The organism is Streptomyces adustus (genome assembly GCF_009377175.1).
GTDB lineage: Bacteria > Actinomycetota > Actinomycetes > Streptomycetales > Streptomycetaceae > Streptomyces > Streptomyces adustus.
Map to the genome: position 1 here is coordinate 1 of NZ_VJZD01000054.1, position 44,960 is coordinate 44,960.

The following is a 44,960-nucleotide window of genomic DNA, read 5'->3' on the forward strand; positions in this document are numbered from 1 at the left end:
GGCCCACCGCCGCGCGGTGGGCCCGTGCCCCGTCGTGGTTCCGAGGGGACGCGGCGCGTCGGTCAGAGCGTGGCGGCGGCCGCGGCGATGGCCGAGGCGAAGGTGGAGACCTCGGAGTAGACGCCGGGGGCGTTGGCGCGGGCGCAGCCGATGCCCCAGCTGACGATGCCGACCTGGATCCACGCGCCGGCGTTGTCCTTGCGGAACATGGGTCCGCCGGAGTCGCCCTGGCAGGTGTCGACGCCGCCCGCCGCGTAGCCGGCGCAGATCTCGTCGCTCGCGACCAGACCGCTGTAGCCGCTGTAGGAGCGGCAGGTGGCGTCGCTGACGAACGGCACGGTCGCCTTCAGCAGATAACGCTGCTGGGCGCCGCCCTCGCTGGCCGAGCCCCAGCCCGCGATGGTGAAGGTGCCGGTGTTGTAGGCAGTGGTGGTGGCGATGGGCAGCGTGGGCAGGCTGACGGGCGAGGCGAGCTTGATGAGCGCCCAGTCCTTGCCGTTGCCGTTGTAGCCGGGAGCCCGGTAGACGTAGGTGGACTTGACCTGGACCCGGCCGGTGGTCGACTGGAGGTCCACGACACCGGCGGTGGCGGTGATGCCGGTGTTGGCTCCGGTGCGGCTCACGCAGTGCGCGGCGGTGAGCACGATCTGCGGGGTGTAGAGCGCGCCGCCGCAGCCCATGGAGAGCCGGACCATGAAAGGGAATTCGCCCTGCGCGGCCCGGGTCCCGCCGACGACGGGCGCCGGGGCGGCCTGTGCGGCGGAGACGGGCTGAAGGCTGACGACCGCGAGGGCGGCCGCGCCGGCGACCGCCCATCTGCGGAGCGCCGTGAGGAGCTTCTTCACCGTGATGCCTTCCGTGGGGGGTTGGCTGACATGAACGGCACGCCATGAATGACGTGCGAGATGACATGCGCATGCCAATCACAAGGCAAGGGGGAGCCGTAAAGGAATGCCCATGTGCTGGCATGAGCTGGTCAAAATCTGTTGCTGGATTATGGGAACGCTGTGAGCGGTCGCACAAGGGGGTGAATCCGGCCATCCGTACCCGGCGGCTCGGCAGTGTGTCACCGGCCGTCCGGTGCGCCCGTCACCCGCCGTTCGCGGTCTCCGCCTCCGCCAGCCGTTCCATCAGCACCGCCGCGAGGCGCAGCACCTCGCGTTCCGTCTCGCCGAGCGTGCCGAGCGCGCCGGCCAGCCAGGCGTCCCGTTCGGCCATGTCCCGCTCCAGCGCCTCGCGGCCGGACGGGGTGAGCGTGAGCACGGACTGGCGGCGGTCGCCGGTGTCGGGGCGCCGGGCGATCAGCCCGTCCGCCTCCAGCTCGGCGAAGACCCGGGTCAGCGACTGGGGCCGCTGCCGCTCGCCCGCCGCGACCTCGCCGGGCGTGGCGTCCCCGTGCCGGTGCAGATGCCCCAGCACCCCCAGCTGGTTCGCGCTGAGCCCGCTGTCGCCGCGCTCCTGCCGCAGCCTCCGGTTCAGTCGGACGGTGCCGCGCCGGATCTGACTGGCCTGGGGGAGGAAGTCCATGACCCAGATCGTACGCGACTGCTTATCAAGTGGACCCTTCGAGGTCTCGTCATTCGCCTATGGAGCTCGTAATATCCGTCGAGTGACCGCCAAATTGATACGTCATGCGTACGAAGCGGCGTTGACCATGACCGCCGTGCTGCTCTGCTACGCCCTCGCCCTGTGGCTGAAGGGCGCCGTCGGACTGCACACCGACGTCCTGGTGCTCGCGGTCGCCCTCACCGTCACCCTCGCCGGTCCCCAGCGCTCGGCGGACCCGCGGCAGCGGCTCACCGCCCTCGTCCTGCTCCCCGTGGCGGCCGGTCTCTGCGCCCTCCTCGCCCGGCTGCTCTCGGCGCACTACGCGCTCGGCGCCGCCGTGTTCACCGCCGGGACGGCCCTCGCGATCTGGATCCGCCGTTACGGCCCCGCCGCCACGAAGGCGGGCACCCTGGTCACCCTCCCGCTCGTCGCGCTCCTGGTCGTCCCCGGTCCCGCCCTGCCGCCCGCGGCCCGGTCCGGGCTGGTGAACTGGGGCTGGTCGGCGCTGATCGGAGCGCTGGCCTGCGGATCGGTCTGGCTGGTGCAGGGGCTCGCCGACCTGCCCGGCGTCCTGCGGGCCCGCAGGCACCCCGATGGCCCCCGGCCCGCCGGTCCCGCACCGGCGCCGGCTCGTCGCGCCTCCCGGCTGCGGCCGCGGCCCAGTACCCGGATGGCCCTCCAGATGGCGGCCGGTGTGGGCGCGGCCTTCGCCCTCGGGCGGCTGCTCCTCGACCACCACTGGCCCTGGCCGGTGCTGACCGCGTACGTCACCGCGGCCGGCAACCGGGGCCGGACCGACGTGCTGCGCAAGGGGATCGAGCGCTTCGTCGGGGCCTGCGGGGGCACCCTGCTGGCCACGGGCGCGGCGGCGGCCGGAGCGTCCGGCCGGCTCGCGGTGGTCCTCGTCTTCGTCGCCCTCGCCGTCGCCCTGTGGCTGCGGCCGTTCAACTACGCCTACTGGGCGGCCGGCCTGACCACCGCCCTGTCCCTTCTCCTCGGCTACTTCGGCCAGGACGCCCGGGAGTTGCTGCCGACCCGCCTGGAAGGGATCGCGGTGGGGGCCGCCCTGGCGGTGGCGGCGGCCTGGTGGCTGCTCCCGGTACCCCGGCGGCCGGTGCCCGGACGGCCCGCCGTGCCACGCACGCGACGCCCGACCGCGCACCGGGCGCCACCCGAGGGCGAGCGGAACCCTCGCTGAACACGCGGCGCGCCCGCCCTCCCCGCCGGGGGCGGGAGAAGGACGGGCGCGCTGCGTTCGGAGACCGTTGTCCGGTGCGCCTCACGCGTTCCTGATCGCCGAGATGTCGAAGTTCAGCTTGATCTTGTCGGAGACCAGCACGCCGCCCGTCTCCAGCGCCGCGTTCCACGTCAGGCCCCACGCGGAGCGCAGGATCTCCGCCTTGCCCTCGAAGCCCACGCGCTCGTTGCCGAAGGGGTCCTTGGCGGAGCCGTTGAACTCCAGGTCGATGGTGAGCGGCTTGGTGACGCCGAGGATGGTCAGGTCGCCGGTGATGCGGTAGTCGTCGCCGCCGAGAGCCTGCGCCTCGGTGGAGCGGAAGGTCATCGTCGGGAACTCGTCGGCCTTGAAGAAGTCCGCGCTCTTGAGGTGGCCGTCGCGGTCGGTGGAACCGGTGTCGACGCTGGCCATGACGATGTCGATGGTCGCCGTGGACTTGGCCGGGTCGCTGCCGTCCAGGTGCAGGGACCCGGAGAACTCGTTGAACTTGCCCTTGACGTTCGTGACCATCGCGTGGCGCGCCACGAAGCCGAACGAGGAATGGGCCGGGTCGATCGTGTAGTCGCCGGTCACCGCGGCGAGGTCGGGGGAGACCGCGCCGGGGGCGGAGGTCTCGGAGGTCGTGTCGTCGCTGTCCTTGCGGCCGAAGATGCCCATGGCGTGCTCCTTGGGGGGTGGGGTTCGAGGCTTCGCACGAGCCGGGAACCGGACGGGGAAAGTTCTGTTGAATGTTCAACGAGCTAGCGGGATCGACAGTAGACCTATTCCGTACGGGTTTCAACATCATCCGCTACGTGTCTCTCAGGCTACGGCGGGTAATCATTTGCCGCCCTCTGGCGGACGCGCGTAGACCTCGGGCACCATCTCTCTGCGCCACCTGCACAGCCGCCCCACAGGATGCACGGCCCACAGCAGGAAAGGGTTTCTCATGGTCCCCGCGAAGACCGCGCGACCGCTCCACCTCCGGCTCCGCTCCGTCCTCACCGTCCTGGCCCTTCTCGTCGCCCCCGGCGTGGCCGTCCTCGGCACCGCCACCGACGCCTTCGCCGTCACCAAGATCAGTCACGCCACCGCGACCTCGATGTTCCGCTCGTCCGGCATCACCTGGTCGTCCTCGGGCAACTGCTCGGACCGCAACAACTCCACCTGTACGTCCTTCGAGCAGCTCAACCTCGCCACCGCCCAGGGCGCCCAGACCCTCAAGAGCGCCAGCGGCTGCGCCCTGAACATCACGGGCGGCACCGAGACCGGCCACGCCTCCGGCACGTACTCCCACTGGAACGGCTACAAGCTCGACTACGGCAAGAACACCTGCGTGACGAACTACATCAAGAACACCTTCAGTTACATCGGGCTGCGCGGCGACGGCGCCCCCCAGTACCAGTCCGGCGCCGGCAACATCTACGCCGACGAGGGCAACCACTGGGACGTCCTGTACTACAACTGCGGTGGCTGCTGACCGGCCCCGCGTCCTCGTGAACGGTCCTCGCGGCGTCGGCCGCGAGGACCGTTCACGGTTTCGCGCCGGCGGCGACCCCGCACCCGGCGTACCGCCGTCCGGGTCTCGGTGTCACTCCGGGGATGGCATGTGCGACTCATGAATATGAACCGGCCGCGGCCCGGTCGTTTGTCAGACCCCGACAAGAGGGAAGCCCCCTGAGCAGTCGGAAGGCTTGCATGGGGCTGCCGTTCTGTTCAGTGGCACCAGGAAAACGGTCCGGAGACTGTACGGAGTCGACGGCTCGCTTTCCTTGGCGGGCTTCGTATGGTCGCTACATGACCGTTTTGGAAGAGACGACGGGTGAGCCGACGGACGCGCGGGGGCGTGTGGCCGAGCTGCACGAGATCCGTGCGCAGGCGCTGGCAGGTCCCAGCGAGAGGGCTACCGAGGCGCAGCATGCCAAGGGCAAGCTGACGGCCCGGGAGCGGATCGAGCTGCTCCTGGACCCGGGGTCCTTCCGGGAGGTCGAGCAGCTGCGCCGGCACCGGGCCACCGGGTTCGGGCTGGAGGCCAAGAAGCCGTACACGGACGGTGTGATCACCGGCTGGGGCACGGTCGAGGGCCGTACGGTCTTCGTCTACGCGCACGACTTCCGGATCTTTGGCGGCGCGCTGGGCGAGGCCCACGCCACCAAGATCCACAAGATCATGGACATGGCCATCGCGGCGGGAGCGCCGCTGGTGTCGCTGAACGACGGCGCCGGCGCCCGTATCCAGGAGGGCGTCAGCGCCCTCGCCGGCTACGGCGGCATCTTCCAGCGCAACACCAAGGCCTCCGGGGTCATCCCGCAGATCAGCGTGATGCTCGGCCCGTGCGCGGGCGGCGCGGCCTACAGCCCCGCCCTCACCGACTTCGTCTTCATGGTCCGCGAGACCTCGCAGATGTTCATCACGGGCCCGGACGTCGTCAAGGCGGTCACCGGCGAGGAGATCACCCAGAACGGGCTCGGCGGCGCGGACGTGCACGCCGAGACCAGCGGTGTCTGCCACTTCGCCTACGACGACGAGGAGACCTGCATCGCGGAGGTGCGCTACCTCCTGTCGATGCTCCCGCAGAACAACCGCGAGAACCCGCCGCGCGTCGAGTCGACGGACGCGGCCGACCGGCGCGGCGACGTCCTGCTGGACCTGGTCCCCGCGGACGGCAACCGTCCGTACGACATGGCCAAGGTCATCGAGGAGATCGTCGACGACGGCGACTACCTGGAGGTCCACGAGCGCTGGGCGCGGAACATCATCTGCGCGCTGGCCCGGCTCGACGGCCAGGTCGTCGGCATCGTCGCCAACCAGCCGCAGACCCTCGCGGGCGTACTGGACATCGAGGCGAGTGAAAAAGCTGCGCGCTTCGTCCAGATGTGTGACGCTTTCAATATCCCGATCGTCACCTTCCTGGACGTGCCGGGATTCCTTCCCGGTGTCGACCAGGAGCACGGAGGGATCATCCGTCATGGAGCCAAGCTGCTGTACGCGTACTGCAACGCGACCGTGCCGAGGATCTCGCTGATCCTGCGCAAGGCGTACGGAGGTGCGTACATCGTCATGGACAGCCAGTCCATCGGTGCCGACCTCACCTATGCGTGGCCCACCAACGAGATCGCCGTGATGGGTGCCGAGGGCGCCGCCAACGTCATCTTCCGGCGGCAGATCGCCGAGGCCGAGGACCCCGAGGCCATGCGGGCCCGCATGGTCAAGGAGTACAAGTCCGAGCTCATGCACCCGTACTACGCCGCAGAGCGCGGCCTGGTGGACGACGTCATCGATCCGGCCGAGACCCGCGAGGTCCTCATCAGGTCCCTGGCCATGCTGCACAGCAAGCACGCGGACCTGCCCTCGCGCAAGCACGGCAACCCGCCGCAGTAGCCCTCGCGGCACCGTCCCCGCGGTAACCCCCGCAGTAACCCGGCGGATCCTCCGCGGTACCCCCGCGGAAACCTCTCTCACGGAGACTGACATCCATGAACTCTGACATTCGCGTCGAGAAGGGCCATGCGGAGCCCGAGGAGGTCGCCGCCATCACGGCGATCCTGCTCGCTCGCGCCGCGGCCCGTACGTCCACGGAGACCCCGGCGCACGGCGGCCGTCACAAGGCCGGCTGGCGCCGTCTGGAGCGCGAGCCCGGCTTCCGCGCCCCGCACAGCTGGCACGGCTAGGCAGCACCCCCACACAGCGCGAAAGGGCCCCTCTCTTCGGGAGAGGGGCCCTTTCGCGTCGTACGGGCGGCACCCGGGGCCGCCGGGTCGCAGGCCCACGAGCGGTCGGCAGGCGGGCAGCCTGGCGGACCGGGGGCGCGCGGCCGGAAGCCGGGCGGGTGGAAAAGCAGGCGGGTGGAAAAGCAGATGGGCGGTCCTTCCCCGGTTCGGGAAGGACCGCCCATCTGTCGGTATGCGCGCCGGATCAGCGCAGGCGTGCCATCAGCGCGTGCTCGACCAGCGTGATCAGCGCCGACTTGGCGTCCGCGCGGTGGCGGGCGTCGGTCGTGATGATCGGGGTGTCCGGGCCGATCTGGAGCGCCTCGCGCACCTCGTCCGGCTGGTACGGCTGGTTGCCGTCGAAGCCGTTGAGGCCGATGACGAAGGGCAGACCGCTGTTCTCGAAGTAGTCGACCGCGGGGAAGCAGTCGGCGAGACGCCGGGTGTCCACCAGCACGATCGCGCCGATCGCACCGCGCACGAGGTCGTCCCACATGAACCAGAAGCGGTCCTGGCCGGGCGTGCCGAACAGGTACAGGATCAGGTCCTGGTCCAGGGTGATACGACCGAAGTCCATGGCGACCGTGGTGGTCGTCTTGTCCCCGGTGTGGGTGAGGTCGTCGATGCCTGCCGAAGCAGACGTCATGACGGCCTCCGTGCGCAGCGGGTTGATCTCCGAGACGGCGCCGACGAACGTGGTTTTACCCACGCCGAAGCCGCCCGCCACCACGATCTTCGCGGACGTGGTGGAGCGGGAAGGCCCTCCGCTAGAGCTTGCGAAGTCCACTGAGCACCCTTTCGAGCAATGTCACGGCTGGCTGGCCGCCGGCGCTTTCGTCGCCGCCCGGCTGGTGAATGGCGACCAGTCCCGCCTCCGCCAAGTCGGCGACGAGGATCCTGGCCACACCGAGAGGGATCGACAGCAGGGCCGAGACCTCGGCCACCGACTTGATCTCTCGGCACAGGTTGCAGATCCGCTGATGCTCGGGCAGCTGGCCCTGCATCTGGTGCGGAGATGCGGTGGTGTGTACCAGCGCCTCGATGGCGAGCTGGTACCGGGGCCTGGTGCGGCCGCCCGTCATGGCGTACGGGCGCACCAGGGGGTTGTTCGAAGACCCGGCGGGCGCAGGCTCGGGACCGCGGCGCTGCGGCTGCACCGGCTGGATGCGGGGCGCGTTCGGCTGGTCGTACGGCGACGGACCGGGACCCTGTGGGCCCTGGGGCGCGTACGGCTGCTGGTGGCGCCGCTGGCTTGGAGCGGAGGGGAAGTTGTACGGGTTCTGCGAACCGTCGCCCTGGCCCTGGCCGGGTCCGTACGACCAGTTGCCCGATGAGCCGCCTGGGGGTGTTGCCACTTTCTCTCCTCCTCCGACTGTGCACTGGCATCCATCACTGTGGAGCCGCGTCCCGAAACCTTACGGCCCCGGGACGCCAATACGCACGGTTCGTCTGCTAGTTGAGAAGGCTCCCTTGGAGCTCCGCACGAAGATCCGGTGTCAGAACCGTACCTGCACGGTCCACCAGAAGGGCCATCTCGTACCCAATGAGACCGATGTCCGCATCGGGGTGTGCAAGGACAGCGAGCGAGGAACCGTCGGAGACGGACATGATGAAGAGGAACCCTCGCTCCATCTCCACAACCGTCTGGTTCACGTGGCCGCCCTCGAAGATGCGCGAGGCACCCGCGGTCAGCGAGGTCAGACCCGACGCGACAGCCGCAAGCTGATCGGCACGGTCACGGGGGAACCCTTCGGACATCGCCAGAAGGAGTCCGTCGGCGGAGACCACCACCGTGTGGGACACCCCCGGGGTGTTGTCCACGAAGTTGGTGATCAACCAGTTCAGGTTCTGCGCCGCCTGGCTCATCGGGCTCACACTAACGCTCCTGGTTGTAGGTGCTGTCAGGACCGAAGCCCTGGCCGTTCGTTTCACTGCCTGCGTTGCGTCCACGTTCGACGCCTCGACGCAGGTTGCTCAGCCTGCCCCGGACGTCCTCCGGGGCGCGGGAGACCTGTGGGCCTCCCTGGGGGGTGGTCTCGGCGGCTCCCTCGACCAGGTTGGCCTTGGGTACCCGCCGCGGCAGGCCGGAGGAGGTGACCCCGCCCGCCTTGGGCTTCCGCAGCGCCGCGGCCTGCGTCCACCGGTCGTCGTTCGCGGACCGCCAGTCGTCGCCGCCGTTGTCCGGAGCGGAAGCCTGCGGCGGCTGCTGCTGTGCGCGTCCCGCGCCGTTCGCACCGCTCGGGCCCGCACCACGGCGAGGCAACCCGGCGTCGGTCAGCGAGTTCCCGACGGAGGAGGCCGGTCCCGGACGGTTGAAGCCTACGCGGTCCGGCTGACTCGCGTCAGCGGCCTGCGGAGACTCCGCCCCCGGAGCGTACTGGTCCGGGTAGCCGTTCTGGAAACCGGTCTGCTGCGACCAGTCGTCCTGGTAGGACTGCTCCTCGAAGCCGGAGAAGGTCTCCGGGGCGGCGCCGCGCGCCGGCTCCGACTCGTTCTGCGCCTGCTCCGCGTAAGCGGGATCGGGGTAGCCACCGTTCGGCGTGAAGCCGTCGTTCTGCGGCTGGCCGCCGTTCGGCGCGAAGTACTGCTCGTCGTACGACTGCTGCTGCTGACCCTCGTACGCGGCCTGCTCGTCGTAACCGGCGGTCTGCTCCGGGTACGCGGTCGCCTCGGCGGCGTAGGAAGCCCCCTGACCGCTCTCGTAGGCGGCGTGCCGGGCGTCGAACTCCTCACCGTAGGAGGAGGTCTCGGAGTTCTGCGCGGCGGCCTCCTCGGGCTGCGCCTGGGTCTCCAGGGCCGCCCGGCGCCCCTCGCGCATCAGCGAGCGGCCGACGGGGTCCAGGTCCCGGATGTCGTCCGGCACCTCGTAGCGGCTGTCGTCGAAGCCGAGCTCGGCCGCGGTGCGCATCGGCTGCTGCGGGCTGAACTCCTCGCCCTGGTACTGCTGCTGGAGCTGCTGCTGCTCGGGAATGATCTGCGAGACGGTGAAATCGTCGCCCTGCAGCTGATGTTCGCCACCACCACCGTGGGTGATCGCGTCGGGCAGCATGACCAGCGAGGTGGTACCGGCCTGCTCGCCCGAGGGACGCAGCTGGACGCGGATGCCGTGCCGGTCGGACAGCCGGCCGACCACGAACAGACCCATGCGCTGGGAGATCGCGGCGTCCACGGTCGGCGGGTTGGCCAGCTTGTGGTTGATGTCCGCGAAGTCCTCGGCGGTCAGGCCGATGCCCTTGTCGTGGATCTCGATCATGACGCGGCCGTCGGGGAGACGGGTCGCGGTGACGCGGACCTTGGTCTGCGGGGAGGAGAACGTGGTGGCGTTCTCCAGCAGCTCGGCGAGCAGGTGCACGAGGTCGGTCACGGCACGGCCGTGGATCTCGGCCTCCGGGACACCCGACAGCTCGATGCGCTCGTACTGCTCCACCTCGGAGGAGGCGGCGCGCAGCACGTCGACCAGCGGGACCGGCTGGTCCCAGCGACGGCCCGGCTCCTCGCCGGCGAGGACCAGGAGGTTCTCGCCGTTGCGGCGCATACGGGTCGCGAGGTGGTCCAGACGGAAGAGGCTCTCCAGCTGGTCCGGGTCGGCCTCGTTGTTCTCCAGGTCGGTGATCAGGGTCAGCTGGCCCTCGATCAGCGACTGGTTGCGGCGCGAGAGGTTGGTGAAGATCGCGTTGATGTTGCCCCGCAGCAGGGCCTGCTCGGCGGCCAGTCGGACCGCCTCGCGGTGGACCTGGTCGAAGGCGCGGGCGACCTCGCCGATCTCGTCCGTGGTGGTGATCGGGATGGGCTGGACGCGGGTGTCGACCCGGCCCGGGTCGGTGCGCGAGAGCTGGTCGACCAGCATCGGCAGACGCTGCTCGGCGATGCCGAAGGCGGCGTTGCGCAGCTGGCGCATCGAGCGGCTCATCTGGCGGGCCACCATGCCGGCCAGGATGAACGCGGCGAGCAGGGCGACCACGACGGCGGCACCGGTGATGAAGGCGGACGTCTTGGCGTCGTCGGCGATGCTGGACGCCTCGGTCACGGCCTTGTCGGCCATGTCCGTCTCGATCTGGTTGTACGCCTGGTACTTGAGCGTGTTGACCGCCCACCAGTTCTGCGTGGTGATGCCGGCCTGGGCGAGCCCGGCGCGCACGGCGGGGTCCGTGCTCTGCATCGTCGACAGGGCCGCGACCATGTCGGTCGGGTCGGACGGCGGCGGCACGTAGTCCGGGTTCGCGCCCTTGGCCTGCTCGGCCATTGCCGTACCCTGCGTCTTGATCTTCTTCTTCGCCGCGTCGAGCTTGGCGGCGTCCTCCTCGGTACCACCACCGAGGTACTCCTCGACGGCGATGCCCTCGAGGTAGGCGTACGAGGAGAGGGCGACGCGCTGCTTGGCGAAGTTCACGTCCTTGGGGCCGGGCTTGATCAGCAGGTGCATGCCGATCGAGCGCTCCAGGGACAGAGCGGCCTTGGTCAGCGAGATCGCGTAGACGGTACGGCCGTAGCTCGTGATGTTTCCGGTGCCCAGGCCGAGTTCGTTGGCGAACTCCATCAGCGGGTGGGCGACCTGCGTGTAGCCCTCTTCCGTCTGCACGGCGGGCAGACGCGAGGTGTACGCGGCCGAGCGGATCGCCTGGAGCTTGGGCTCCTCCGCGCGGAACAGCTTCAGACGACGCTGGAGACCGGCCGTCTGCGGCATGTTCTGCGCGGCCTGGTCGAAGACGTCGGCGGCGGTGTCCGTCGACTTGCGGGCCGACGTGACGACCTTGTCGTCCTGGCCCTTGTTCTCCAACAGGGGCTCGGCCGTGACGTCACGCTCGTTGTAGAGCGCGTCCGCGTAGGCCAGGGACGCTCGCACCAGACGCGCGGTGTTCTGCGCGTCCTCGGCCTCCTGCCAGGTGTTGATCGAACTCTTCACCTGGAAGCCGCCCATGACGAGGCCGACCATCACGGGGATGAGCAGAATCGCGTTCAGCCTGGTGGGCACCCGCCAGTTGCGGGGGGAGAGACGGCCGCCACTCGCAGGGGGCGTCGCCGTCGGCTCGGGCCCTTGCACAGGGGCGGGCGTCACTCCGCGCGACGGCGGGGTGAAGTTGCCCCGCGCCGCCGGCTCGGGACTGTTCTTGCTTCGCCTCACTCGACCAACAACCTCTCGGCGGTCGGCACCTTCGTCGTGCCGCAGTGTCTCAGAGCCCAGTACGTTCTCGACTAGTGAGTACGTCTTTGACTATTGGGCAGTTCAGGCATTCCAGCATGGGGACCAGTGCTCTTCCAAACAGTCGGAAGAGCCGGTTACGTGTGATGTAAGCCCCAGATAAAACGGTCATAAAGAGCGAGCCCCGCCAAAAGACGGGGCGTTTGTGCGCACAGCGAGACCGGTCGACCGCGACGCGTTGTCATACCACCGGATTCCTCTGCCGAAACGTTATGAACGCCGAAGCCGACCGTGTCAAAGACCACAGTCGGCTCCGGCAACGTCTACGGCAACCTTCGTACGCCGCTTTCGACCGGTGAGTTACCTCAGGCGAGCCATCAGCGCGTGCTCGACCAGCGTGATCAGCGCCGACTTGGCGTCCGCGCGGTGGCGGGCGTCCGTCGTGATGATCGGGGTGTCCGGACCGATCTGGAGAGCCTCGCGGACCTCCTCCGGCTGGTACGGCTGCTGGCCGTCGAAGCCGTTGAGGGCCACGACGAACGGCAGACCGCTGTTCTCGAAGTAGTCCACGGCCGGGAAGCAGTCGGCGAGCCGCCGCGTGTCGACCAGGACCACGGCGCCGATCGCACCGCGCACCAGGTCGTCCCACATGAACCAGAAGCGGTCCTGGCCCGGCGTACCGAAGAGGTACAGGATCAGGTCCTGGTCGAGCGTGATGCGGCCGAAGTCCATGGCCACGGTGGTGGTGGTCTTGCCCCCGGTGTGGGTGAGGTCGTCGATGCCCGCGGAAGCGGACGTCATGACGGCCTCGGTACGCAGGGGGTTGATCTCGGAGACGGCGCCCACGAACGTGGTCTTTCCGACACCGAAGCCGCCGGCCACCACGATCTTTGCGGAGGTGGTCGCCCGACCTCCGTCAGAGCTTGCGAAGTCCACTGAGCACCCTTTCGAGCAGTGTCACGTCCGGTGCGCCGGTGGTCTCGTCGCCGCCCGGCTGGTGAATGGCGACCAGTCCGGCCTCCGCGAGGTCCGCGACGAGGATCCGTGCCACGCCCAGGGGCATGGCGAGGAGCGCCGAGACCTCGGCGACCGACTTCACCTCACGGCACAGATGGCAGATGCGCTGGTGCTCCGGGAGGAGCCCCATGAGCGCTGCCGGGTCGGCCGTCGTGCTGATCAGCGCTTCGATAGCGAGCTGGTAACGCGGCCGGGTCCGGCCGCCGGTCATCGCATAAGGACGGACCAGCGGCTGGTCGCCTTCGTCCCCGTACGACTCCGCGTACGGATCATGAGAGGCGTTGGGCGGGGTCATGAATCCTCCGGACGGGACAGCAGATCGGTCAGTCTTGCCGTCTGACGGGGGCCGGTGGGGGGATTGTGGCGGCCGGACGGTGATTTGGTGAGACGGGTAGATCCGGGGCGGTCAGTGGAGCAGACTTCCCTGGAGTTCGGCGCGCAGGTCAGGCGTGAGCACCGCACCCGCGCGGTCGACCAGCAGCGCCATCTCGTAGCCGACGAGGCCGATGTCGCACTCGGGGTGCGCGAGAACGGCCAGGGACGATCCGTCGGACACGGACATGAGGAAGAGGAAGCCGCGCTCCATCTCCACGACGGTCTGCGCGACACTGCCGCCCTCGAAGATCCGGGAGGCCCCGGCCGTCAAGGAGGTCAGACCCGACGCGACGGCGGCGAGCTGGTCGGCGCGGTCACGCGGGAAGCCTTCGGACATCGCCAGCAGAAGGCCGTCGGCGGAGACCACCACTGTGTGGGACACCCCGGGGGTGTTGTCCACGAAGTTGGTGATCAACCAGTTCAGGTTCTGTGCCGCCTGGCTCATCGGACTCAACTAACGCTCCTGCTGGTGAGTGGGGTTCGGGAAGCTGCCGGTCTGGCCACTACCGGCCTGGCGACCCTGCGCGATACCCCGACGGAGATTGGTCAGCCGGCCGCGTACGTCGTCAGGCGCACGCGAGACCTGCGGACCGGTGTGGTGCTGTTGCTGCTGAGCTGTGCCCGGGACGAGGTTCGCCTTGGGCACCCGGCGCGGCAGTCCGGAGGTGGTGACGCCGCCGGCCGCGGGCTGACGCACCCGTTCGGCCTGACGGACGATGTCGTCGTTCGGCGAGGTGCGCCAGGCGGCTGCCGCCGGACGCTGCTGAGCGGGTGCCTGCGGCGCAGCCGGGGGCTGCTGCGGCTGAGGCGGAACCTGGGCCGAGCCGTTGTGCTGCGGCTGACCCGAGTGGCCCTGCTGCCCCTGCTGACCGTGGAACCAGTTGGTCTCCAGCGTGTCGAACAGCGGGGTACGACCGTCGCCGGGACCGCTGGCCGGCGGCAGCGCCTCCGGCTGGGCGGGCCGCTGCGGCACGGACGGACGCTGCTGCGCACCGTAGTCCGGGCCGGCCTGGGGACGCTCGTACTGGCCGGTGTTGTTCTGCATGGGCGCCTGCGCCGAGCGGCCCGGCAGGGCGTGCTGCCCGGTGGAGCCGTTGTCGTAGGCCTGAGGGGCGGCGAACTGACCCGTGGAGCTGTTGTCGTACGCCTGAGGGGCGGCGAACTGACCGGTGCCCGACGAGTGGTTCTGTCCGGCACCCGGGGCGAAGACGTCGGGGCGGGCGAAGGAACCCGTGTTGTGCTGGCCGTTGGCGGTGCCGGGGCGGGCGAACTGGCCCGTGTTGTGCTGGCCGTTGCTCTGGCCGTTGTGAGCACCGGGGCGCGGCGCGTTGAAGTCCGGCCGGGCGAACTCGGAGGTGCTGCCCGGACCCTGGCGGTCGTCGATGCGCGGCATCTGGGCCGTCTGGGAGACGTCCGGCTCCTCGTGGCCGCGCGGAGCGTCCAGCGGGGTGCGCGGCACCGGCGGCTGCGCGTTCTCGTCGCTCCAGCTCGGCGTGCGCTGCTGGGCGTCGGCGCCCGGCAGTTCGGCGCGCGCTCCACCGCGACCCGGCAGCTGCGGCCGGCGCGAACGACGGCCCTGCGGCTCGGCATCGGCGTTGGCGCGCTGTGCCGGAACGGCTCCGCGGTTGTTGCCGCCGAAGGCGTCCCGGCCCTGGTCGTCACCGAAGCCCTGCGGCGCACCCGCGCCACCGGACTGCATGCCCTGCTGGGCATTCGGCGCCTGGCCGAAGAGGTTGCCACCCGTGGCGGCCGGAGCCTGCCGGCCCTGCTGGGGGCCGCCCTGACCCTGCGGTCCGCGTGCGCCGCCGGGGCGGCCGTTCGCACCCGCGCCGGGAAGCGCGGCCCGCGGGCCCTGTCCGGCGGCGATCCGGCCGGTGTTGCCGGCCGAGGGGCCGCCACCGAGGGCACCACCGGGCGCACCGCCCGGAGCACCGGCGATGGCACCGCCCTGACGCCGGGCCGCGGCCATGCCGGCCGCCGCCTGCGCCGCGGCCGGGCCGCTGTTGGCGGCACCCTGACCGGGCTTGGGCTGGGGCTTCTTGCCGCCCTGGGCGACGTCGACGGGCAGCATGACCAGCGCGGTCGTACCGCCGGAGTCGGACGGGCGCAGCTGGATGCGGATGCCGTGTCGCTGCGACAGACGACCGACCACGAACAGACCCATTCGGCGGGACACCGAGACGTCCACGGTGGGCGGCGAGGCGAGCCGCTCGTTGATCGCGGCGAGGTCCTCGGGCGAGAGGCCGATGCCGGTGTCGTGGATCTCGATCAGCACGCGGCCGTCGGGCAGCGCGTGACCGGTGACCTTGACCTTGGTCTGCGGGGAGGAGAACGAGGTGGCGTTCTCCAGCAGCTCTGCGAGGAGGTGCACGAGGTCGTTGACGACGCGGCCGGCGACTTCGGTGCTCGGCACCGAGGCCAGCTCGATGCGCTCGTACTGCTCCACCTCGGACGCGGCGGCGCGGAGCACGTCGACCAGCGGGACCGGGCGGGTCCAGCGTCGGCCGGGCTCTTCACCCGCGAGAACCAGAAGGTTTTCACCGTTACGGCGCATACGCGTCGCGAGGTGGTCGAGCTTGAACAGCGAGGACAGCTGGTCCGGGTCGGCCTCGCGGGACTCCAGTTCGGAGATCAGCGACAGCTGGCGCTGGATAAGACCCTGGGAGCGGCGCGAGAGGTTGGTGAACATCGCGTTGACGTTGCCCCGCAGCAGGGCCTGTTCGGCGGCCAGTCGGACCGCCTCGCGGTGCACGTCGTCGAAGGCCGCGGCCACCTGGCCGATCTCGTCCCGGGAGTGCACACCGACCGACTCCACGGACGTGTCGACGTCCTGCGGGTCGGACTCGGACAGCTGCTTGACGAGCTCGGGCAGTCGGTCCTGGGCGACCTTGGTGGCGGTCTCCTGGAGGCGGCGCAGCGAGCGGATCATGGATCGGGCCACGACGAAGGCGCCGACGAGCGACACGCCGAGGACGAGCAGGATCAGCGCACCGGAGATGATCGCTTCCTGCTCGGAGGCGCTGCGCAGCTCGCGGGCCTTCTGCTCCATGTCCTCGAGCAGCGAGTGCTCGATCAGCTCCATACCGCGGATCTTGGTCGAGCTGTCGTCGAGCCAGTCTCGGTAGGAGCGCTTGTCCAGCGACTGCAGACCGTTCTTCTTGCTCAGCGCGCGCTGGGCGTAGGTGTCGGTCGCCTCGATCGTGGAGTTGCCCGCCTCGATCGGCTTGAGGAGTTCCTCGGCACCCGAGTCGCCGTAGATGGACCGGAAGCTGTTGAGCTCGGAGTCCTGGCTGTCCAGGGCCGCGACACCGTACAGGCGGTCGTTGTCGGAGAGGTTGCCGAACTCGGTGTTGCTCGCCGGGAGCGCGGCGCCGAGGAGCGCGCGCTGCTCGGAGGCGTACTCCTTGGCGGCGGAGAAGGCCGACAGGGCGCGGGTGCGCTGGATCATGTCGGGGTTGCTGGTCGCCTCGGCCATGTCCTGCGAGAGGTCGAGCAGGTGCTGGATGAGCCGGTGGTAGGCCTCGACGGTCTGCATCGAGTTGCCCTCGGCCTCGTAGGCCGTCGAGCGGATCTTGCTGAGGCTGTTCAGGTCTCGCTGGAGGCCGACGAGGCTGTCACGGACACCCTGGAGGTTGCCCTGCTTGCTCGCGGCGTCGATCTTGTCGCCGGCGTCCAGGAAGTTGCTCAGGGACCGGTCGGTCTTGTCCCGGTAACCCTTGACGGTGTAGTCGGTCGCGCCCGCCTGGTGCGCCAGCGGGCCGGCCGACTGGTCGCGCTCCTCCTGGAGCGCGGTCGCCAGCTCGGTGGCCTGCTTGGTCATCTCCGTCAGCAGCTTCATGTTGTCGAGCTGCTGGATGTTGTCCATGGAGTCGTTGATGCGCGTGGCGCCCAGCGTGGTGGCCGCGACCACCGGCAGCGCCAGCAGCGACACCAGACGCGTGGAGATGCGCCAGTTGCGCAGCGCGATACGCGAGCCGGGGCCCGGGGCGCTCTTCGGCGTCGTCACCACAGGAACCGGGCCTGTCGATCCGGACGCGCCGGGGCGCCCGGGGCGCTCACCGCCGTCGCCGGCCGAGCCCTGGTTCTGGGCGTGCTGGGGCGAGGAACCGCGGTCGGTCCCGCCGTGCGGCTCCGGCTCCGCCGAAGCACTGCCATCCCTCTTGAATCGTCCCTGCACTACTGTCGCAACCTCTGGACCAGGCGCCCCTCCGCGCGAACGGAAGGACACGGTGTCGGCGTCATAGGGGCGCCCTGAATACGCCCCCGTGGTGGTCGTGAGCGACCGGCGCTGGCTCCCCCTTCGTAGCCGCCACTCGGCGCGTGATAGCGCCCCCCTGTGTGCCAGCTCGATACCTGCGGCGGTCCGAGGAATTCCAGCACAGTGCAGGAGCGCCAACAAGGCCCGTAGGCCGAGCTGTGACCTCCGTGACATCGCGTGAGTGGGTCGTCACCCGTTGTTCAATGAGTTCCACCTTATGTCGGGCAAACCATGGTGAATCAAAGGGGCGGAGCGAGTGCCCCAGTCGCCATGATCGGGAGCGGAATGGTGGCTTCAGGCGGCTAATGTCCGTTTGGACCGAGTAGGGCGCGGGCCCGAATTGACCGGTTTGATCGTCGGTTGGTGAGCAAACTCACATGGAGATCATGGGGTCTTCACGTCTTCTGCGGGATTCCGGATGTTTAGCCTGACGTTTTACAAAGGGCAGCGTTCTGATAACCCGCGCCCGTGCGGGGGGCACTTGAGGCCCTCCCGGCGCCCGAAACGACAAGGTCTCGTACAAAACGTGAAGACGACGACGATGTTCCGCACCATAGCCAACCCGCGGCGTACGACGCTGGCGCACCTCGACGGCGCCGACGCGCTGCACACCCCGGACCAGCCGGAGCACTCCGTCACCCTCCCCACGCAGACGGCCAACCCCAGGCGCACGGTTCTCATGAACGTCCCGGTCGAGGCCGCCGCCGTCGCGGAGTAGCCACGCACGGCAGCCGCCGGACACACCGGACCGGCCCCGTACGGACCCGAAGGGCGCCCACCGACTCGGTGGGCGCCCTTCCGCGTTCCCTCGGTCCTCCGCGCTCGGGCCCTCGGCCCTCCACGCTCGCGCGGCCCGCCCCGGCGAGTCCGGCCGGGGCCGCCCCGCCGGCCCCGGGCCACGCGCGGCGTGCGGGCCGTAATGCGCGAGGCGCGAGCCCCCTGCCGCGTTAGCCTGGAGCGTCAGACTCCAGCCAGCTCAGTCAAGGGGCCAAGCATCCCGTGCGCATCGCCAGGTTCTCCATCGACGGGAACGTCGCCTTCGGCGCGGTCGAGGGCGACAAGCAGGACGAACTCGTCCTGGACATCATCAAGGGCATCCCGTTCACGGACTTCGAGCTCTCCGGCACGAAGGTGCCGCTGAGCAAGGTCAGGCTGCTGCCGCCGGTGCTCCCCAACAAGGTGGTGGCCTTCGGCCGCAACTACGCGGAGCACGCGAAGGAGCTGGGCAACGAGGTGCCGGACGCGCCGTTCGCCTTCTTCAAGCCCTCCACCTCGGTGATCGGCCCCGACGACGCGATCCAGTACCCGTCCTTCTCCCAGGAGCTGCACCACGAGGCCGAGCTGGCCGTGGTGATCGGCCGGATGTGCCGCGAGGTCCCGCGCGACCGCGTCAAGGACGTGATCTTCGGCTACACCTGCGCCAACGACGTCACCGCCCGCGACGTCCAGAAGCGCGAGAAGCAGTGGGCGCGGGCCAAGGGCTTCGACACCTCCTGCCCGCTCGGGCCCTGGGTGGAGACCGGCCTGGACCTCGCCACCGCGTCCGACCTGGCCGTCCAGCTGACGGTCAACGGCCAGCAGCGCCAGCTCGGCCGCACCAGCGAGATGATCCACTCGATCGAGGATCTGATCGTCAACATCACCGAGGCCATGACGCTGCTCCCCGGCGACGTGATCCTCACGGGCACCCCGGCAGGGGTCGGCCCCCTGGTCGTCGGCGACGAGGTCGCCGTCACCATCGAAGGCATCGGCACTCTCACCAACAAGGTTGTCAAGCGTGGCTAGCGCACCCGTCCGTGTACGTTTCTGCCCGTCGCCCACCGGTAACCCCCACGTGGGCCTGGTCCGCACCGCCCTGTTCAACTGGGCGTTCGCACGGCACCACCAGGGAACCCTGGTCTTCCGTATCGAGGACACCGACGCGGCCCGCGACTCCGAGGAGTCCTACGCCCAGCTGCTGGACTCGATGCGCTGGCTGGGCTTCGACTGGGACGAGGGTCCCGAGGTCGGCGGCCCGCACACGCCCTACCGGCAGTCGCAGCGCATGGACCTCTACAAGGACGTCGCCGACAAGCTGCTCGCCGCCGGCCGCGCCTACCACTGCTACTGCTCCCAGGAGGAGCTGGACAGCCGCCGCGAGGCCGCCCGCGCCGCCGGCAAGCCCTCCGGCTACGACGGCCACTGCCGCGACCTCTCCGCCGCACAGGTCGAGGAGTACAAGGCGCAGGGCCGCGCCCCGATCGTCCGCTTCCGGATGCCCGACGAGACGATCACCTTCACGGACCTGGTCCGCGGCGAGCTCACGTTCACCCCGGAGAACGTCCCGGACTACGGCATCGTCCGAGCCAACGGGGCTCCCCTCTACACGCTCGTCAACCCGGTCGACGACGCCCTGATGGAGATCACCCACGTCCTGCGCGGCGAGGACCTGCTCTCCTCCACCCCCCGCCAGATCGCCCTGTACAAGGCGCTGATCGAGCTGGGCGTCGCCAAGGAGATCCCGTCCTTCGGCCATCTGCCGTACGTGATGGGCGAGGGCAACAAGAAGCTCTCCAAGCGCGACCCCGAGTCGTCCCTCAACCTGTACCGGGAGCGCGGCTTCCTGCCGGAGGGCCTGCTCAACTACCTCTCCCTGCTCGGCTGGTCGCTCTCGGCCGACCAGGACATCTTCGGCATGGACGAGATGGTCGCGGCCTTCGACATCGCGGACGTCAACCCCAACCCGGCGCGCTTCGACCTCAAGAAGTGCGAGGCGATCAACGCCGACCACATCCGGCTGCTGGACGTGAAGGACTTCACCGAGCGCTGCGCCCCCTGGCTGAAGGCCCCGGTCGCCCCCTGGGCGCCGGAGGACTTCGACGCGGCCAAGTGGGAGGCCATCGCCCCGCACGCCCAGACCCGGCTGAAGGTCCTCTCCGAGATCACCGACAACGTCGACTTCCTGTTCCTGCCGGAGCCGGTCTTCGACGAGGCGAGCTGGACCAAGGCGATGAAGGAGGGCTCGGACGCGTTGCTGCGCACCGCCCGGGAGAAGCTCGTCGCCGCCGACTGGACGTCCGCCGAGTCCCTGAAGGAGGCCGTCCTGGCCGCCGGCGAGGCCCACGGCCTCAAGCTCGGCAAGGCGCAGGCCCCGGTCCGGGTGGCCGTCACCGGCCGCACGGTCGGCCTGCCGCTCTTCGAGTCCCTGGAGGTCCTGGGCGAGGAGAAGACGCTGGCCCGTATCGACGCGGCGCTGGCGCGGCTCTCCGCGTGACCCGCGCACGGCTTCGGGCGTGATCCACGCACGGCCCGAGACGTGCTCCACGCACGCGTGAAGGGGGCGGCACCCGGGTTTCCGGGGCCGCCCCCTTCGCCGTCCCGCCGGACCGCCCCCGGAGAGAGCGGCACGGCGGTACTGTCGGTGCCATGCCGGTCGTAGCAGTGGTCTGGGACGTGGACGACACCCTCTTCGATTACACGACCGCGGACCGGGAGGGCATGCGCGCGCACCTGGCCGCCGAGGGACTGCTCGCCGGATACGGCACACCGGAGCTCGCCCTGGCCCGGTGGCGGGAGGTCACCGACGCGCAGTGGGCCCGCTTCTCGGCGGGGGAGACGACCTTCCAGGGACAGCGCAGGGACCGGGTCCGGGTCTTCCTGGAGACGCCGCTCAGCGACGCCGAGGCCGACAGCTGGTTCGAGCGGTACGTCGGACACTACGAGACCGCCTGGTCCCTCTTCCCGGACGTCCTGCCGGTCCTGGACGCCCTCGGCGCCGACTACCGGCACGCGGTGCTCTCCAACTCCAGCCTCACCGTGCAGGAGCGCAAGCTGCGGGTGCTCGGCGTGCGCGACCGCTTCGAGACCGTCCTGTGCGCGGCGGAGCTCGGGATCTCCAAGCCGGACGCGGGCGCCTTCCACGCGGCCTGCGAGGCGCTGGAACTCGCCCCGCGGCAGGTCGCGTACGTCGGCGACCACCCGGAGATCGACGGGCGGGGCGCGGCCGAGGCCGGGCTGCTGTCGGTGTGGATCGACCGTGACGGCGCGTGCACCGGCGGCGAGGCGCAGGCCGGACCGCACCGGATCACCTCCCTCGCCGAACTTCCCGCGATCCTCGGCGCGGATACCCGTTTTGGAGCCCCGTCCACCTTCAGGTAATGTTCTTCCTGCGCCGCCGGAGAGCGGGCCGAAAGGCCCCGAAATCCGGGGGAGCGAACTAGAACAAGATCCCCTCAGGGGCTTGCGTTCCAGTGGCCTATGGTGTAATTGGCAGCACGACTGATTCTGGTTCAGTTAGTCTTGGTTCGAGTCCAGGTAGGCCAGCTCGCAGAGCTCATCTGCAAAGCCCCCGTTGTGTAGCGGCCTAGCACGCTGCCCTCTCAAGGCAGTAGCGCCGGTTCGAATCCGGTCGGGGGTACAGATCCTTCCCGCGAGGACAGTTCGGGTAGCTCCCGCTGCCCTCGACGCAGGATCGCTAGGGCCCCCGTTGTGTAGCGGCCTAGCACGCCGCCCTCTCAAGGCGGTAGCGCCGGTTCGAATCCGGTCGGGGGTACGCAGTTGGTCTAAACCACATTGGTCTATGGTGTAATTGGCAGCACGACTGATTCTGGTTCAGTTAGTCTTGGTTCGAGTCCAGGTAGACCAGCTCGGATCTGCGGAAACGTTAGATCCTCGCCCCCGTTGTGTAGCGGCCTAGCACGCCGCCCTCTCAAGGCGGTAGCGCCGGTTCGAATCCGGTCGGGGGTACGAGCCCGATGGGCCTCCACTTCGGTGGGGGCCTATCGGCGTTTCCGGACCCGGGCGCGGGGCGCCTCGCCGGTGCGGGCCGGGCCTACTCGAAGCCGTACCGCCGCGCCGACTCCTCCTCCTGGGCCAGCCGGTGCAGGGCCCGCAGGGCGGGCTCGAAGAGGATCGCGGCCGCGACCGCCGTCTCCACCTTCTCCGCCTCCGAGGACCGGGTCTCCACGAAGTCCAGGTCGTGCACCGCCGCTCGGTGCATCAACCGGGCGTACGGCAGCATCAGTTCGGCGTCCCAGGCGTACCCGAGCCGGCGCAGCGTGGCCACGGCCGCCACCAGCGAACGGTGCGCGGGGGAGATACTGCTCAGGGAGCGGGCGTTCGACCAGCCCAGCCGCTCCATCACCTGGTCCACCTCGTGGTGGGCCGCGCGCACCTCCTCGTCGCTGCCGTCCGGTTCGGGCACCTGCGGCAGCGCCCAGAGTGCCGCGCCCAGCCGGATCGTGCGACCCAAGGACTCGTCGTCCACATGCGCGAGGACCTCCCGCGCGGTGGCCACCGGCACCCGGCCCACCTGGATCAGCGCCCGCACCAGCCGCAGCCGGCGCAGATGGTCCTCGTCGTACTCGGCCGTGGTCGTGTTGACCTGGCGGCCCGGTGCCAACAGGCCCTCGCGCAGGTAGTACTTGATCGTCGCGGTGGACACACCGCTGCGCTCGCTCAGTTCGGCCAGTCGCATCTCTTGTGTCCCTTCTCGGATACCGGCACTATCCAAACATGCGGCAGTCGGATAGTGCCGCTCACCGACGGACAGCGAGGGGGAAGCGTCATGTTCGGCAAACCCGTCACCGCGGGCCGTACGACCGCCGCAGCGGAGGGCGACGTGGTCGTCCTGCTGATCGGCATGCGGATCAACCACTTCTGGGCCGTGCACCACTGGGTCCCGCTGTTCCTGGCCATGCCGAGGATGCTGCTCGAATTGCGGCGGGACCCCGGGCGCGGGCTCCTGGGGCATGTGCTGCTGACGGCCTCCCCCCGGACGTACTACGTGGTCCAGTACTGGGAGTCCAAGGAGAAGCTCTACGCGTACGCCTCGTCGCCCGACATGTTCCACCACCGGGCGTGGGCGATCGTCAACCGCAAGGAGAAGGCGGGCAAGGTGCGGCAGCACGTGGGGCTGTGGCACGAGACCTATGTCGTGCCCGAGGGCGGCTACGAGTCGATCTACGCGGACATGCCGGCCTTCGGACTCGCGGCCGCGCACGGGCAGCTGCCGCTGGAGAGGCGGGGGCGCCGGGCGAAGGACCGCTTCGCCCACCGGTCGACGTCCGCGTCGGGGGACACCTCGGGGGCCGCGTCAGGGAGCGTCGGGGCGACGACGGCTGCGGCGGCCGGGGCGACGGCGTCCGAGGACGCCTGAGGCTGCCGGTCCGGGCGGCGCCGGCAGCGTGGGTCGTACAGGCGGTGCTGGGTCTGCGGATGATGCTGGGTCTGCGAGTCGTGCGGGGCGCGGGGAAGGGCCTGCCGCGGCGTTGAGGCCGGCCCTTTCCCGCGGACGGACGCGGGGACCGGTCAGCCGGTGCGGCGCAGGGCCTCGGAGAGCCGGCCCGCCGCGTCGATGACCGCCTGGGCGTGCATCCGCCCCGGGTGACGCGAGAGCCGCTCGATGGGGCCGGACACGGACACGGCGGCCACCACGCGGTTGGACGGGCCGCGCACGGGCGCGGAGACGGACGCGACGCCCGGCTCGCGCTCGCCGATGGACTGGGCCCAGCCCCGGCGGCGGACACCCGAGAGCGCCGTGGCCGTGAAGCGGGCGCCCTGGAGGCCGCGGTGCAGCCGCTCCGGCTCCTCCCAGGCCATCAGGATCTGCGCCGAGGAACCGGCCTTCATGGTGAGGGTGGAACCGACCGGGACCGTGTCCCGCAGGCCGGACAGGCGTTCCGCGGCGGCGACGCAGATACGCATGTCGCCCTGCCGGCGGTAGAGCTGCGCGCTCTCGCCCGTGATGTCACGCAGATGCGTGAGCACCGGGCCGGCGGTCGCGAGGAGGCGGTCCTCGCCGGCGGCCGCGGCCAGCTCGGCCAGGCGCGGTCCGAGGATGAACCGGCCCTGCATGTCGCGGGCCACCATCCGGTGGTGTTCCAGGGCCACGGCCAGTCGATGGGCCGTGGGTCGTGCCAGTCCGGTGGCCGCCACCAAGCCCGCGAGGGTGGCCGGTCCGGACTCCAGGGCGCTCAGGACAAGGGCTGCCTTGTCCAGGACGCCGACGCCGCTACTGTTGTCCATGAAACGATACTCGCGTCTCACTCTGTGAAACGCAAGTTCATTTTCCGGTGGAACGCGCCACTCTTGAAGTCACAGCGGCCCGCACATCAACGGGCCCGGCGGCGGACGCCCGGACACAGGGGCGCGGGCACCGCCACCTCAAGATCTCTAGTTGGGCCGGAGCACGCTTGACCGGCCGGAGGGAAAGCGATGGGTAGGACACTCGCGGAGAAGGTCTGGGACGACCATGTCGTCCGGCGCGCCGAGGGCGAGCCCGACCTCCTCTTCATCGATCTGCACCTGCTGCACGAGGTGACCAGCCCGCAGGCCTTCGACGGCCTCCGTCAGGCGGGTCGTCCGGTGCGGCGCCTCGATCTCACCATCGCCACCGAGGATCACAACACCCCGACCCTCGACATCGACAAGCCCATCGCCGACCCGGTCTCGCGCGCGCAGCTGGAGACCCTGCGCAAGAACTGCGCCGAGTTCGGCGTGCGGCTGCACCCGCTGGGCGACGTCGAGCAGGGCGTGGTGCACGTCGTCGGCCCGCAGCTGGGTCTGACCCAGCCCGGTATGACGGTGGTCTGCGGCGACTCCCACACCTCCACGCACGGCGCCTTCGGCGGACTGGCGTTCGGCATCGGCACCTCCCAGGTGGAGCACGTGCTGGCCACCCAGACGCTGCCGCTGGCCCGCCCGAAGACCATGGCCATCACCGTCGACGGCGAGCTGCCCGACGGCGTCACCGCCAAGGACCTCATCCTGGCGATCATCGCCAAGATCGGTACCGGCGGCGGCCAGGGCTACATCCTGGAGTACCGCGGCGCCGCCATCGAGAAGCTCTCGATGGAGGCCCGGATGACCATCTGCAACATGTCGATCGAGGCCGGCGCCCGCGCGGGCATGATCGCCCCCGACGAGACCACCTTCGCCTACCTCAAGGGCCGTGCCCACGCCCCCGAGGGCGAGGACTGGGACGCGGCCGTCGCGTACTGGAAGACCCTGAAGTCCGACGACGACGCGGAATTCGACGCGGAGGTCGTCATCGACGCCGCCTCGCTCTCGCCGTTCGTCACCTGGGGCACCAACCCCGGCCAGGGCGCGCCGCTTTCCGCCGACGTCCCCGACCCGGCTTCGTACGAAGACGCCTCGGAGCGGCTGGCCGCCGAAAAGGCCCTGGAATACATGGGGTTGGAGGCCGGGCAGGCGCTGCGCTCCATCAAGGTGGACACCGTCTTCGTAGGCTCCTGCACCAACGGGCGCATCGAGGACCTGCGCGCCGCCGCCGCGATCGTCGAGGGCCGCAAAGTCGCCGACGGCGTACGGATGCTGATCGTCCCCGGCTCCGCGCGGGTCGGCCTCCAGGCCGTCGCCGAGGGCCTGGACGTCGTCTTCAAGGAGGCCGGCGCCGAATGGCGGCACGCGGGCTGCTCGATGTGTCTGGGCATGAACCCCGACCAGCTGGCCCCCGGTGAGCGCTCCGCGTCCACCTCCAACCGCAACTTCGAGGGCCGGCAGGGCAAGGGCGGCCGTACGCACCTGGTGTCGCCGCAGGTCGCGGCCGCGACGGCGGTCCTGGGTCACCTGGCGTCCCCCGCCGACCTGTCCGACGCCGACACCCGTACGCCCGCTGGAGTCTGAGAGCCATGGAAGCATTCACCACGCACACCGGCCGGGCCGTCCCGCTGCGCCGCAGCAACGTCGACACCGACCAGATCATCCCTGCTCACTGGCTCAAGAAGGTGACCCGGGACGGCTTCGAGGACGGGCTGTTCGAGGCCTGGCGCAAGGACGCCTCCTTCGTCCTCAACCAGCCCGAGCGCCAGGGCGCCACCGTGCTGGTCGCGGGCCCGGACTTCGGTACCGGCTCCTCCCGCGAGCACGCCGTGTGGGCCTTGCAGAACTACGGCTTCAAGGCCGTGATCTCCTCCCGCTTCGCCGACATCTTCCGCGGCAACTCGCTCAAGAACGGCCTGCTCACGGTGGTGCTGGAGCAGAAGACCGTGGACGCGCTCCAGGAACTCACCGAGCGTGACCCACAGGCCGAGATCACGGTCGACCTGGAGGCCCGCGAGGTGCGCGCCGAGGGCGTCACCGCCACCTTCGAGCTGGACGAGAACTCCCGCTGGCGGCTGCTGAACGGGCTGGACGACATCTCCATCACCCTCCAGAACGAGGCCGACATCGCCGCCTACGAGAGCAAGCGCCCCTCGTACAAGCCGCGCACGCTCCAGGTCTGACCCGCAGGCCCGAGGCCCGACCCGCAGCTCCGAGCAGGTCGAGTTTCGGCCACCGCGACACCCCGCCTGTACCCCCGATCGCCACGATTGGGGGTACAGCCATGTCTGCACCCGAACGGCCCTGAAGGGGCCCGTCGGATCCCTCAACTTGCCACGTTACGCAGGTGGTTGGCGGGGTACCCGCCAGTTGTGACCGGAACCGCCGCCGGTGTCCGGGAAGCGGTTCACGGCGGCAGTTGCCCCCTGCGCAGGCGACAACTCGCCCCAGATGGCACAATCTGTGCATGGAACGCGACGGCCAACTCGAGCTCTATGCGGCAGTCGCGGACCGACTCAAGGAAGCGCACGCAAGGGTGCGCTCACTGCAAGTCCCGGAGGGCGTACGGATGGCGCTGACCCGGAAGCTGCTGGTCATTACGGCCGCGGCCAAGCACGATCTCGCCAACGCGACAAGGCGTCTGGAGCGGTTCATGGAGGACCTCGACGAGGGCCGATTCCCTGAAGAGGAACGCTGAACACGTCCGGGACAGCCGACTTCGTTGCGGCACAAGGGTGATTAGCCCGTTTCGTGTTTGATTTGCGGTATATATCTGCCTAACGTGCGAAAAGGCTTGAACACTTTCGTTCTGGCAATGTCTCCGAAGGGGAAGACGTGAACAAGGCGCAGCTCGTAGAAGCGATTGCCGACAAGATGGGCGGCCGCCAGCAGGCCGCCGACGCTGTCGACGCGGTCCTGGACGCCATCGTCCGCGCGGTCGTCGGCGGGGACCGGGTTTCGGTCACCGGATTCGGTTCGTTCGAGAAGGTCGACCGTCCGGCCCGCTATGCGCGCAACCCCCAGACCGGAGAGCGGGTTCGGGTCAAGAAGACGTCCGTGCCGCGGTTCCGCGCGGGCCAGGGCTTCAAGGACCTGGTGAGCGGCTCGAAGAAGCTTCCCCGTGGCGGCGAGGTCGCCGTCAAGAAGGCGCCCAAGGGCAGCCTGACCGGCGGTGCTTCCGCGACGGTCAAGAAGGCCGCCGCGAAGAAGGCCACGACGAAGGCCGCCGCCGCGAAGAAGGCCACGGCGCGCAAGACGACCGCCAAGAAGACGACGGCCGCCGTGAAGAAGACCACCGCGAAGACCACCGCGGCCGCCAAGACCACCGCGGCGAAGACCACCACCGCCAAGAAGGCGACGGCGAAGAAGGCCCCGGCGAAGAAGGCCGCCACCAAGGCCGCCCCCGCCAAGAAGTCGACCGCTCGCAAGACCACCGCCAAGAAGGCCGCCGCCCGCAAGTAGGGCAGGCACAGGGCACTCACGCGCCGGGCCGGACTCCCTCTCGGAAGTCCGGCCCGCGGCGTTCCGCGGGCCCGCCCGGAGGCGTCCGCTCAGAAGGTGTGCAGCGTCACCAGGGTGATCCGCCGGGCTTCCCCTTCGCCCTCGGTCTCCACCCGCACCCGCTGTCCAGGGCGCAACAGCCGCAGCCCGCCCGCGTCGAACGCCGCGGCGTCGAAGGGCACGGGCGTGCCGTCGTCCAGCAGCACCTGCCCGCTACGGGTCCCGGCGTCGTACGTGTATGCGGTCGCCTGCATGACGGCAGCCTACTGCCCGGGGATCAGCAGCCGCGCGGCGACGGCGGCCGTCCGGGGGCCGACCCCCAGCGCCAGCGCCGCGCGCAGGTCCGCGCCGGTGTCCACGTCCTGCCGTACGGAATCCACCGCGTCGAGAAGCAGTTCGCGCGCGCCGGAGTCGTGATGCCGGGCCCGAGAACGCGGACCGAATGCGGGCAGCAATTCCCGGCCCGGGGTCGCGGCCAGCAGCGTGGTGCCGATCGTTGCCGCGTCCGCGAGAAAAGCGCGCGGGAATTCCGCGGCCGCGTCCAGAACGCGGGCCAATTCAAACGGGCGCAGAGCCGGCAGATCGGCATTCAGGGCGGCCACCGGGCAGGCGGGGGACGCGGCGCGTACGACGGCCGCCGCGTGCGCCAGGGCGGCGTTCAGGCCGCCCCCCGGTTCGTCGGCGACGATGCGGGCGCCCAGCGTCGCCAGCTCCCGTCCGGCCAGCTCGTCGCCCGTGACTACCGCCACATCCCCGACGGCCGGACTGGCCAGCGCGGCCGCCACGGTGTCCTGCGCGAACGCGAGCGCGAGGCTCGGACGCAACCCGTCGGCGGCGGTGTCCGACAGCCTGCTCTTGGCCCGCGCCAAAGACTTCAGGGGGATGATCAAGGTCCACTGCACCGGCGTTGTGCCCCTCTCTCGTCGCCGTCATTGTCACCTGGTCCATCCGGCCGCCGGGGTGGTGGGGCGTACGGTGTTCTCGACAGACCGGCGGCCCGGGGCGACACTTGTGCGGCCCCCAGCCCTGGGAGGAAGCCCCTAGAGGAAGGTGTCCGCGTGCCCCGCCGCAGAATCGGCTTCTGGTATCGCTTTGCCGCCGCGCTCTGCAAACCGCCGTTGGTGGTGCTGATCAAGCGGGACTGGCGTGGAATGGAGCACATTCCGGCCGATGGTGGATTTATCACCGCGGTGAACCACAATTCACATGTCGATCCCCTCGCATACGCGCACTATCAGTACAACACCGGACGGGTTCCGCGATTCCTGGCGAAAAGCGGCCTTTTCCGGAAGGGATTCGTCGGAGCCGCGATGCGCGGCACCGGACAGATCCCCGTCTACCGTGAGAGCACCGACGCGCTGAGCGCGTTCCGCGCCGCGATCGACGCCGTGGAACGCGGCGAGTGCGTCGCCTTCTACCCCGAGGGCACCCTCACCCGCGACCCGGACGGCTGGCCCATGACCGCCAAGACCGGTGCCGCCCGCGTCGCCCTCCAGACCAGGTGCCCGGTGATCCCGGTCGCGCAGTGGGGCGCCAACGAGCTGCTGCCGTCGTACGCGAAGAAGCCCAACATCCTTCCGCGCAAGACCCACCACGTGCTCGCGGGCCCGCCCGTGGACCTCTCCCGCTTCTACGGCGAGGAGATGACCCCGGAACTCCTGAAGGAGGCGACCGAGGTCATCATGGCCGCCATCACCCGCCTGCTGGAGGAGATCCGCGGCGAGAAGGCGCCCGAGACTCCGTACGACCCGCGCCGCGAGCGGATCGAGCAGCGCCGCCGCACCGAGGCGCAGACGCAGTCGCAGCTCCAGGCCCGCGGCCGGGTGCGGACGCAGGAGCAGGCCAGGCAGGAAGAAGAGGGGCACAGCAAGTGAGCATGCCGGTCAAGGCGGCGGTCTTCAGCGCCGGTTCGTGGGGTACCGCCTTCGGCGCGGTGCTCGCCGACGCGGGCTGTGAGGTGACCCTGTGGGGGCGCCGCGCGGAGGTCGTGGACGCGATCAACTCCACCCGGACCAATCCCGACTACTTCCCGGGCATCGAACTCCCGGCGAACCTGCGGGCCACCACCGATCCGGCCGAGGCCGCCGCCGGCGCCGACTTCACGGTCCTGTCGATCCCGTCGCAGACCCTGCGCGCCAACCTCGCCGAGTGGGCGCCGCTGCTGGCCCCCCGTACGGTTCTCGTCTCCCTCATGAAGGGCGTCGAGCTCGGCACCACGATGCGGATGAGCGAGGTGATCGAGGACGTCGCCAAGGTCGAACGCGAGCGGGTCGCCGTGGTCACCGGACCCAACCTGGCCCGGGAGATCGCCGCCCGGATGCCGGCCGCCGCCGTGGTCGCCTGCACCGACGAGGCCGTCGCCCAGCGCCTTCAGACCGCCTGCCACACGCCCTACTTCCGCCCGTACACCAACACGGACGTCGTGGGCTGCGAGCTCGGCGGCGCGGTCAAGAACGTGATCGGCCTGGCCGTCGGCATCGCGGACGGCATGGGCCTCGGCGACAACGCCAAGGGCTCGCTGATCACCCGCGGCCTCGCCGAGACCACCCGGCTGGGCCTGGCCATGGGAGCCGACCCGCTGACCTTCTCCGGGCTCGCGGGCCTGGGCGACCTGGTGGCGACCTGCTCCTCGCCGCTGTCGCGCAACCACACCTTCGGCACCAACCTCGGCCGGGGCATGACCCTCCAGGAGACCATCGCGGTCACCCGACAGACCGCCGAGGGCGTCAAGTCCTGCGAGTCCGTGCTCGATCTGGCCCGCAGGCACGGAGTCGACATGCCCATCACCGAGACCGTGGTCGGGATCGTGCACGAGGGCAAGCCTCCCGTGGTCGCGCTCAAGGAGCTGATGTCGCGCAGCGCGAAGGCCGAGCGACGCTGAGCGAACCCGCCCCGTCGCCGCTGTCTCCGCGCACTGCCACCGGGTACTCTCAACCCGATATGAGCACCGAGAACCTCCCCCAGAGCCCCGAGCAGCCGTCCCGCAAGCCGCGGGTGGCCGTCGTGTTCGGCGGCCGCAGCTCCGAACACGGGATCTCCGTGGTCACCGCCGGCGCCGTACTGCGGGCGATCGACCGGACCAAGTACGACGTCCTGCCGATCGGCATCACCCGGGACGGCCGTTGGGCCCTGACCGCCGACGAGCCGGACCGCATGGCGATCACCGAACGCCGTACGCCCAGCGTCGACGAGCTCGCCGAGTCGCACGAGGGCGGCGTGGTGCTCCCCGTCGACCCCGCCAACCGCGAGGTCGTCTACAGCGAGCCCGGCTCGGTGCCCAAGGCGCTCGGCGAGGTCGACGTCGTCTTCCCGGTGCTGCACGGCCCCTACGGCGAGGACGGCACCCTCCAGGGTCTGCTGGAGCTCTCCGGTGTCCCGTACGTCGGCGCGGGTGTCCTCGCCTCGGCCGTCGGCCAGGACAAGGAGTACATGAAGCGGGTGTTCACCTCGTTCGGGCTGAAGGTCGGCCCCTACGTGGTGATCCGGCCGCGCGAGTGGCAGCAGGACGAGCCGGGCGCCCGCAGGAAGATCGCCGAGTTCGCCGGCGAGCACGGCTGGCCGCTGTTCGTGAAGCCCGCCCGCGCGGGTTCGTCGATCGGCATCACCAAGGTCGACGACCCCTCCGGGCTCGACGAGGCCATCGCCGAGGCCCAGCGGCACGACCCGAAGATCATCGTCGAGGCGGCGCTGCGCGGCCGCGAGATCGAGTGCGGCGTCCTGGAGTTCGAGGACGGCCCCCGGGCCTCCGTCCCGGCCGAGATCCCGCCGCCGGACGCCCACGCGTACTACGACTTCGAGGCGAAGTACATCGACTCGACGCCGGGCCTGGTCCCGGCCCCGCTGACCGCCGAGGAGACGGCCGAGGTGCAGCGGCTCGCGGTCGACGCCTTCGAGGCGGCGTCCTGCGAGGGCCTGGTGCGGGCGGACTTCTTCCTCACGGAGGACGGCGAGTTCGTCATCAACGAGATCAACACCATGCCGGGCTTCACCCCGATCTCGATGTACCCGCAGATGTGGCAGGCGAGCGGCATCGGCTACGCGGAACTGGTGGACCGCCTCGTCCAGGCGGCCCTGCGCCGCTCCACCGGCCTGAGGTGACCTGCCGTACCCGGCCTCGCGGACGACCGAGGCCGGGGGCCCGCCTGTGGCGCGGACCGGTGGACCGGCCGGCCGCCCGCACGGTCCGCGTTCCGGGCCGAGTGCCGGGCGGATCTGGATGAGCAGGTGAGCACGGGGGTCCGCGACGCGGTCGCGGTCGGTCGTGACGGGCTCGCGGTTCGCGACGCGGTCGCTCCTGACGGCCCTGCGCGGGACGGCGACGGGTTTGCACAGGGCGGCACGGGTCCGCAGCGCGGAATCCGCGACGGCCCTGCGCGGAATCGGGGCGGGTCTGCGCGGGATCCGCGATGGACCTGTGCGAGATCGGGGCCGGTCCGCGGGTGACCGCGACGGGCCTGCGCGGGATTCACGATGGACATGTGCGGGATCGGGTGGGTCTGCGGCGATCGCGACGGGCCTGCGCGGGATTCACGACGGACTTGCGCGGGATCGGGCGGGTCTGCGGACGAGTGCGACGGATCCGCGCGGGACCGGGGCGGGTCGGCGCGGGATGCGCACGGGTCTGTGGGTGACCGCTGGTCCGCGCGTGGGGACCGTGGTGGCAGCGCGGTCGGTCATGGCGGGCCGTGAGGGCCGGTTCGCGCGGCGCGCAGCACTCAGTCGGCGATCCCCTCCGGGATCGCCTTCTTGACGGCGGGCGCCAGATCCACCAGCGGCGCCAGCCCGTCCCCGGTGTGCGCCTCGGGAATCTCCACCTCGACGTACGCCTTGCGCAGGGTCGTGGTGAACCGGAAGGCTCCGCCGTCCTGCTTCTCCAGCAGCCAGCCGACCCCGTTCACCTCGACCCCGTCGGCCTCGGGATCGGCCATCTTGGCGGGTCGCCCGACACCGCAGCGCAGTATGATCGCCGGGTTCCCCCAGCCCGCGGTCAGCGCGGAGGCGGGCTCGGGATCACGCCGGCCGAGACCGTCCACCTTCGACGGCAGCACCGCGTCCAGTTTCCGGCACAACGCCACGGTCTTCGCGTCGGCGCTGGGAACCGCCGCCGACGCGCTGCCGTCCGTCGACGAGCAGCCCGCGACGGCGACGAGGAGGGCGAGCGCGGGCGGCCCGAGGACAATGCGGTGCCGGTGACGGGAGGAGTTCACCGGCCAAGGGTAGACGGGGGCTACAGATGGACCACCGGGCAGGTCAGGGTTCGGGTGATGCCGTCCACCTGCTGGACTTTGGCGACCACCATGCGACCGAGGTCGTCCACGGTGTCGGCCTGGGCGCGCACGATCACGTCATACGGTCCTGTCACGTCCTCGGCCTGGATCACCCCAGGGATCTTGCTGATCGTCTCGGCGACGGTCGACGCTTTGCCGACCTCCGTCTGGATCAGGATGTACGCCTGTACCACGGAACCTCCAGGGCGGCCACGAGGATCATGTGGGGAAAAGGAACGCCACGGTATCGCGTCGCCGCTCGCCGCGGGGAGACCTGCGGGGGCCGAGGCTCGCGCGCCGGGGTACACGCACGCACGAAGTTGACGGTCACCTCGACCGTATCGAGGACACTGGAGACGCGCGACCGGGCTTGGACAGGGCCGGAAGGGGAGCAAGGGCAATGAAGGGCACTGTTGGTGAGCTCGGGGAGTTCGGGCTCATCAGGGAGCTCACCTCCCGTCTCACCACCACACCGGCGGTCCGGGTCGGCCCCGGCGACGACGCCGCGGTGGTCGCCGCCCCCGACCGCAGGGTCGTGGCGAGCACCGACATCCTGCTGGAGGGACGGCACTTCCGCCGCGACTGGTCCACGGCCTACGACGTGGGCCGCAAGGCCGCCGCGCAGAACCTCGCCGACATCGCCGCCATGGGCGCGGTGCCGACGGCGCTGCTGCTCGGACTGGTCGTCCCCGCGGAACTCCCCGTCGCCTGGCCGACCGAGCTGATGGACGGGCTGCGCGACGAGTGCCAGGTCGCGGGCGCCTCCGTGGTCGGCGGTGACGTCGTGCGCGGCGACACGATCATGGTGTCGATCACCGCGCTCGGCGATCTGCGCAACCAGGAGCCGGTGACGCGCGCGGGCGCGCAGCCCGGCGACCTCGTCGCGGTCACCGGCTGGCTCGGCTGGTCCGCCGCCGGGTACGCGGTGCTCTCCCGCGGCTTCCGCTCGCCGCGCGCCTTCGTCGAGGCGCACCGGCGCCCCGAACCCCCGTACCACGCGGGCCCGGCCGCGGCCGGACTGGGCGCGACCGCCATGTGCGACGTGAGCGACGGGCTCATCGCCGACCTCGGCCACATCGCCGAGGCCAGCAAGGTGCGTATCGACATCCGCTCCGGCGCCATCGACATCCCGACCCAGATGAACGACATCGGGCAGGCCGTCGGCGTCGATCCGATGCAGTGGGTGCTGACCGGGGGAGAGGACCACGCGATCGTGGCGACCTTCCCGCCGGACACCAAGCTGCCCGCCCGCTGGAAGGTCATCGGCGAGGTGCTCAACCCGTCGGCGCTGCCCCAGGTGACGGTCGACGGGGCGCCGTGGACCAGCAAGGGCGGCTGGGACCACTTCGGGGGCATCGAGTCGTGAGCGCGCCACCGAGAGTGCTGACGGTCGCGGGCTCCGACTCCGGCGGCGGGGCGGGGATCCAGGCCGACCTGAAGACCATGCTCGCGCTCGGCGTGCACGGCATGAGCGTGATCACCGCGGTCACCGCGCAGAACTCCCTGGGCGTGCAGGGCGCCTGGGAGCTGCCCGCACAGGCGGTACGGGCGCAGTTCCGCAGCGTCGTCGACGACATCGGCGTCCAGGCGGTGAAGACCGGGATGCTTGCCTCCGCCGAACTGGTCGAGACGGTCGCCGAGTTGCTGGCAGGCACGGACGCGCCGGTGGTCGTCGACCCGGTGGGCGTCTCCAAGCACGGCGATCCGTTGCTGGCGCCCGCCGCCCTGGACTCCGTACGCACGAAGCTGCTGCCGGTCGCGACGGTCGCCACCCCGAACCTCGACGAGGTGGCGCAACTCACCGGTGTCCGGGTCGATTCGGAGCGGCGGATGCGTACGGCGGCGGAGGCCGTGCTGGCGTACGGGCCGCGCTGGGTGGTGATCAAGGGCGGTCATCTCGCCGGGGAGGCGGTCGACCTGCTCACCGACGGCGCCGAGGAGCACTGGCTGCGCGCCGCCCGCCACGACAACCGGCACACGCACGGCACCGGCTGCACCCTCGCGTCCGCGATCGCGGCACGGCTGGCGAAGGGGCGGTCCGTGCCGGAGGCGGTGACGGATGCCAAGGAGTACGTCACCGGGGCGATCGCGGGCGGGTTCGCGCTCGGCGCGGGTCTCGGCCCGGTGGACCACCGGTGGAACCTCACGACCCGGACCGCCGCACCACCGCGAGCCTGACGGCCGAGGGCAGGGGCCCGGACGGGGACCTGGGTCCGGCGTACGGGCCCGGTGCATCGGTCCGGACCCGGACATGGCAAAAAGCCGACCTACCCGAGAGCAGATCGGCTTTTCACGGCGAACCAGCAGTGGCCGCGCATGATGGGGTTCCCCCCGTCCCGGACGAAGCCGGGATATGGGGGATGAGCGTCAGCGCGAGACCTTGCCGGCCTTGATGCACGAGGTGCAAGCGTTCACGCGCTTCGGCGTCCCGCCCACCACGGTACGCACGCGCTGGATGTTGGGGTTCCAGCGGCGCGGCGTACGGCGGTGCGAGTGCGAGATGTTGTTGCCGAAGCCCGGCCCCTTGCCGCAGACGTCGCAGTTGGCAGCCACGGGTCACTCCAAAGACTTCAGATGCACTTACGGATGATCCCGGCGTGCCGGGATCAGGATCGAGGATCTGAGTGGCGGTACCGGGAGGAGAGCCCGATGGGATCGGGCAACCGGAGCAGCATACAACGACTGCGCCAGTACAACGAAACTACCATGGCTGCCCGAGGGTCCGCCCCCGGCCCTCTTCCGGCGGACACCGGTTCTGGGTCTACGCTGCGTCCCAGTCCAGCAGCTCAAGGAGGCGCAGGTGCCGCAGGTGCCGCAGACATTCTTCGATGCTCTCGCGGTGCGTACCTGGTGCGGTCTCGCGTTGCAGGCGCTTGGACGCGCGCGCGAGGAGATCGACGCGATCAATGTCTACCCCGTCGCGGACGGGGACACCGGCACCAATCTCTATCTGACCGTGGAGTCGGCCGTCGCGGCCGTCGAAGCGGTGTTCCTGGGGCACGAGACGGCCTCCGCGGGACTCGGGGCCGGCTCCGACGCGGACGGCGCGGCCGACGCCTCCCCTCATCCCGTACCCGCGCTGTCGCCCTCCCTGGCGGAGGCCGCGCGCGCGATGGCGCACGGGGCCCTGATCGGGGCGCGCGGCAACTCCGGGACGATCGTCGCGCAGCTGCTGCGCGGCATGGCGCAGGTCTTCGCCGCGGACGGTGCGGCCGCTCACACCGACGCGCGAGGACTGCGGCTGGCCCTGCGGCACGCGGCCGACTCCGCCCGGCAGGCCGTGGCCCACCCGGTCGAGGGCACGGTGCTGTCGGTCGCCTCCGCCGCCGCGGACGCGGCCGAGGGAGCCGGGGACGACTGCGGGACGGTCGCGCGGGCGGCCTACGAGGGGGCGCGGGCGGCGTTGGCGGCGACCCCGGGCCAGCTGGCCGTCCTGGAGCGGGCCGGAGTGGTCGACGCCGGTGGGCGCGGGCTGGTCGCGGTGCTCGGGGCGCTGGTCGAGACGCTGACGGGCGAGGCCCCGACGACCGCCCCGACGGGCCGTGCCCCCGTCGGCACTCCCGTCCCTGTCGTCACCGTCACCGAGGTGGACGACGTGCTGTGCGCGGACCGGCCCGAGGCCGCGGAGGACGGCGGCCCCGCCTTCGAGGTGATCTACCTGCTGGAGGCCGACGACGCGGCCGTCGCACGGCTGCGGGACCGGCTCGACGCCCTCGGGGACTCGCTCGTCGTGGTCGGCGGCGACGGACTGTGGAACGTCCACGTGCACGTCGACGACGCCGGTGCCGCCGTGGAGGCGGGCGTCGAGGCCGGGCGGCCGCACCGGATCCGGATCACCCACTTCGGCGTCGGTGACGCGCACACCCGCGCTGCCGGGCGGCCGCCCCGGGAGCGGGTCCAGCGCGCCGTGGTGGCCGTGGTGCCCGGCGAGGGACTGGCCGGGCTGTACGCCGAGTCGGGGGCCACCACCGTGCTCGCCCGCCCGGGGGAGCCGCCCGCGAGCGGCGAACTGGTCGAGGCCGTGCGCCGCGCCCACGCGCGCGAGGTCGTCCTGCTGCCCAACGACGCCGACCTGCGCCACACCGCGGCCGCGGCGGCGGAGCAGGCCCGGGCGGAGGGCATCCGGGTGGCGCTGATCCCGACCCGTTCCGCCGTCCAGGGCATAGCCGCGCTCGCCGTGCACGAGGCCGACCGCCGCTTCGACGAGGACGTCGTCGCCATGACCTCGGCGGCCGGCGCCACCCGCTACGCCGAGCTGACCGTCGCCGAACGCCAGTCCTGGACCATGGCCGGCATCTGCCAGGCGGGTGACGTCCTCGGTCTCGTCGACGGCGACGTGGCCGTGATCGGATCGGACGTCACGGAGACCGCCGGGACCGTGCTGGACCGGATGCTCCAGGCGGGCGGCGAACTCGTCACCATCGTCCTCGGCGACGAGGCGCCGGAGGCCGTCGCCGAACACCTCCGGACCCGTGTGCGCGAGGCCTACCTCGCCGTCGACACGGTCGTCTACCGAGGCGGCCGCCAGGGCTCGCTGCTGCTCATCGGCGTGGAGTAGTCGAACGGGTGAACGGTGGGGCGGTGGACCGCCCCACCGCCCCCTCGCGGTCTACTTCGCCGCCTGCTCCTCCAGGACCTGGAGGAGTTGCCGGGCCTCCGCGCGTCGTGCCTGTGCCGTCTCGTCGTCGCCGGCGGTGCCGTCGGGGGCGCCTTCGGACCGTCCGTCGGCGGAGTACGCCTCCAGCACCGCACGCGCGCGTGCCGCCGCGTCCGCCGGGCGGCCGAGGTCCGCCTCCAGCCAGCCCGCGGCGAGCTGGGCGCCGGTGCGGCTGTGCCGGGCCCTGGGACCCAGCGAACCGAACACGACGACGGCCTCCGCCATCTGGGACAGCGCCTCCTCGAACACGCCGTGGATGGACTCGTCCCCGCTGTCCTCCACCACGGAGCGGGCCAGCAGATCGCCGAACTGCCGGTGGGTGTGACCGAGCTCGGTGACCAGCCGCTCCCGTGCCTCCTCGTCGTCCGCCGCCGGCAGAGCCGTCTCGCACGCGCGCAGGGCGTCCGTCATCAGCGCCCGCGCCCGGTCCGTTCCCGCCTTGTCCGCTCCCGTCCCGTCCGCACCCGCCTCGGCGCGCAGCGCGAGCCACGCGCGGGCGCGCAGGGCGCGTACCAGACCGTGCACGTTGCCCATGGCCCGCCACAGATCCCCCGCGCGCGTGTACGCCCGGTCCGCCTCGGCGGGCAGGCCCGCGTGCCCCAGGTTCTCCGCGGCGAGATGGGCGAGCGTGGCGTGGTCGTGCTGCTCGGGCCAATGCCGGGCGATCTCGGCCGCCTGGAGTCGGCGTTCGGCCGCGGCCCGGTGCTCGCCGAGCTCGCTCAGACAGTCGCCGAGCCACCACTGCGTCTGGACGATCGCGCCGTCACCGTGCGTCTCGGCGCTCAGGTCGGGCAGCGCGGACTCCAGCACCTCGGCCGCCTCGGCCCACCGCTCCTGCCGCAGCAGGAAGCCGCCGAGCAGATGCCGGGCCCAGGCGCCCAGCGCCGGCCCCTGACCCGCCTCGTCGGCCCAGTGCGCTGCCTCCAGGGCGTGCTCGGCCGCCTCCTCGGCCTGCCCCCGGCCGCCGAGGACCTCGGCGAGCTGAAGGTGCAGCTGGGCCCGCCCGACCGCCTCCAGATGCGGCCCGCCGTGCTCCAGGGCGGCCCGCAGCGCGCGCTCCGCCTCCGCGATGTCGCCCAACTGGTGGGCCAGAACGGCCAGCCGGGCCTCGTACTCGACCGCGAACCACGGCAGTCCGGCCGCGACGAACGCCGCCGCGGCCCGCGCGAACAGCTCCGCGCCCGTGCGGGCGTCCCCGGTGAGCGCCGCCAGCTCGGCGAGCATCGCCTGCGACTCCGCGGCCCGCGAGGCGAGCCGTACGTCGTCCTGCGTGCGCCCGCCGACGAGCGCCAGCACCTCCCGCGCGGCCGCCTCGGCCGCGGCCAGGACCGGCTCCGGCGGCGGCCCGTCGCCCGCGTGCACCCGCTGCATCAGGACCCGCGCCCGGCCCATCAGCACGGACGCCGTCTGCCGTACGCCCGTGCCGTCCTGCGCGTAGAGCGCGAGCACCTCGTCGTACGGCCCCTCGACCGTGGCGACCGCCGTGTCCGACTCGCCGGTCAGGGCGCGCACGTACGCCGCACGCGTGCGTGCCGCCAGCGCCTCCCCGGGATCGCCCGCCTCCGCGTACAGCACGGCCGCGCGTTCGAACAGCTCGGCGCCCTCGGGGCCCGCGTCCATCGCCTCGTGGTCGGCTATCTCCGCACGGTCGCGCGCGTCCAGCTCGACGTCCTCGGCGGCCCGGGAGACCGCCGCCCACGCCTCCACGGCCTCCGGCTGCAACGTGTCCGACAGCCGTCGCGCCTCGGCCAGCAGCGCACCGAGGTCGGCAGCCACCGGCCGTCCGGCCGCCGGTGCCGCCGCCACCGGCGCGGCGGCGGCCGTCGGCCGGGTGCCGCGCACGCCCAGCGGCAGCCGCTCCACCAGCGGCAGCCGCGCCATCCGGGCCCGGGCCCGGTCGCTGACGTACGACGTGCCGTTGCGCGCGTCGAAGCGCCCGGCGAGCGCCAGGGCCTCCTCGCGCGCGTGGCCGACCAGCGCGGCCGCGGTCCAGGTCCGGCCCGCCGGCCCCGGCACCTGCTGGTCCCCGAGCCCGAGCAGGGCGAGGCGGTCCATGAGCAGGGCCACCACGGCCATGAACTCCAGCCGGCTGCGCGGCTGCCCGCCGTCCGTGAAGTACGCCGGGCGCTCCGCCAGCAGTTCCAGACCGCGCGCCTCGTTGCCGGTCAGCGCGCAGAACTCCACATGGTCCGCGTACGCGTCCCGCATGCTCTCCATGGACCGTACGAGCCGGAAGCCGCGCAGGTGGTTGGCGCGCGCCTCGTCGAGCCGGCCCAGGCGCAGCAGGGGCAGCAGGGAGGAGGCCAGAACGGTGTGCGGCTCGTGGGCGCAGGAGAACTCGCCGTCCAGCACCGGACCCCACAGCCGTACCGCCTCGGCGTCCCGGCCCCGCTCCGACTCCCACCAGCCCTGACCGTGCAGCTCGCACGCGTGACAGTCGGCCATCGCGTCCCGGTCGGCGGCCAGCCAGGCGGCGTGCGCCCGCTCGGCCCGGTCGAGATCACCGACATGCGCGGCCACGCTGAACTCCGCGCTGCGCACCGCCCGTTCGGAGTGCCCGGCCAGCCGGTAGCGGCGCTCCATCTCGCCGAGCCACTTCTCGACGGAGGCGAGCGGGATGTGCGGCTGGTCCAGCATCCCGGCCGACATCCACTTGAAGACCCAGTGCAGCGAATGGGTCTCGTACTCGTCGAAGTCCTCGGGCCGTTCGTCCCACATGCGCAGCAGCCGCGCGAACGGGACGAACATCTTGTCCTTCTCGGAGCTGTAGTTGTACACCTTCAGCTGGTGTCCGAGCGCCTCGACCACCGCGAGCGGGATGTTCAGCCGCTCCGCCTCGACGAGCAGCTCCTCCGCGCGCGCGTTGCGGGCCGGACCCTCCGGCTGCCCGCCGTTCTCCGCCATCGCCCGGCGCAGCGAGTCGAAGTCCGTGATCCCGCTCATCGCCGGCCCTCCTCGCCGTGGGTGGCCCACTCCAGCAGGCCGATGAACGCCCGGTTCAGCAACGCCGAGTCGGCGGGCCGCAGCGGGCGCTGCGCCATCAGCAGCGCCTGTCCGTACAGGGACTCCGTGGCGGTCCCGATCAGCTCGGCGTCCCGCAGCGAACTGATGCGCCGGACCAGGGGGTTGAGATGGTTGAGCACCAGCTTCGCCCGGGGGGCGCTGCCGCGCAGCGAACCGAGGATGCCCGCCCACAGGTCGTCGGCCTGCTCCTCCGCCTCCGCCCGCGCCTGCTCGTGCCGGGCCGCCCGGTCGTCCAGGTGCAGAGCGGGCACGGAGAGCGGATGGAAGGCGCGCAGCACGACATCGCAGCCCAGCGGGTCCAGCTTCGCCCGCGCGGCCGCCAGGAAGCCCGCGAGCGCCAGTTCCTCGGCCGGGTCGACGGCGTCCAGGTGGGCCGTCACGGTGTCCGCGTCCAGCTCGGCGACCACCGTGCCCGGCCGCACCGACGGCAGCGCCTCGACGAGCTCGCTGTCGTACGTGTAGCCGCCGTTGATCACGCCCACGCCCTGCGCGGAGGCGATCGGCGCGACCTGGCGGTACTCCTCGACGGTCCGGGTGAAGTGGACCACCGGGTGCCGCTGCGCGAACTCCTCCAGCGACAGCCGTCCGTCGGTCGTCTCGAACGGCAGCCACGGCAGCATCGTGCGCAGCATCTCGGCGTCGTGCCGGGCCAGCGCCTTCACACCGAGGTAGTGCACGGACAGGAAGGCCGCCAGTCGCTCCGGATCACCGGCCGCCAGCCCGGTCAGCCACGCCCGGATCCGCTCGCCGAGCGCCTCGCGCACCGCGGCCAGCGTCTCGTCCTCGTACAGCGACTCGCGCGACGCCGTGGGCCGCAGACTGTCCGTGTCCAGCACACAGCGCACGAAGAAGGCCCAGTCGGGCAGCAGTTGCTCGCCCCGCTCGGTCAGCAGCATGCCCTTGAGATGGACGCGATGACCGGCCCGCTGCGCCGGACTGACCGCCGACGGCAGCACGTACGCCACCCCGCGGATCCCGGCCAGCGGCACGTCCAGGTCGACCGAGTCCAGCGGGGTGAACCCGAACAGCCCGTGACAGTGCCGGGCCAGGGCCACCCGCCGCGCGGTCGGGGACGGGTACGGCCGGTCCCACGGCGCCGGCAGATCGGTGACCGCCTCGTCGCCCACCCGCACGTCGTACGGCAGCAGCGACCCGAAGTCCCGCGCCAGCGCCAGGACGCGCGCCTCGGTCAGCCACTCCCCGGCCCCGGCCCGCGCCACCAGGTGCACGGTGGTGCCCGGCTCGGGGCGGGCCTCGTCCGGCAGCGTGCGCACGGTGTACGAACCGTCGTCGGCCGCGGTCCACTCCACGGGCGGGGCGTGCGGGGTGCGGGCGCTGCGGCTGACCACCCGGATCCGTTCGGCGACCACGAAACAGGCCAGCAGGCCGATGCCGAACTGGCCGAGGAAGTCGGAGCGGGCCTCCTGGAGACCGTCGGCCCGCTTGGAGCTGCGGCCGATGGTGGCCAGCAGGCTGTGCACGTCGTCCTCGGTGAGCCCGATCCCGGAGTCCTCGACGCGCAGCGCGCCGCCCTCGGCGAACAGCCGCACCCGGGCGGGGGCGTCCGGCTGCTCGGCCCGCCGGGCGGTGATCGCGTCCACCGCGTTCTGGAGCAGCTCGCGCAGGTAGACCTTGGGACTGGAGTAGAGGTGATGGGAGAGCAGGTCGACCAGACCACGCAGGTCGACCTGGAACGTATGAGGTGACTGGGATGCCTGGGATGACTGTGAGGTCTGGGAGTCCATCGTCGCAGCGCCGCGGGCTGGGGGAGTCTCCATGGCGCGGGGTCGGGCGGTCCCGGTGGGGCAGTGACCGCGGGGGATGGCCGGAGCGCGTCATCCTAGGGCCCGAACAGCCCGCCTGACCAGCGGATTCCCGACACGTATACGGCAATGTCAGTGCGGTGGTGTGCAATGGATCTCGTGCCCGCACTGCAAGAACCCCTGAAAAAGGTGCTCGGCCCCGCCACCGCGAAGGTGATGGCCGAGCACCTCGGCCTGCACACCGTCGGCGACCTGCTGCACCACTACCCGCGCAGATACGAGGAGCGCGGCCAGCTCACCCGGCTCGCCGACCTCCCCATGGACGAGCACGTCACCGTGGTCGCCCAGGTCGCCGACGCCCGGCTGCTCACGTTCGCCTCCGCCAAGGCCCCCCGCGGGAAGGGCCAGCGGCTGGAGGTGACCATCACGGACGGCAGCGGGCGGCTCCAACTGGTCTTCTTCGGCAGTGGCGTTCACAAGCCGCACAAGGAACTGCTGCCGGGCACCCGGGCGATGTTCGCGGGCAAGGTCTCCGTCTTCAACCACCGCCTCCAACTGAACCACCCGGCCTACGAGCTGCTGCGCGGCGACGGCGACGGCGCCGAGGAGACGGTCGAGACCTGGGCCGGCGCCCTCATCCCGCTCTACCCCGCCACCGCCAAACTGGAGTCCTGGAAGATCGGCAAGGCCGTCCAGACCGTGCTGCCCAGCGCCCAGGAGGCCGTCGACCCGCTGCCCGGCTCCCTGCGCGAGGGCCGCGGCCTGGTCTCCCTGCCCGAGGCCCTGCTGAAGATCCACCGCCCGCACACCAAGGCGGACATCGCCGACGCCCGCGCCCGGCTGAAGTGGGACGAGGCCTTCGTCCTCCAGGTGGCCCTGGCCCGCCGCCGGCACGCCGACGCCCAGCTGCCCGCCGCCCCCCGCAGACCCGCCGACGACGGCCTGCTCACCGCCTTCGACGACCGTCTCCCGTTCACCCTCACCGACGGTCAGCGCAAGGTCTCCAAGGAGATCTTCGACGACCTCGCCACGGACCACCCGATGCACCGGCTGCTCCAGGGGGAGGTGGGCTCCGGGAAGACCATGGTCGCCCTGCGCGCCATGCTCGCCGTGGTCGACGCCGGCGGGCAGGCCGCGATGCTCGCGCCCACCGAGGTGCTCGCCCAACAGCACCACCGCTCGATCACCGAGATGATGGGCGAACTCGCCGAGGGCGGCATGCTCGGCGGCGCCGAGCGGGCCACCAAGGTGGTGCTGCTCACCGGCTCCATGGGGGCGGCCGCGAGACGGCACGCGCTGCTCGACCTGATCACCGGCGAGGCCGGGATCGTGATCGGCACCCATGCGCTGATCGAGGACAAGGTCCAGTTCCACGACCTCGGACTGGTCGTCGTGGACGAGCAGCACCGGTTCGGCGTCGAGCAGCGCGACGCCCTGCGCGGCCGCGGCAAACAGCCGCCGCACCTGCTCGTCATGACCGCCACGCCCATCCCGCGGACCGTCGCGATGACCGTCTTCGGCGATCTGGAGACCTCCGTCCTGGACCAGCTCCCGGCCGGACGCTCGCCCATCGCCAGCCATGTCGTCCCGGCCGCCGAGAAGCCCCACTTCCTGGCCCGCGCCTGGGAGCGGGTGCGCGAGGAGGTGGGCAACGGCCACCAGGCGTACGTCGTCTGCCCGCGCATCGGCGACGAGGAGGACGACCCCAAGGCCGCCAAGGGCAAGAAAAAGCCGTCCCCCGAGGACGAGGCGGAGAAGCGGCCGCCGCTCGCCGTCCTCGACGTGGCCGCGCAGCTGGCCCGCGGCCCCCTCCAGGGGCTCACGGTGGAGGTGCTGCACGGCCGGATGGCACCGGACGACAAGGACGCCGTCATGCGCCGCTTCACCGCCGGGGACACCGACGTCCTGGTCGCCACGACCGTGATCGAGGTCGGCGTGAACGTGCCGAACGCCACCGCCATGGTGATCATGGACGCCGACCGGTTCGGCGTCTCGCAGCTGCACCAGCTGCGCGGCCGCGTCGGCCGTGGCTCGGCGCCGGGGCTGTGTCTGCTGGTCAGCGAGATGCCGGAGGCGAGCCCGGCCCGCCAGCGGCTGAACGCGGTGGCCTCCACCCTGGACGGCTTCGAGCTCTCCCGCATCGACCTCGAACAGCGCCGCGAGGGCGACGTCCTCGGCCAGGCCCAGTCCGGCGTCCGCTCCAGCCTGCGGGTGCTCGCCGTCATCGAGGACGAGGAGGTCATCGCCGAGGCCCGCGAGGAGGCGGTCGCGGTCGTCGCCGCCGACCCCGACCTGGAGCATCTCCCCGGTCTGCGCACGGCCCTGGACGCCCTGCTGGACGAAGACCGGGAGCAGTACCTGGAAAAGGGCTGACCCCCACCCGGAGCCGGACCGGTCCGTTCCGGGACCGCAGACGGCCCCGGACGCCACCGGCCCACCCGCC

General features: G+C 71.2%; 40 protein-coding genes and 5 tRNA genes. 25 read left to right on the plus strand and 20 right to left on the minus strand.

The annotated features are described in order from the left end of the window. Window positions 1-62: 62 nt before the first annotated feature. The gene (locus FNH09_RS16010; protein WP_162468654.1) at window positions 63-845 is read right to left on the minus strand and encodes a trypsin-like serine protease; all 783 of its coding nucleotides are present in this window, start codon (window positions 843-845) and stop codon (window positions 63-65) included. A 244-nt stretch (window positions 846-1,089) separates the two neighbouring features. Continuing rightward, a complete protein-coding gene (locus FNH09_RS16015; protein WP_152888387.1) occupies window positions 1,090-1,527 on the minus strand; it encodes a MarR family winged helix-turn-helix transcriptional regulator in 438 nt (145 codons plus the stop codon). A gap of 82 nt (window positions 1,528-1,609) precedes the next feature. Between FNH09_RS16015 and FNH09_RS49805 the strand changes: the two genes are divergently transcribed. Beyond that, window positions 1,610-2,746, plus strand: coding sequence for an FUSC family protein (locus tag FNH09_RS49805; RefSeq protein ID WP_162468655.1), 1,137 nt, complete (start codon window positions 1,610-1,612; stop codon window positions 2,744-2,746). Between the two features lie 81 nt (window positions 2,747-2,827). Here FNH09_RS49805 and FNH09_RS16025 read toward each other — a convergent pair whose 3' ends face one another. Next, entirely contained in the window at window positions 2,828-3,442 is a 615-nt protein-coding gene (locus tag FNH09_RS16025) for a YceI family protein (protein ID WP_152888391.1), read from the minus strand. 271 nt (window positions 3,443-3,713) lie between these two features. Here FNH09_RS16025 and FNH09_RS16030 point away from each other — a divergent pair, with 271 nt between their 5' ends. The 3 genes from FNH09_RS16030 (at window position 3,714) to FNH09_RS16040 (ending at window position 6,435) form a co-directional block, all read left to right on the plus strand. Then, entirely contained in the window at window positions 3,714-4,244 is a 531-nt protein-coding gene (locus tag FNH09_RS16030) for a hypothetical protein (protein WP_152888393.1), read from the plus strand. Between the two features lie 368 nt (window positions 4,245-4,612). After that, on the plus strand, window positions 4,613-6,145 hold the full coding sequence (locus tag FNH09_RS16035; protein WP_392623611.1) for an acyl-CoA carboxylase subunit beta: 1,533 nt from the start codon (window positions 4,613-4,615) through the stop codon (window positions 6,143-6,145). A 95-nt stretch (window positions 6,146-6,240) separates the two neighbouring features. Further along, window positions 6,241-6,435 (plus strand): acyl-CoA carboxylase subunit epsilon, encoded by a 195-nt coding sequence (locus FNH09_RS16040; RefSeq protein ID WP_152888397.1) that lies wholly within the window; start codon window positions 6,241-6,243, stop codon window positions 6,433-6,435. A gap of 244 nt (window positions 6,436-6,679) precedes the next feature. Here the strand turns inward: FNH09_RS16040 and FNH09_RS16045 are convergent, their stop codons facing one another. The 8 genes from FNH09_RS16045 to FNH09_RS16080 all read right to left on the minus strand — a co-directional run bounded on the left by FNH09_RS16045 (window position 6,680) and on the right by FNH09_RS16080 (window position 17,183). Continuing rightward, complete coding sequence (locus FNH09_RS16045) at window positions 6,680-7,261, minus strand: ATP/GTP-binding protein (protein ID WP_162468656.1); 582 nt, start codon at window positions 7,259-7,261, stop codon at window positions 6,680-6,682. Continuing rightward, window positions 7,242-7,829: a DUF742 domain-containing protein gene (locus tag FNH09_RS16050; RefSeq protein WP_162468657.1), complete on the minus strand. Its 588-nt coding sequence runs from the start codon at window positions 7,827-7,829 to the stop codon at window positions 7,242-7,244. Before FNH09_RS16050 ends, FNH09_RS16045 begins: the two co-directional genes overlap by 20 nt. 97 nt (window positions 7,830-7,926) lie before the next feature. Further along, window positions 7,927-8,340 (minus strand): roadblock/LC7 domain-containing protein, encoded by a 414-nt coding sequence (locus FNH09_RS16055; RefSeq protein WP_152888434.1) that lies wholly within the window; start codon window positions 8,338-8,340, stop codon window positions 7,927-7,929. 10 nt (window positions 8,341-8,350) lie between these two features. Next, window positions 8,351-11,596 carry a nitrate- and nitrite sensing domain-containing protein gene (locus FNH09_RS16060; RefSeq protein WP_162468658.1) on the minus strand — a complete coding sequence of 1,082 codons (3,246 nt, stop codon included), beginning with the start codon at window positions 11,594-11,596 and terminating at the stop codon, window positions 8,351-8,353. 378 nt (window positions 11,597-11,974) lie between these two features. Continuing rightward, a complete protein-coding gene (locus tag FNH09_RS16065) occupies window positions 11,975-12,550 on the minus strand; it encodes an ATP/GTP-binding protein (protein ID WP_162468659.1) in 576 nt (191 codons plus the stop codon). Next, window positions 12,531-12,926, minus strand: coding sequence for a DUF742 domain-containing protein (locus FNH09_RS16070; RefSeq protein ID WP_152888400.1), 396 nt, complete (start codon window positions 12,924-12,926; stop codon window positions 12,531-12,533). The genes FNH09_RS16065 and FNH09_RS16070 overlap by 20 nt, the downstream gene beginning before the upstream one ends. 111 nt (window positions 12,927-13,037) lie before the next feature. After that, window positions 13,038-13,451 (minus strand): roadblock/LC7 domain-containing protein, encoded by a 414-nt coding sequence (locus FNH09_RS16075; protein WP_003993189.1) that lies wholly within the window; start codon window positions 13,449-13,451, stop codon window positions 13,038-13,040. Window positions 13,452-13,460: 9 nt separating this feature from the next. Further along, a complete protein-coding gene (locus tag FNH09_RS16080; RefSeq protein WP_162468660.1) occupies window positions 13,461-17,183 on the minus strand; it encodes a nitrate- and nitrite sensing domain-containing protein in 3,723 nt (1,240 codons plus the stop codon). A 607-nt stretch (window positions 17,184-17,790) separates the two neighbouring features. Here FNH09_RS16080 and FNH09_RS16085 point away from each other — a divergent pair. The 9 genes from FNH09_RS16085 to FNH09_RS16125 all read left to right on the plus strand — a co-directional run bounded on the left by FNH09_RS16085 (window position 17,791) and on the right by FNH09_RS16125 (window position 21,989). Beyond that, entirely contained in the window at window positions 17,791-17,982 is a 192-nt protein-coding gene (locus tag FNH09_RS16085) for a hypothetical protein (RefSeq protein WP_152888402.1), read from the plus strand. 281 nt (window positions 17,983-18,263) lie between these two features. Continuing rightward, window positions 18,264-19,049 carry a fumarylacetoacetate hydrolase family protein gene (locus tag FNH09_RS16090; protein ID WP_162468661.1) on the plus strand — a complete coding sequence of 262 codons (786 nt, stop codon included), beginning with the start codon at window positions 18,264-18,266 and terminating at the stop codon, window positions 19,047-19,049. Beyond that, entirely contained in the window at window positions 19,033-20,517 is a 1,485-nt protein-coding gene (gene gltX, locus FNH09_RS16095; protein WP_152888403.1) for a glutamate--tRNA ligase, read from the plus strand. Before FNH09_RS16090 ends, gltX begins: the two co-directional genes overlap by 17 nt. Window positions 20,518-20,669: 152 nt before the next feature. After that, window positions 20,670-21,401 (plus strand): HAD family hydrolase, encoded by a 732-nt coding sequence (locus FNH09_RS16100; RefSeq protein ID WP_152888405.1) that lies wholly within the window; start codon window positions 20,670-20,672, stop codon window positions 21,399-21,401. 93 nt (window positions 21,402-21,494) lie between these two features. Next, a tRNA-Gln gene (locus FNH09_RS16105) sits at window positions 21,495-21,566 on the plus strand. Window positions 21,567-21,587: 21 nt separating this feature from the next. Continuing rightward, a tRNA-Glu gene (locus tag FNH09_RS16110) sits at window positions 21,588-21,660 on the plus strand. A 62-nt stretch (window positions 21,661-21,722) separates the two neighbouring features. Then, window positions 21,723-21,795, plus strand: a tRNA-Glu gene (locus FNH09_RS16115). 21 nt (window positions 21,796-21,816) lie between these two features. Continuing rightward, window positions 21,817-21,888 (plus strand) — tRNA-Gln (locus tag FNH09_RS16120). 28 nt (window positions 21,889-21,916) lie between these two features. Next, window positions 21,917-21,989: transfer RNA gene (locus tag FNH09_RS16125), tRNA-Glu, on the plus strand. Between the two features lie 85 nt (window positions 21,990-22,074). Here the strand turns inward: FNH09_RS16125 and FNH09_RS16130 are convergent. Continuing rightward, complete coding sequence (locus FNH09_RS16130) at window positions 22,075-22,719, minus strand: MerR family transcriptional regulator (RefSeq protein ID WP_152888407.1); 645 nt, start codon at window positions 22,717-22,719, stop codon at window positions 22,075-22,077. 90 nt (window positions 22,720-22,809) lie between these two features. Between FNH09_RS16130 and FNH09_RS16135 the strand changes: the two genes are divergently transcribed. After that, a complete protein-coding gene (locus tag FNH09_RS16135; protein ID WP_152888409.1) occupies window positions 22,810-23,400 on the plus strand; it encodes a DUF4188 domain-containing protein in 591 nt (196 codons plus the stop codon). A 152-nt stretch (window positions 23,401-23,552) separates the two neighbouring features. Here the strand turns inward: FNH09_RS16135 and ndgR are convergent, their stop codons facing one another. Beyond that, on the minus strand, window positions 23,553-24,269 hold the full coding sequence (ndgR, locus tag FNH09_RS16140; RefSeq protein WP_081219617.1) for an IclR family transcriptional regulator NdgR: 717 nt from the start codon (window positions 24,267-24,269) through the stop codon (window positions 23,553-23,555). A 189-nt stretch (window positions 24,270-24,458) separates the two neighbouring features. Here ndgR and leuC point away from each other — a divergent pair, with 189 nt between their 5' ends. The 4 genes from leuC (at window position 24,459) to FNH09_RS16160 (ending at window position 27,767) form a co-directional block, all read left to right on the plus strand. Beyond that, entirely contained in the window at window positions 24,459-25,889 is a 1,431-nt protein-coding gene (leuC, locus tag FNH09_RS16145) for a 3-isopropylmalate dehydratase large subunit (protein ID WP_152888411.1), read from the plus strand. Between the two features lie 5 nt (window positions 25,890-25,894). Then, the gene (leuD, locus tag FNH09_RS16150; protein ID WP_152888413.1) at window positions 25,895-26,488 is read left to right on the plus strand and encodes a 3-isopropylmalate dehydratase small subunit; all 594 of its coding nucleotides are present in this window, start codon (window positions 25,895-25,897) and stop codon (window positions 26,486-26,488) included. Window positions 26,489-26,772: 284 nt separating this feature from the next. Continuing rightward, entirely contained in the window at window positions 26,773-27,003 is a 231-nt protein-coding gene (locus FNH09_RS16155; RefSeq protein WP_152888415.1) for an SCO5555 family protein, read from the plus strand. A gap of 137 nt (window positions 27,004-27,140) precedes the next feature. Further along, a complete protein-coding gene (locus tag FNH09_RS16160; protein WP_162468662.1) occupies window positions 27,141-27,767 on the plus strand; it encodes an HU family DNA-binding protein in 627 nt (208 codons plus the stop codon). Window positions 27,768-27,856: 89 nt separating this feature from the next. Here the strand turns inward: FNH09_RS16160 and FNH09_RS16165 are convergent, their stop codons facing one another. After that, on the minus strand, window positions 27,857-28,060 hold the full coding sequence (locus tag FNH09_RS16165) for a hypothetical protein (protein WP_152888417.1): 204 nt from the start codon (window positions 28,058-28,060) through the stop codon (window positions 27,857-27,859). Between the two features lie 9 nt (window positions 28,061-28,069). After that, window positions 28,070-28,708, minus strand: a complete 639-nt coding sequence (cofC, locus tag FNH09_RS16170; protein WP_162468663.1) for a 2-phospho-L-lactate guanylyltransferase — start codon at window positions 28,706-28,708, stop codon at window positions 28,070-28,072. A gap of 156 nt (window positions 28,709-28,864) precedes the next feature. Between cofC and FNH09_RS16175 the strand changes: the two genes are divergently transcribed. From FNH09_RS16175 to FNH09_RS16185, 3 genes are read left to right on the plus strand one after another with little or no spacing between them, the layout of a single operon-like run. Continuing rightward, complete coding sequence (locus tag FNH09_RS16175) at window positions 28,865-29,680, plus strand: 1-acyl-sn-glycerol-3-phosphate acyltransferase (RefSeq protein ID WP_162468664.1); 816 nt, start codon at window positions 28,865-28,867, stop codon at window positions 29,678-29,680. Then, the gene (locus FNH09_RS16180) at window positions 29,677-30,687 is read left to right on the plus strand and encodes an NAD(P)H-dependent glycerol-3-phosphate dehydrogenase (RefSeq protein WP_162468665.1); all 1,011 of its coding nucleotides are present in this window, start codon (window positions 29,677-29,679) and stop codon (window positions 30,685-30,687) included. The genes FNH09_RS16175 and FNH09_RS16180 overlap by 4 nt, the downstream gene beginning before the upstream one ends. 59 nt (window positions 30,688-30,746) lie before the next feature. Continuing rightward, complete coding sequence (locus tag FNH09_RS16185) at window positions 30,747-31,904, plus strand: D-alanine--D-alanine ligase family protein (protein ID WP_152888419.1); 1,158 nt, start codon at window positions 30,747-30,749, stop codon at window positions 31,902-31,904. A gap of 617 nt (window positions 31,905-32,521) precedes the next feature. Here FNH09_RS16185 and FNH09_RS16190 read toward each other — a convergent pair. Together FNH09_RS16190 and FNH09_RS16195 are read right to left on the minus strand one after the other, a co-directional pair. Then, window positions 32,522-33,013, minus strand: coding sequence for a DUF3515 family protein (locus FNH09_RS16190; RefSeq protein WP_162468666.1), 492 nt, complete (start codon window positions 33,011-33,013; stop codon window positions 32,522-32,524). A 20-nt stretch (window positions 33,014-33,033) separates the two neighbouring features. Next, entirely contained in the window at window positions 33,034-33,267 is a 234-nt protein-coding gene (locus FNH09_RS16195) for an Lrp/AsnC family transcriptional regulator (protein ID WP_003997603.1), read from the minus strand. 206 nt (window positions 33,268-33,473) lie between these two features. Here FNH09_RS16195 and FNH09_RS16200 point away from each other — a divergent pair, with 206 nt between their 5' ends. Continuing rightward, window positions 33,474-34,439, plus strand: coding sequence for a thiamine-phosphate kinase (locus FNH09_RS16200; RefSeq protein ID WP_152888424.1), 966 nt, complete (start codon window positions 33,474-33,476; stop codon window positions 34,437-34,439). Beyond that, window positions 34,436-35,251: a bifunctional hydroxymethylpyrimidine kinase/phosphomethylpyrimidine kinase gene (thiD, locus tag FNH09_RS16205; RefSeq protein ID WP_162468667.1), complete on the plus strand. Its 816-nt coding sequence runs from the start codon at window positions 34,436-34,438 to the stop codon at window positions 35,249-35,251. Before FNH09_RS16200 ends, thiD begins: the two co-directional genes overlap by 4 nt. A gap of 189 nt (window positions 35,252-35,440) precedes the next feature. Here thiD and rpmB read toward each other — a convergent pair whose 3' ends face one another. After that, complete coding sequence (gene rpmB / locus FNH09_RS16210) at window positions 35,441-35,626, minus strand: 50S ribosomal protein L28 (RefSeq protein ID WP_004924906.1); 186 nt, start codon at window positions 35,624-35,626, stop codon at window positions 35,441-35,443. Window positions 35,627-35,873: 247 nt separating this feature from the next. Here rpmB and FNH09_RS16215 point away from each other — a divergent pair, with 247 nt between their 5' ends. Beyond that, on the plus strand, window positions 35,874-37,631 hold the full coding sequence (locus FNH09_RS16215) for a DAK2 domain-containing protein (protein ID WP_162468668.1): 1,758 nt from the start codon (window positions 35,874-35,876) through the stop codon (window positions 37,629-37,631). A 51-nt stretch (window positions 37,632-37,682) separates the two neighbouring features. Here the strand turns inward: FNH09_RS16215 and FNH09_RS16220 are convergent, their stop codons facing one another. After that, complete coding sequence (locus FNH09_RS16220; protein ID WP_152888428.1) at window positions 37,683-40,673, minus strand: tetratricopeptide repeat protein; 2,991 nt, start codon at window positions 40,671-40,673, stop codon at window positions 37,683-37,685. Further along, a complete protein-coding gene (locus tag FNH09_RS16225) occupies window positions 40,670-42,499 on the minus strand; it encodes an HSP90 family protein (RefSeq protein WP_152888430.1) in 1,830 nt (609 codons plus the stop codon). The genes FNH09_RS16220 and FNH09_RS16225 overlap by 4 nt, the downstream gene beginning before the upstream one ends. A 168-nt stretch (window positions 42,500-42,667) precedes the next feature. Between FNH09_RS16225 and recG the strand changes: the two genes are divergently transcribed. Continuing rightward, a complete protein-coding gene (gene recG / locus FNH09_RS16230) occupies window positions 42,668-44,890 on the plus strand; it encodes an ATP-dependent DNA helicase RecG (RefSeq protein ID WP_152888432.1) in 2,223 nt (740 codons plus the stop codon). Window positions 44,891-44,960: the final 70 nt, after the last annotated feature.

Excerpts from the sequence above, each read along its gene's own strand:
- FNH09_RS16155 (WP_152888415.1), top strand. The coding sequence starts at position 26,773 with ATGGAACGCGACGGCCAACTCGAGCTCTATGCGGCAGTCGCGGACCGA.
- FNH09_RS16040 (WP_152888397.1), top strand. The coding sequence starts at position 6,241 with ATGAACTCTGACATTCGCGTCGAGAAGGGCCATGCGGAGCCCGAGGAG.
- FNH09_RS16130 (WP_152888407.1), bottom strand. The coding sequence starts at position 22,719 with ATGCGACTGGCCGAACTGAGCGAGCGCAGCGGTGTGTCCACCGCGACG.
- FNH09_RS16185 (WP_152888419.1), top strand. The coding sequence starts at position 30,747 with ATGAGCACCGAGAACCTCCCCCAGAGCCCCGAGCAGCCGTCCCGCAAG.
- FNH09_RS16070 (WP_152888400.1), bottom strand. The coding sequence starts at position 12,926 with ATGACCCCGCCCAACGCCTCTCATGATCCGTACGCGGAGTCGTACGGG.
- leuD (WP_152888413.1), top strand. The coding sequence starts at position 25,895 with ATGGAAGCATTCACCACGCACACCGGCCGGGCCGTCCCGCTGCGCCGC.
- FNH09_RS16030 (WP_152888393.1), top strand. The coding sequence starts at position 3,714 with ATGGTCCCCGCGAAGACCGCGCGACCGCTCCACCTCCGGCTCCGCTCC.
- FNH09_RS16220 (WP_152888428.1), bottom strand. The coding sequence starts at position 40,673 with ATGAGCGGGATCACGGACTTCGACTCGCTGCGCCGGGCGATGGCGGAG.
- recG (WP_152888432.1), top strand. The coding sequence starts at position 42,668 with ATGGATCTCGTGCCCGCACTGCAAGAACCCCTGAAAAAGGTGCTCGGC.
- FNH09_RS16200 (WP_152888424.1), top strand. The coding sequence starts at position 33,474 with ATGAAGGGCACTGTTGGTGAGCTCGGGGAGTTCGGGCTCATCAGGGAG.
- FNH09_RS16225 (WP_152888430.1), bottom strand. The coding sequence starts at position 42,499 with ATGGACTCCCAGACCTCACAGTCATCCCAGGCATCCCAGTCACCTCAT.
- FNH09_RS16135 (WP_152888409.1), top strand. The coding sequence starts at position 22,810 with ATGTTCGGCAAACCCGTCACCGCGGGCCGTACGACCGCCGCAGCGGAG.
- FNH09_RS16015 (WP_152888387.1), bottom strand. The coding sequence starts at position 1,527 with ATGGACTTCCTCCCCCAGGCCAGTCAGATCCGGCGCGGCACCGTCCGA.
- FNH09_RS16075 (WP_003993189.1), bottom strand. The coding sequence starts at position 13,451 with ATGAGCCAGGCGGCACAGAACCTGAACTGGTTGATCACCAACTTCGTG.
- FNH09_RS16055 (WP_152888434.1), bottom strand. The coding sequence starts at position 8,340 with ATGAGCCAGGCGGCGCAGAACCTGAACTGGTTGATCACCAACTTCGTG.
- ndgR (WP_081219617.1), bottom strand. The coding sequence starts at position 24,269 with ATGGACAACAGTAGCGGCGTCGGCGTCCTGGACAAGGCAGCCCTTGTC.
- FNH09_RS16100 (WP_152888405.1), top strand. The coding sequence starts at position 20,670 with ATGCCGGTCGTAGCAGTGGTCTGGGACGTGGACGACACCCTCTTCGAT.
- leuC (WP_152888411.1), top strand. The coding sequence starts at position 24,459 with ATGGGTAGGACACTCGCGGAGAAGGTCTGGGACGACCATGTCGTCCGG.
- FNH09_RS16025 (WP_152888391.1), bottom strand. The coding sequence starts at position 3,442 with ATGGGCATCTTCGGCCGCAAGGACAGCGACGACACGACCTCCGAGACC.
- FNH09_RS16165 (WP_152888417.1), bottom strand. The coding sequence starts at position 28,060 with ATGCAGGCGACCGCATACACGTACGACGCCGGGACCCGTAGCGGGCAG.